Source organism: Streptomyces sp. NPDC001890 (assembly GCF_042891445.1).
GTDB lineage: Bacteria > Actinomycetota > Actinomycetes > Streptomycetales > Streptomycetaceae > Streptomyces.
The window spans coordinates 1,074,443-1,132,113 of the sequence record NZ_JBIATE010000002.1 but is presented as its reverse complement, the minus strand read 5'-3'; the positions used below and the strand labels follow the sequence as shown (position 1 = coordinate 1,132,113).

General features: G+C 69.9%; 46 protein-coding genes, 1 pseudogene and 1 riboswitch (1 of these 48 cut by a window edge). Of the genes and pseudogenes, 19 read left to right on the top strand and 28 right to left on the bottom strand.

Annotated features, from left to right (window positions below; translation table 11 throughout):
• Positions 1–146: 146 nt before the first annotated feature.
• The 4 genes from ligA to ACFYY1_RS11210 are packed head-to-tail and all read right to left on the bottom strand — an operon-like array spanning position 147 to position 4,703.
• Positions 147–2,339: an NAD-dependent DNA ligase LigA gene (gene ligA, locus ACFYY1_RS11225; RefSeq protein WP_388583377.1), complete on the bottom strand. Its 2,193-nt coding sequence runs from the start codon at positions 2,337–2,339 to the stop codon at positions 147–149.
• 30 nt (positions 2,340–2,369) lie between these two features.
• Entirely contained in the window at positions 2,370–3,395 is a 1,026-nt protein-coding gene (locus ACFYY1_RS11220) for a methionine synthase (protein WP_388583376.1), read from the bottom strand.
• A gap of 49 nt (positions 3,396–3,444) precedes the next feature.
• Positions 3,445–4,134, bottom strand: a complete 690-nt coding sequence (locus tag ACFYY1_RS11215) for an SDR family oxidoreductase (protein ID WP_388583374.1) — start codon at positions 4,132–4,134, stop codon at positions 3,445–3,447.
• A gap of 29 nt (positions 4,135–4,163) precedes the next feature.
• Positions 4,164–4,703 (bottom strand): TIGR00730 family Rossman fold protein, encoded by a 540-nt coding sequence (locus ACFYY1_RS11210; RefSeq protein WP_388583373.1) that lies wholly within the window; start codon positions 4,701–4,703, stop codon positions 4,164–4,166.
• Between the two features lie 95 nt (positions 4,704–4,798).
• Between ACFYY1_RS11210 and ACFYY1_RS11205 the strand changes: the two genes are divergently transcribed.
• The 6 genes and pseudogenes from ACFYY1_RS11205 to ACFYY1_RS11180 all read left to right on the top strand — a co-directional run bounded on the left by ACFYY1_RS11205 (position 4,799) and on the right by ACFYY1_RS11180 (position 12,444).
• Positions 4,799–5,152: a DUF427 domain-containing protein gene (locus ACFYY1_RS11205; protein WP_388583371.1), complete on the top strand. Its 354-nt coding sequence runs from the start codon at positions 4,799–4,801 to the stop codon at positions 5,150–5,152.
• 108 nt (positions 5,153–5,260) lie between these two features.
• Complete coding sequence (locus ACFYY1_RS11200; RefSeq protein ID WP_388583369.1) at positions 5,261–6,061, top strand: alpha/beta fold hydrolase; 801 nt, start codon at positions 5,261–5,263, stop codon at positions 6,059–6,061.
• A 131-nt stretch (positions 6,062–6,192) separates the two neighbouring features.
• A pseudogene (locus ACFYY1_RS11195) lies at positions 6,193–6,683 on the top strand (SseB family protein).
• Positions 6,680–7,333: a hypothetical protein gene (locus tag ACFYY1_RS11190; RefSeq protein ID WP_388583367.1), complete on the top strand. Its 654-nt coding sequence runs from the start codon at positions 6,680–6,682 to the stop codon at positions 7,331–7,333. The pseudogene ACFYY1_RS11195 and the gene ACFYY1_RS11190 overlap by 4 nt, the downstream one beginning before the upstream one ends.
• Positions 7,333–12,021 (top strand): putative T7SS-secreted protein, encoded by a 4,689-nt coding sequence (locus ACFYY1_RS11185; protein WP_388583366.1) that lies wholly within the window; start codon positions 7,333–7,335, stop codon positions 12,019–12,021. The genes ACFYY1_RS11190 and ACFYY1_RS11185 overlap by 1 nt, the downstream gene beginning before the upstream one ends.
• A 42-nt stretch (positions 12,022–12,063) precedes the next feature.
• Complete coding sequence (locus tag ACFYY1_RS11180; RefSeq protein WP_388583364.1) at positions 12,064–12,444, top strand: hypothetical protein; 381 nt, start codon at positions 12,064–12,066, stop codon at positions 12,442–12,444.
• Between the two features lie 174 nt (positions 12,445–12,618).
• On the opposite strand, the gene ACFYY1_RS11175 is transcribed toward ACFYY1_RS11180, so the two are convergent.
• From ACFYY1_RS11175 to ACFYY1_RS11165, 3 genes are all read right to left on the bottom strand, one after another.
• Positions 12,619–13,353 (bottom strand): M48 family metallopeptidase, encoded by a 735-nt coding sequence (locus tag ACFYY1_RS11175; protein ID WP_388583363.1) that lies wholly within the window; start codon positions 13,351–13,353, stop codon positions 12,619–12,621.
• A 67-nt stretch (positions 13,354–13,420) separates the two neighbouring features.
• Positions 13,421–16,966 (bottom strand): type I restriction endonuclease subunit R, encoded by a 3,546-nt coding sequence (locus ACFYY1_RS11170; RefSeq protein WP_388583361.1) that lies wholly within the window; start codon positions 16,964–16,966, stop codon positions 13,421–13,423.
• 137 nt (positions 16,967–17,103) lie between these two features.
• Positions 17,104–17,580, bottom strand: coding sequence for an ATP-binding protein (locus tag ACFYY1_RS11165; RefSeq protein WP_388583360.1), 477 nt, complete (start codon positions 17,578–17,580; stop codon positions 17,104–17,106).
• Between the two features lie 287 nt (positions 17,581–17,867).
• On the opposite strand from ACFYY1_RS11165, the gene ACFYY1_RS11160 reads away from it, so the two are divergent.
• A complete protein-coding gene (locus tag ACFYY1_RS11160) occupies positions 17,868–18,722 on the top strand; it encodes a helix-turn-helix transcriptional regulator (RefSeq protein ID WP_388583359.1) in 855 nt (284 codons plus the stop codon).
• A gap of 11 nt (positions 18,723–18,733) precedes the next feature.
• Positions 18,734–18,916, top strand: coding sequence for a DUF397 domain-containing protein (locus ACFYY1_RS11155; RefSeq protein ID WP_388583358.1), 183 nt, complete (start codon positions 18,734–18,736; stop codon positions 18,914–18,916).
• 24 nt (positions 18,917–18,940) lie between these two features.
• On the opposite strand, the gene ACFYY1_RS11150 is transcribed toward ACFYY1_RS11155, so the two are convergent.
• The 5 genes from ACFYY1_RS11150 to mnmA all read right to left on the bottom strand — a co-directional run bounded on the left by ACFYY1_RS11150 (position 18,941) and on the right by mnmA (position 26,220).
• The gene (locus ACFYY1_RS11150; RefSeq protein WP_388583357.1) at positions 18,941–20,158 is read right to left on the bottom strand and encodes a hypothetical protein; all 1,218 of its coding nucleotides are present in this window, start codon (positions 20,156–20,158) and stop codon (positions 18,941–18,943) included.
• The gene (locus ACFYY1_RS11145) at positions 20,148–22,736 is read right to left on the bottom strand and encodes an N-6 DNA methylase (protein ID WP_388583356.1); all 2,589 of its coding nucleotides are present in this window, start codon (positions 22,734–22,736) and stop codon (positions 20,148–20,150) included. Before ACFYY1_RS11145 ends, ACFYY1_RS11150 begins: the two co-directional genes overlap by 11 nt.
• A 51-nt stretch (positions 22,737–22,787) precedes the next feature.
• Entirely contained in the window at positions 22,788–23,672 is an 885-nt protein-coding gene (locus ACFYY1_RS11140) for an RloB family protein (protein ID WP_388583354.1), read from the bottom strand.
• Complete coding sequence (locus tag ACFYY1_RS11135; RefSeq protein ID WP_388583352.1) at positions 23,669–24,937, bottom strand: ATP/GTP-binding protein; 1,269 nt, start codon at positions 24,935–24,937, stop codon at positions 23,669–23,671. The genes ACFYY1_RS11140 and ACFYY1_RS11135 overlap by 4 nt, the downstream gene beginning before the upstream one ends.
• A gap of 152 nt (positions 24,938–25,089) precedes the next feature.
• Entirely contained in the window at positions 25,090–26,220 is a 1,131-nt protein-coding gene (mnmA, locus tag ACFYY1_RS11130; protein ID WP_388583350.1) for a tRNA 2-thiouridine(34) synthase MnmA, read from the bottom strand.
• Positions 26,221–26,281: 61 nt separating this feature from the next.
• Here mnmA and ACFYY1_RS11125 point away from each other — a divergent pair, with 61 nt between their 5' ends.
• Positions 26,282–26,980, top strand: a complete 699-nt coding sequence (locus ACFYY1_RS11125; RefSeq protein ID WP_388583348.1) for an N-acetylmuramoyl-L-alanine amidase — start codon at positions 26,282–26,284, stop codon at positions 26,978–26,980.
• A 48-nt stretch (positions 26,981–27,028) separates the two neighbouring features.
• Here ACFYY1_RS11125 and ACFYY1_RS11120 read toward each other — a convergent pair whose 3' ends face one another.
• Positions 27,029–28,198 carry a cysteine desulfurase family protein gene (locus ACFYY1_RS11120; protein WP_388583347.1) on the bottom strand — a complete coding sequence of 390 codons (1,170 nt, stop codon included), beginning with the start codon at positions 28,196–28,198 and terminating at the stop codon, positions 27,029–27,031.
• A 360-nt stretch (positions 28,199–28,558) separates the two neighbouring features.
• Between ACFYY1_RS11120 and ACFYY1_RS11115 the strand changes: the two genes are divergently transcribed.
• On the top strand, positions 28,559–32,398 hold the full coding sequence (locus tag ACFYY1_RS11115) for a S8 family serine peptidase (RefSeq protein ID WP_388583345.1): 3,840 nt from the start codon (positions 28,559–28,561) through the stop codon (positions 32,396–32,398).
• Positions 32,399–32,449: 51 nt separating this feature from the next.
• Here the strand turns inward: ACFYY1_RS11115 and ACFYY1_RS11110 are convergent, their stop codons facing one another.
• The 3 genes from ACFYY1_RS11110 to ACFYY1_RS11100 form a co-directional block, all read right to left on the bottom strand.
• Positions 32,450–33,460: a helix-turn-helix domain-containing protein gene (locus tag ACFYY1_RS11110; protein WP_388583343.1), complete on the bottom strand. Its 1,011-nt coding sequence runs from the start codon at positions 33,458–33,460 to the stop codon at positions 32,450–32,452.
• Between the two features lie 198 nt (positions 33,461–33,658).
• The gene (locus ACFYY1_RS11105; protein ID WP_388583341.1) at positions 33,659–34,000 is read right to left on the bottom strand and encodes a DUF4190 domain-containing protein; all 342 of its coding nucleotides are present in this window, start codon (positions 33,998–34,000) and stop codon (positions 33,659–33,661) included.
• A gap of 62 nt (positions 34,001–34,062) precedes the next feature.
• A complete protein-coding gene (locus ACFYY1_RS11100; RefSeq protein ID WP_266729559.1) occupies positions 34,063–34,224 on the bottom strand; it encodes a hypothetical protein in 162 nt (53 codons plus the stop codon).
• Between the two features lie 117 nt (positions 34,225–34,341).
• Between ACFYY1_RS11100 and ACFYY1_RS11095 the strand changes: the two genes are divergently transcribed.
• Entirely contained in the window at positions 34,342–34,983 is a 642-nt protein-coding gene (locus ACFYY1_RS11095; protein ID WP_388583339.1) for a TetR family transcriptional regulator, read from the top strand.
• Positions 34,984–34,998: 15 nt separating this feature from the next.
• On the opposite strand, the gene ACFYY1_RS11090 is transcribed toward ACFYY1_RS11095, so the two are convergent.
• The gene (locus ACFYY1_RS11090) at positions 34,999–35,970 is read right to left on the bottom strand and encodes a helix-turn-helix transcriptional regulator (protein ID WP_388583337.1); all 972 of its coding nucleotides are present in this window, start codon (positions 35,968–35,970) and stop codon (positions 34,999–35,001) included.
• A gap of 62 nt (positions 35,971–36,032) precedes the next feature.
• Entirely contained in the window at positions 36,033–36,899 is an 867-nt protein-coding gene (locus ACFYY1_RS11085; protein WP_388583335.1) for a thioesterase family protein, read from the bottom strand.
• A 142-nt stretch (positions 36,900–37,041) separates the two neighbouring features.
• On the opposite strand from ACFYY1_RS11085, the gene ACFYY1_RS11080 reads away from it, so the two are divergent.
• Together ACFYY1_RS11080 and ACFYY1_RS11075 are read left to right on the top strand one after the other, a co-directional pair.
• On the top strand, positions 37,042–37,686 hold the full coding sequence (locus ACFYY1_RS11080) for an ABC transporter ATP-binding protein (protein WP_388583333.1): 645 nt from the start codon (positions 37,042–37,044) through the stop codon (positions 37,684–37,686).
• Positions 37,683–39,443, top strand: a complete 1,761-nt coding sequence (locus ACFYY1_RS11075) for a hypothetical protein (RefSeq protein WP_388583331.1) — start codon at positions 37,683–37,685, stop codon at positions 39,441–39,443. Before ACFYY1_RS11080 ends, ACFYY1_RS11075 begins: the two co-directional genes overlap by 4 nt.
• Positions 39,444–39,591: 148 nt before the next feature.
• Here ACFYY1_RS11075 and ACFYY1_RS11070 read toward each other — a convergent pair whose 3' ends face one another.
• From ACFYY1_RS11070 to ACFYY1_RS11030, 9 genes are all read right to left on the bottom strand, one after another.
• Positions 39,592–40,251: a trimeric intracellular cation channel family protein gene (locus ACFYY1_RS11070; protein WP_388583329.1), complete on the bottom strand. Its 660-nt coding sequence runs from the start codon at positions 40,249–40,251 to the stop codon at positions 39,592–39,594.
• Positions 40,252–40,269: 18 nt separating this feature from the next.
• Positions 40,270–41,454, bottom strand: a complete 1,185-nt coding sequence (locus tag ACFYY1_RS11065; protein ID WP_388583501.1) for an ABC transporter ATP-binding protein — start codon at positions 41,452–41,454, stop codon at positions 40,270–40,272.
• A gap of 35 nt (positions 41,455–41,489) precedes the next feature.
• Positions 41,490–42,590, bottom strand: coding sequence for an ABC transporter ATP-binding protein (locus ACFYY1_RS11060; RefSeq protein ID WP_376623140.1), 1,101 nt, complete (start codon positions 42,588–42,590; stop codon positions 41,490–41,492).
• Positions 42,587–43,588 (bottom strand): ABC transporter permease, encoded by a 1,002-nt coding sequence (locus ACFYY1_RS11055; RefSeq protein WP_266733542.1) that lies wholly within the window; start codon positions 43,586–43,588, stop codon positions 42,587–42,589. Before ACFYY1_RS11055 ends, ACFYY1_RS11060 begins: the two co-directional genes overlap by 4 nt.
• 144 nt (positions 43,589–43,732) lie before the next feature.
• Positions 43,733–45,505: an ABC transporter substrate-binding protein gene (locus ACFYY1_RS11050; RefSeq protein ID WP_388583326.1), complete on the bottom strand. Its 1,773-nt coding sequence runs from the start codon at positions 45,503–45,505 to the stop codon at positions 43,733–43,735.
• A gap of 95 nt (positions 45,506–45,600) precedes the next feature.
• Entirely contained in the window at positions 45,601–46,605 is a 1,005-nt protein-coding gene (locus tag ACFYY1_RS11045; RefSeq protein WP_388583324.1) for an ABC transporter permease, read from the bottom strand.
• A 439-nt stretch (positions 46,606–47,044) separates the two neighbouring features.
• Positions 47,045–47,827, bottom strand: a complete 783-nt coding sequence (locus tag ACFYY1_RS11040; RefSeq protein WP_388583322.1) for an enhanced serine sensitivity protein SseB C-terminal domain-containing protein — start codon at positions 47,825–47,827, stop codon at positions 47,045–47,047.
• A 184-nt stretch (positions 47,828–48,011) separates the two neighbouring features.
• A complete protein-coding gene (locus ACFYY1_RS11035; RefSeq protein ID WP_376623135.1) occupies positions 48,012–48,782 on the bottom strand; it encodes an enhanced serine sensitivity protein SseB in 771 nt (256 codons plus the stop codon).
• Between the two features lie 87 nt (positions 48,783–48,869).
• Positions 48,870–49,562, bottom strand: a complete 693-nt coding sequence (locus ACFYY1_RS11030) for an AAA family ATPase (protein WP_388583320.1) — start codon at positions 49,560–49,562, stop codon at positions 48,870–48,872.
• A 159-nt stretch (positions 49,563–49,721) separates the two neighbouring features.
• Positions 49,722–49,819: riboswitch (glycine riboswitch) on the top strand.
• A gap of 141 nt (positions 49,820–49,960) precedes the next feature.
• Here ACFYY1_RS11030 and gcvT point away from each other — a divergent pair.
• The 6 genes from gcvT (at position 49,961) to ACFYY1_RS11000 (ending at position 57,157) form a co-directional block, all read left to right on the top strand.
• The gene (gcvT, locus tag ACFYY1_RS11025; RefSeq protein WP_388583318.1) at positions 49,961–51,076 is read left to right on the top strand and encodes a glycine cleavage system aminomethyltransferase GcvT; all 1,116 of its coding nucleotides are present in this window, start codon (positions 49,961–49,963) and stop codon (positions 51,074–51,076) included.
• Between the two features lie 92 nt (positions 51,077–51,168).
• Positions 51,169–51,546 carry a glycine cleavage system protein GcvH gene (gene gcvH / locus ACFYY1_RS11020; protein ID WP_376422689.1) on the top strand — a complete coding sequence of 126 codons (378 nt, stop codon included), beginning with the start codon at positions 51,169–51,171 and terminating at the stop codon, positions 51,544–51,546.
• A gap of 20 nt (positions 51,547–51,566) precedes the next feature.
• Positions 51,567–52,826, top strand: coding sequence for a serine hydroxymethyltransferase (gene glyA, locus ACFYY1_RS11015; protein ID WP_093549220.1), 1,260 nt, complete (start codon positions 51,567–51,569; stop codon positions 52,824–52,826).
• Positions 52,827–52,980: 154 nt separating this feature from the next.
• On the top strand, positions 52,981–54,363 hold the full coding sequence (locus ACFYY1_RS11010) for an L-serine ammonia-lyase (RefSeq protein ID WP_388583315.1): 1,383 nt from the start codon (positions 52,981–52,983) through the stop codon (positions 54,361–54,363).
• A 220-nt stretch (positions 54,364–54,583) separates the two neighbouring features.
• Positions 54,584–55,492: an NADP-dependent oxidoreductase gene (locus ACFYY1_RS11005; RefSeq protein WP_388583313.1), complete on the top strand. Its 909-nt coding sequence runs from the start codon at positions 54,584–54,586 to the stop codon at positions 55,490–55,492.
• A gap of 153 nt (positions 55,493–55,645) precedes the next feature.
• Positions 55,646–57,157, top strand: coding sequence for a SulP family inorganic anion transporter (locus ACFYY1_RS11000; protein ID WP_388583311.1), 1,512 nt, complete (start codon positions 55,646–55,648; stop codon positions 57,155–57,157).
• Between the two features lie 53 nt (positions 57,158–57,210).
• Here ACFYY1_RS11000 and ACFYY1_RS10995 read toward each other — a convergent pair whose 3' ends face one another.
• Positions 57,211–57,671: the 3' portion of a cytochrome P450 gene (locus tag ACFYY1_RS10995; RefSeq protein WP_388583309.1), read on the bottom strand. It continues 835 nt past the right edge of the window; the window shows 461 of its 1,296 coding nt (coding positions 836–1,296); its start codon lies off the right edge, out of view — the gene reads right to left on this strand; its stop codon occupies positions 57,211–57,213.

Here is a 57,671-nt window from a genome sequence, read left to right as displayed (position 1 = left end):
ACCGTTCGCCCCGCCTCCTTTTCGTCCGCCCTTCACCCCGCCCCGATGCCCGCCCCGGCCCCCGCACGATCGCTGCCCGGCCACCGTCCGGCCCCCGCACGATGCCCGCCGCCAGGGATCGGGCGGCGATCCGGGCAGGAATCCCCCTACTCCGCCGGTACCTCGGCCGGCACCGCCGCCTCGCGCGCCGCATCCGGACCCTGTTCGAGGAGCACGGCGAAGCCGTCCTCGTCCAGCACCGGCACCTTCAGCTGCATGGCCTTTTCGTACTTCGAACCGGGGTTGTCACCGACGACCACGAAGGAGGTCTTCTTCGAAACGGAACCCGTCACCTTCGCCCCGCGGCTCTGGAGCGCCTCTTTCGCGCCATCCCTGGTGTGCCCGGTCAGTGTGCCGGTGACGACGACGGTGAGCCCGTCGAGCGGGCGCGGCCCCTCCTCCTCCCCCGAACCCTCGTCGGCCATCCGGACCCCGGCCTCCCGCCACTTGCGCAGGATCTCCCGGTGCCAGTCCTCGGCGAACCACTGCTTCACCGACGCGGCGATGACGGGGCCGACCCCGTCGGCGTCGGCCAGCTCCTGCTCGGTCGCCTCGTCGATCCGGTCGATGGAACGGAACTGACGGGCCAGCTCCGCGGCGGCGACCGGGCCCACATGACGGATGGAGAGCCCGGTGAGGATCCGGGCGAGCGGGGCCTCCTTGGCGGCGGCGATGGCGTCGAGCATGGCGAGGGCGTTCTTCTTCGGCTCGCCCTGCTGGTTGGCGAAGACCCAGGCGGTCTTCTCCTCACCGGTCTTCGGATCGCGCTTGGGCAGCCCGCTGTCCTGGTCCCGGACATGGGCCCGGATCGGCAGCAACTGCTCGACGGTCAGCCCGAAGAGATCGCCCTCGTCGCGCAGCGGCGGCTCGGCGGGCTCCAGCGGCTTGGTCAGGGCCGCGGCGGCGACGTAGCCGAAGTGGTCGATGTCGAGGCACTTGCGGCCCGCGAGATAGGCGAGCCGCTCCCGCAACTGGGCGGGGCAGGAGCGCGCGTTGGGACAGCGGACGTCGATGTCGGCCTCCTTCATGGGCCGCAGCTCCGTACCGCACTCCGGGCACTCGGTGGGCATGACGAACGCCCGCTCGGTGCCGTCACGGAGGTCGACGACCGGGCCGAGGATCTCCGGGATCACGTCGCCCGCCTTGCGGAGCACCACCGTGTCCCCGATGAGGACGCCCTTCGCCTTCACCACGTTCTGGTTGTGCAGGGTGGCGAACTCCACCTCGGAACCCGCCACTTCGACCGGCTCGACCTGCGCGTACGGGGTGACCCGGCCGGTCCGGCCGACGCCGACCCGGATGTTGACCAGCTTGGTGTTGACCTCCTCCGGGGCGTACTTCCAGGCGATCGCCCAGCGCGGGGCGCGCGAGGTGGAGCCGAGCCGGCCCTGCAGCGGGATCTCGTCGAGCTTGACGACGACCCCGTCGATCTCGTGCTCCACGGAGTGCCGGTTCTCACCGAAGTACCTGATGAACTCCCGTACCCCGTCGAGGGAATCCACCACCTTGTTGTACTTGGCGGTGGGCAGACCCCACTCGCGCAGCAGTTCGTAGGCGTGCGAGAGGCAGTCGATGTCGAAGCCCTCGCGGGCACCGATGCCGTGCACCACCATGTGCAGCGGACGGGTGGCGGTGACCTTCGGGTCCTTCTGGCGCAGCGAACCCGCCGCCGCGTTGCGCGGGTTGGCGAACGGCTTGTCGTCGGCCTCGACGAGCCGGGCGTTGAGCTCCTCGAAGGCCTCCATCGGGAAGAAGACCTCACCGCGGATCTCGACCAGCGCCGGGATCCGGTCGCCCTTCAGCCGGTGCGGGATCTCGGCGATCGTACGGACGTTGGGGGTGATGTCCTCGCCGGTGCGACCGTCGCCCCGGGTGGCGGCCCGGGTCAGCCGTCCGTGCTCGTAGGTGAGGTTGACCGCCAGGCCGTCGACCTTCGGCTCGCACAGGAAGTGGTGGTCGGTGGTGCCGACCTCCTTGGCGATCCGCTCGCCCCAGGCGGCCAGCTCCAGGTCGTCGAAGGCGTTGTCCAGCGAGAGCATCCGCTCGCGGTGCTCGACGGAGGTGAATTCCGTCCGGTACGGGCCCGCGACCTTCTGCGTCGGCGAATCCGGCGTACGCAGCTGGGGGTACGTCTCCTCCAGCGCCTCCAGCTCGCGCATCAGCCGGTCGAACTCGGCGTCGCTGACGACCGGCTGGTCGTTCACGTAGTACCGGAAGCGGTGCTCCTCGATCTGCTCGGCGAGCAGCATGTGCTGCTCCTGGGCCTGTGCGGGCACCGTCGTCTGCTGTTCGCCGGCCATCGTCTCGTCCTCCCGTTACCCGTTGCCCCGTTACTCAGGGTTGTCTGCGAGCGATCTCGCGGCCCGGACACAGTGGGCGAGCGCGGCGCGCGCGTACGCGGGCGAGGCACCCGCGAGCCCGCACGACGGGGTGACCACCACGGACTCCGCCAGAGTCCCCGGATTCAGCCCCAGCCTGCGCCACAACGTCCTGACACCCATGACGCTACCGCCCGGGTCCGACAATCCGCCCGAGGCCGGGTCGGTGCCCGGCACCACTCCGAGGAAGAGCCGGGTGCCGCCCTCGACGGCTTCCCCGATCGCCTCCTCCTCACGCTCGGTGAGCAGGGAGAAATCGAACGAGATGGCGTCGGCCCCGGCCCGGCGCAGCAGCGCGAACGGCACCTCGGGCGCGCAGGTGTGCACGACCGTCGCCGATTCCCCGGCCGCCGTCAGGACATCGCGCAGGGTGCCCTCGACGACCTGGCGGTCCACGGCCCGGTAGGTGCGGTAGCCGCTGGCCGTCCGGACCCGCCCGCGCAGCACGGCGGTCAGCGACGGCTCGTCGAGCTGGAGGATCACTTCGGCGCCGGGCACCCTGCGCCGCACCTCGGCGAGATGGGCGCGCAGCCCCTCCGCCAGTGAGCCCGCCAGGTCGCGGCAGGCCCCCGGGTCGCCGAGCGCGGCCTCGCCGCCCCGGCGTTCCAGCGCGGCGGCCAGCGTCCAGGGCCCGACGGCCTGGACCTTGAGCGGCCCCTCGTACCCCTGGGTGAACTCCTCCAGCGCGTCCAGGTCCTCACCGAGCCAGGACCTGGCCCGGCGGGTGTCCCGTCCGGGCCGGTCGCTGATCCGCCAGCCGCTGGGCTCGACGTGCCCGTACAGGTCGACGAGCAGACCGATGGTCCGCCCGATCATGTCCGCGCCGGGCCCGCGGGCGGGCAGTTCCGCCAGATACGGCAGGCCCTCACCGCCCGCGAAGGAACCGGTGACGGTCTTCGCCGCCTCCCGCGCGTCTCCCCCGGGCATGGACCCGATCCCGGAGGCCGGGCAACCCCTGAACTCGCTCTTCTCGCTCACACGGGAAGCCTAAGGGCCTCTCGTTCGGACCGTGCCCGGCCCCGCGGGGTCAGCGTCCGGGGCGCACCGTGAGGTCGTTGACCTCGGCGTCGCGCGGCAGGTCGACGGCCATCAGGATCGTGGTGGCCACCGACTCCGGGTCGATCCACCGGGAGGGGGCGTACTCCTTGCCCTCCTGCTGGTGGACCTTGGCCTGCATGGGGCTGGCGGTGCGCCCCGGGTAGACGGAGGTGACCCGGACGCCGTTGGCGTGCTCCTCGTGGCGCAGCGAGTCGGCGAGGGCCTTCAGGCCGTGCTTGCTCGCGGCGTACGCGCTCCACTCGGCGTGCGCGGCGAGGCCGGCGCCCGAGTTCACGAAGAGGACGTGGCCCTGGGCGACGCGCAGCAGCGGCAGGAAGAGCCGGGTCAGCTCGGCGGGCGCGACCAGGTTGGCGTTGAGCTGGAAGTGCCATGCCTTGGGCGTGAGGTCCCCGACGCCGCCGAGCTCGACCACGCCCGCGATGTGCAGCAGTGAGTCGACCTGCTCCGGCATCGACTGCTGGGCGAGCGCCCAGGAGAGCCGGTCCGGATTGGAGAGATCGCCGACGAGCGTACGGGCGCCGGGGTGCATCCCGGCCAGCTCCTTGGCACGGCCGGCGTCGCGGGCCAGCAGCACGGCCTCGTCACCGCGCTCCAGCAGACGGCGGGTGACGGCGGCTCCGATGCCGGAGCCGGCACCGGTGATGACATGAGTGGGCATGCGCCCCATGATCGCACCCCGCCGCCCCGTCACTGCAGGCCGGACCACTCCTCCAGGTAGGCCAGCGCGCCCACGCCGTCCTTGGCGAAGAACACCAGGTCGGCCAGCGGGAGGGGCAGGAAGCCCTCGTCCTCCATGCGCTGGAACTGCTGGCGCAGCCCGTCGTAGAAGCCCGCCGTGTTGAGCAGGACGACCGGCTTGTCGTGCTTGCCGTGCTTCTTCAGCTCCAGGATCTCGGTCGCCTCGTCGAGCGTCCCGGTCCCGCCCACCATGATCACGACCGCGTCGGCCTTCTCCAGGAGCAGCGCCTTGCGCTCGGCGAGATCGCGCGCGATCACCATCTCGTCCGCATTGGCCCGCGCCTTGGCCGCCAGGAAGTCCACCGACACTCCCACCAGCCGCCCGCCCGCCTCCTGGACCCCGTCGGCGACGACCTTCATCAGCCCGCTCTCCGAGCCTCCCCAGACCAGGGTGTGCCCGCCCTTGCCGAGCAGCTCGGCGAATTCGCGGGCGGGCCGGGTGTAGCGCTCGTCGAGGTCGGCGGCGGAGAGAAATACGCAGATGTTCATGGACCAACCGTAAGGGCCACCACCGACACACCCCGGCACCCGGCCGAAAATCCGGCCGGGGGAAGAATCCCGCCCACGAAACAGCTGACCTTTACATGACTACGTCACCAGGACACCGCATCACGGTCGAGCCCGGCACCGAGCACGTACGCGTGGTCCGCGACGGACAGGTCCTCGCCGAGAGCCGCCGCCCGCTCGTGCTGCGCGAGACCGGCTGCCCGGTCCGCTACTACCTTCCGCCCGCGGACGTCCGCACGGACCTCCTGACGGCCTCGGACACCCGAACCCACTGTCCGTTCAAGGGAGATGCCTCCTACTGGTCGCTGCCGGGCGCCGCCGACCTCGTCTGGGCCTACCCGGACCCGAAGCCCGAAGTCGCCGCGATCAAGGACCACTTCTGCTTCTACGAAACCGAGGAAGTCGAGGAAGTCGAGGAAGTCACCGCCTGATCGTTCCGACTGATCGTCAAGAACGCCTCTGACCTGGGAGTTCGGAGAACTTCAAAAAAACTTCGGCCGGAGCGATGAGTTTCCGCGGGCCCGGCGGTCCACCCTCGCATGGACAAGATTCTCTCCCGCGACGGCACCATGATCGCGTACCGGCACCGGGGTGAAGGGCCGCCGGTGATCCTGGTGGGCGGCTCGCTGGGCACGGCGGCGACCGGGGCGCCGCTGGCGCGGCTGCTCGCGCCGCACTTCCATGTGGTCACGTACGACAGGCGCGGCCGCGGCTCCAGCGGCGACAGCGGCCCGTACGCGGTGGAGCGCGAGATCGAGGACCTGGCCGCGCTCGTCACCGCGGTGGGCGGCCGGGCCTCCGTCTTCGGCATGGGCGCCGGCGGGGCCCTGGCCCTGGAGGCACAGGCCGCCGGCCTCCCCGTCGACCTGCTGGCCGTCTACGAACCGCCCTACACGCCGGGCGCCTCGGGCCTCCAGTACAAGGCGTGCTGCACCTCGCGCCTGCACCGGCTGCTGTCCACCGGGGACCGGGCGGGGGCCGTCGAGCTGTTCCTGTCCGTGACGGGCGTGCCGGCCGACATGATCGCCCGCATGCGCCGCGCCCCGCTGTGGAGCGACCTGCTGGCGATGGCCCACACCCTCGCGTACGACGACGCGATCCTCGGCACCGGCGCGATCCCGGCCGCGCGGTTCGCCTCCGTAACGGCCCGCACCCTGGTGATCTGCGGCGGCTCCAGCCCCACCCCCGCCCGCCAGTCCACCCGCACCCTCGCGGACACCCTCCCCCGCGCCCGCCACCGCACCCTGACCGGCCAGACCCGCGACCTGGCCCCGCAGGCGGTGGCCCCGGTACTGACGGAGTTCTTCGCCAGGAACGCCCTCCTGCGCCAGGCGTCCTGAACCCGCGGCGGCGCCCCGCACTGTCACGCCCGCACGGGGGTCGGACGTGAACAGGCGGGGCGCCGTCGCTTTTCAGTCATTGAACAGCAACACATTGCAATCGAAAATGCGAGCATGTGATGCTCTCACGCATGACCACGGGTGGGGACTGGGCATCGAAACAACAACCGCTACGGTTGGCCGACTTGCCCGGCCCGGCGGCACCGCCGATACCTGGGACGTCGGAGGTTTCCGCGTCGAGGCCTGATGCCGCGGACAATCCGCTGCGTGATGCACGCCGGGAGTTCGCGGTGCTGCTGGGCGAGTTCCGTCGTACGGCGGTACTGGTCCCGCTCGACGCGTCGGGGAGTCTTTGGTCGGCGGATCAGAACGGTGTGCGGTGGATCTGTGCGTTCTCGGACGAGGAGGCGCTGACCCGGTTTGCCTACGCACAGGGTGACACCGGCAGGGAGTGGACGTACCGGACGATTCTGGGTGCACGGCTGCTGGATGTGACGGTGCCGATGCTGCCGGGACCCGCGGGGGTCGCACTGGACCCGGGCAGCGAGGGGGGATGTTGTTTCCGCCGGTGGCGGGGGTCGTACCGGAAGCGGTCGCGGTGGATCTCCGGGAGTCGGCGTGAGCGGGGGACAGCAGCCGGATCTGGAGGTTCCGCCGGACGCACTGGCTTTGATCGCTCAGGGGATCGACAAAGCGCACGGTGAGTTGAAGGACCTCGGAATGATCGGCCAGGCGACGACTGGGCGTGGTTTCTCGGATCTGGCGCTGTCGGGGCTGGAGTTGGGGCATGAGGGCCTGGCGGCGGGGTTCGAGGTGTTCTGCGAGCGGTGGGAGTGGGGCGTTCGGGCACTGATGGCTCGGGGAAACGGTTTCGCGGCGGGGGTGGGGCTGTCGGCGGGGGCGTTTCATGAGCACGATCAGTACATCAAGGACACGTTCAAGATCGCGGTGAACGCTGTGAACGGCAATCCGCATCTGAGCGAGGACGAGGTCAAGGAGAAGAGCTGGGAAGAGATCAAATCCCAGTCGCCGTACGACGATGCCGACTGGAGCCGACAGTCGTTCGAACGGGCGCAGGAGGAGATGGGGCAGGCCTGGCAGGACATGGTGGACGAGGACGACGTGCCGGACGCGATGCTCGACTCGATGCGTGATTCCGGGGTGGTCTCGCCCGAGGTACGTGAGGCGGCCGACGAGCAGTCCAACAGGACGTCCGATCCGTCCGACGAGGCCATCAGGCAGGCACAGCAGCCGCATTGGGGGGATCGCTGATGCCGGACTGGGGCGCATGGGCGGAGAAGGGCCTCGGGAAGCTGGAGGACGGCTGGGAGGAGGGGAAGAAGAAGCTCGGCGAGGGCGTCGACTGGGCGACGGACAAGGTCGGCGACGGACTTGAGTACATCGACCAGGACGCGCTGGCGGACGTCGTCGAGGACTGGGGCGACCGTGCGGCTTCCTCTCTGGGCGCGAAGGTCGGCGAGCAGCAGCTCGGACAGAGCGAGCAGGCGAACAAGCTGGTACACGGCAACGTGGCGACGATCAGCGCGAGCGTGCAGAACCTCCGGGACTTCCAGCGTGCGTTCGACTTGGTCGGCCGGGGCATGAAGGGCCTGGACTCCAGCCGGTGGAGGGGCGTGGCGGCGGACGCGTTCCGGGAGAAGTTCGCGACCGTGCCCACTGCCTGGATGTGGGCCTCGGACGCCTTCGACGAGGCGGCCAGGGCTCTGGAGGCGTATGCCACGACCGTGACGTGGGCGCAGGGCAAGGCGCATGAGGCGATCCAGCTCCATCGCGCGGGCCGGCAGGCCTCCCGAGCAGCGGTCACCGCGTACAACAAGGAGGTCGACGCCTACAAGGAGGCGTACGGCAGCAAGGACCCGCTACCCCGGCCGGCTGATTTCGTGGACCCGGGAATTGCCCAGCGGAACCGTGCGCAGGAGATCCTGGCCGATGCCCGCAGTCAACGCGACGAGGCGGCCGTCACGGCGCAGAAGCTGGTCGCGGCGGCGCTGGAGCATGCGCCGCCGATGCCGTCCGCGACGCAACGGGCGAAGTTCACTCTGGCGGATTTCGCGATCGGGCAGGGTGTGGAGGCGACGCACTTCGTCGGCGGGATCGTGAAGGGCACCGTCGGCATCACGAACTTCATCCGCTCGATCGACCCGCACGACCCGTACAACCTCACGCACCCGGCCGAGTACTCCAAGAGCATCAACATGACCCTGGCCGGGCTGGCTTCCACCGCCTCCCACCCCGACCGGGCGCTGAAGGGCGCGTGGGAGTCGGCGAAGGCGGATCCCAGCGAGTTCATCGGCCGACTGGTACCGGAACTCATCGGCACGAAGGGGGCCGGTGGAGGCAAGTCCCTGCTTCGAGTCGGGGTGAAGGACGGTCTCAAGGAGGGCGCCGAGTCCCCCGTTCGCACGGGAGTTCACGACCCGGCGAAGGTGTCGAAGCCCCACGACGGTGCGGAGATGGACCCGACGGACCCGGTCGACCTCGCTACCGGCACGATGTATCTGCCGCAGGCCGACATTGCTCTGCCGGGCGTGCTGCCATTGGTCTTCCGTCGCCGGGTGGCATCGGACTACCGGGCCGGGATCTGGTTCGGCCCGTCCTGGTCGTCCACCGCCGACCAACGTCTGGAGATCGACTCCGAGGGGGTCGTGTTCGTCTGCGAGGACGGCCTGCTGCTGTGCTACCCGGCCCCCGGTGTCCCGGTCGTGCCCAGTCATGGCCCTCGCTGGCCGCTCGACCTGGACATCCACGGCGACTACACGGTCACCGATCCTGAGACCGGCCGAATACGGCACTTCAGCCCGCACAGCGCAGGTGTCGCTCTGCTGACGCAGATCGACGACCGGAACGGCAATTGGATCAGCTTCGGGTACGACGAGTCCGGGGCGCCCATCGAGATCGTCCATTGCGCCGGCTACCACCTGAAGCTCACCACGGCCGAAGGCCGGATCACAGCGCTGCACCTGGCCGGCGCGGGAGCGGATGGAGCCGACCAGGAGATCCTCCGCTACGGCTACACGGCCGGGCACCTCACCGAGGTCGTCAATTCCTCCGGCATCCCGCTTCAGTTCACCTACGACGAGAAGGCCAGGGTCACCTCCTGGACCGACACCAACGGCAGCAGCTACTCGTACGCGTATGACGATCAGGACCGCTGCGTGGCCGAAGGCGGCGCCGCCGGACACATGACCCTCCGTCTCGACTACGACGGCACCGACCCTGAAACCGGTTCGCGCGTCACCACCGCCACCTCTGCCGACGGCGCCGTACACAAGTACGTCATCAACGAATCGCACCAGGTCGTCGCCGAGATCGATCCCCTGGGCGCCGTCACCCGGTTCGAGCGTGACCGCTACAACCGCCTGCTCTCCCGCACCGACCCACTCGGCCGCACCCTTCTGCTGCGCTATGACGACGCGGGCAATCTGACGTCAGTCGTCCGCCCCGACGGGCGCGAATCCACCGCGGAGTACAACGAACTGGGTCTGCCCGTACATGTGACCGCCCCGGACCGGACGTCGGTGGTCCAGGAGTACGACGCCAGGGGCAACCGCGTCGCGATGACCGACCCCTCCGGTGCCACAACCCGCTACGTCTACGACGAGGCGGGTCACCTCACAGCGGTGACCGACGCCTTGAGCCGCACTGCGCGTATCCGCTGCAATGCGGCTGGTCTGCCTGCGGAGGTCACCGACCCGCTGGGGGCCGTGACCCGTTACGAGCGGGACAGTTTCGGCCGCCCGGTCGCCATGACCGACGCCCTCGGGGCAACCACCCGCATGGAGTGGACCCCAGAGGGCAAGATGGCCCGCCGCACCGAAGCGGACGGCACCACACAGTCCTGGGTCCACGACGGCGAAGGCAACTGCGTCACGCACATCGACGCCATGGGGGCCCGGACCCACTTCGAGTACACCCACTTCGACCTCATGTCAGCCCGCACCGGCCCCGACGGCGTGCGCTACGAATTCGAGCACGACACGGAACTACGACTGACCCGGGTACTCAACCCTCAAGGCATGACCTGGAGTTACGAGTACAACAAGGCAGGCCGCCTCGTATCCGAGACCGACTTCGACGGGCGCACGCTCACCTATGATCACGACGCCGCGGGCCGACTCACCGCACGCGCCGACGCACTCGGCCGGACGACTCGTTACGAGCGCGACGAACTCGGCCGCATCACCACCAAGGATGTCAACGGCTCGGTCACCAGGTTCGCGTACAACCTCTCCGACCAACTCGCCGAGGCAGTCGGTCAGGATGCCACGATCACGTATCTGCACGACCGCTTCGGGCGCCTCAAGTCCGAGACCGTGAACGGCCGCGTCCTCGCCTTCGGCCATGACGAACTGGGCCGCCGGATCTCCCGAACCACCCCTACCGGCGCGGCGAGTTCCTGGACCTACGACGAGGCAGGCCGACGCGACACGCTCACCACATCCGGACGGACCCTCACCTTCGAGTACGACGCGACAGGCCAGGAGCTCACCCGCCGCATCGGGCAGACCGTGACGCTCACGTCCCGGTACGACACACAGGGCCGCCTCACCACCCAGCACGCCACCACCGCAGACCGCACCATTCAAAGCCGCGACTACGCCTACCGCGCCGACGGCAACCTCATCGGCATCGACGACCACCTCTCCGGCCCCCGCCGCTTCGACCTGGACACGGCAGGCCGGGTCACGGCAGTACACGCCACCGGCTGGACGGAGCAGTACGCGTACGACGCAGCCGGCAACCAGACAGAGGCCGCCTGGCCCGCCTCCCACCCCGGCCAGGAGGCGACGGGTCCCCGCACCTACGCCGGAACCTCCATCACCCGAGCGGGAAACGTCCGATACGAACACGACTCGCTCGGTCGAATCACCCTCCGCCAGAAGAGCCGTCTCTCCAGGAAGCCGGATACCTGGCGCTACGAATGGGATGCGGAAGACCGGCTGACGGCAGTCACCACTCCCGACGGCACACGCTGGCGCTACGCCTACGACCCACTCGGTCGTCGAATCTCCAAGCAGCGATTGGCTGCCGGCAACAAAACCGTGGTGGAACAGACCGTTTTCGTCTGGGACGGCACAACCCTGTGCGAGCAGACAACCCACTCAACACAACTTCCCAACCCCGTCACCCTGACCTGGGACCACGACGGACTGCGCCCCCTCACCCAGACCGAACGCATCACCCTCGCGGACGCCCCACGGACCGAAATCGACGACCGCTTCTTCAGTATCGTCACCGACCTCATCGGCAGCCCGACCGAACTCGTCGATGAACAAGGAGACATTGCCTGGCGCACGCGTACCACGCTGTGGGGCACCACCGCATGGAATGGGAACGCGACGACGCACACACCACTCCGCTTCCCGGGCCAGTACTTCGATCCCGAAACCGACCTCCACTACAATTTTCACCGGTACTACGACCCGGAAAGCGCACGGTACCTCTCGCAGGACCCCCTGGGTCTCGCTCCAGCTCCCAACCCTGCGTCCTACGTCAGAAATCCGCACACATGGTCCGACTCGCTGGGACTCGCGCCGGGTTGCGAGGACCCCGCGCGCGGACAATTCGAATTCCGAAAGCCAAACCCCAACTTTCCCCCCGATCCACAAGCTGTAGATGCAATGAGATCGGCCCCTGCTGGCGGAAACGTGGACTGCTCAGAGCTTGCGGAGTACATTCTCCAAAGAGCGGACGGAAAAGGAAAGATAATAAACTTCACAGCATATGGCGACCCCGAGATCAGGATCCCGCAGAACGGTGGGCAGATGTCTGCAGACTTCAGATATCATGACGTGTACACAGACGGACGATACGTCTACGACCCAGAGATGGGAGTCGATCCGGTTCCGTACGGCGATTACGAACGCGCGATAAGACTGGAGAACCCAGGGAAAAAGATCGCCGTTTCGAACGGCGGATACTCTGGACCACTGTGGTGAAATTCTGGGGCACATAGAATGAATTCACGAGCAACGCGATGCATGGCCCTTCTGGCAAGATTTGATGAACTGGCCTGGTTTAAACTCATATCAGGGCCAGATCCTCTTCGCGGCTACCAACAAGTCCCCTACCTGGCATGGCGATACACCTCAGCAGGAGCAAGAACCAAAGAAGTCTTCGCGCGCGCAGTAGGCCACGCCCCGATGGGGCTCGAATGGACTTTTGATTCATCCGGAAGGAATTGGTTCATCACCCCCTCCCGCATCGCCCGAGAATTGAAAGAGCGTGGCAATTTTGAATTCCAGAAGATCATGTGCGAAATCAAAGATGGAGACCAAGAGTTTTGTATCGCAGCTCTGCGCGATTTCGATAAAATGATCGACTTCCTGGAGGAAATCCCGTTCCCTGAAAAGGACACGTAGGCGCTACAAACAGTGGCCTTTTGCAGGATTTGGAAGTCATGGGGCTCGATGACCGACTGCTATTCCCGGCACTGACCCGGGTCCAGGTGACAGGCGCCACTCGGGGCGCAATCGTCCGCTGCGACTGTGGACCTTGCACGGAACCCTGTCCGCGCCGCTTTCGCCCGAGGCGTCTCACCGCACAGCCCCACGCCACAGCCCCGGCTCCACCTCGGCGAACCGCTTCTCCCGCGCATCCACGTCGGGCAGGACGAGCCGTACCTCGCGCCGGAACGCCGCGCCGTGGCCGGCCGCGCGCAGGTGGCAGAGTTCGTGGACCAGGACCAGATCCACCAAGGACGGCGGCAACTGCAACACCGCCCAGTGAACCGTGATCGCACCGTCCTGGCGCAGGGCCCCCCACCTCGGGCCGAGATCACATGCCTCGACCTCCGGTGTCGGCAGCCCGACGCGGGACGCGTACGAGGGCAGCCGTCCGGCGAGCCATCTGGTGCCGCACACCTCGTACCACTGGGCGATCCGGCGTGCGCCTTCGTCTGCCGTGTGCGGTCGGGGGATCTCCAGCCATCCCCGGTGCAGCCGGGCCCGGCCCGTTTCCGGCGACGGCAGCAGCTTCAGCCGGTGACGCCGGCCCAGGTAGGCGAAGCCGGTGCCACCGACGAGTTCCTTGACCGGCTCATCCGGACGGGTCCGCCTGCGTCGCACTTCTTGCGCCAGCCGCGGCAGCCGTGTCCGTACAGCTTGGGCGACCGCGGCCGGATCGGCATCCGGCGGCACGGCGAAGAGCACGTCCCCGTCGTCCGCGACCTCGATGCCCAGAGTACGGCGCCGGGGCCGTACGACGACCTGCCACGTCCACTCCCCCGGCACGGGGAGCGCCGCGATCGCCTGGTGGACGGGAGTGCTCATGGGGGCATTCCTACCACCCGGCCGGGTGGTTTCCCTGTGCCGCCCCTACCTGCCGTTCGGCGCTCCTCTACGCGCGGTACCGCAGGAAGTCGTCACGCCGCTCGACCGCCAGCTCCACCAGCAGCCCGGCAAGCGGACCGGTGTCCTCCCAATCCAGGAAAACATGCACCTCCAAGTGGTTGCGCAGCTCCTTGCGGGCCCGGTCCCTGGTGTCCATGAGGTGCACGATGTCCGGGGAACGCACGAGGCCCGCGATCTCCACGGTGAGGGCACGGGCAGCCTCCTCCAGGTCCACACCCACCGGCACGAGCGCGCCCTCGCCCAGCTCCTGCACCAGCAGTCCATGCACCGGTCGCTCGGTCAGCGGGTCGAGACGGCTGCCGGTGGCACCGTCCTCCGCTTCGTCCGTCGTCATGTCACCGATCAGCCGGGCGAGGTCGGCGGCGGCCTGCTCAAAGTCGTCCCGCATCTGCTGCACGATCTCGTCCAGCCGCTGACTGAACCGGGTGTACCGGGCACGGTCGGAACCGATCTCGGCCGTGATGCGCAGTTTGATGGAACCGGTCATGTACGACACCCGGGCGCGCGCGTCGCTGTTGGCGTTGACCCGCTCCATGAAGTCCGCGGCAGTGAGCTCGACGGGCGGGACCCGCTGCTCGATCCCCGACACCCTCAGGTGCCGTGCCATCAGCTGCCGGATCTTGGCTCCGTAGCGGCGCGGACTGAAGTCGTCGCGTCCGTCGAGGTAGCGGCGGCGTGCCAGGTACTGGACCTCACCGAGCAGTCCTGCGAACGCCTCGTACCGCAGCGCCTCGGGGCGCGGCAGCACCGCGTTGAGGGTGGTGAGGAATTCACGTGCCAGTTCATCGAAGTGCCCCCGCAGCAGCGGGTCCTCCAGCGCAGCCAGCAAATTCTCGCGCTGCGCCTCCACTGCCAGGGAGGTGACACCCTGACCGTCCAGGAATTCGTCGATGCGGGTGCGCAGGTCCGCCAGCAGGGCATCGGCCGCCGCGTCGGCCTGGAGGAGCATGCGGTCACGTACGGGCTGCTCACCCTTGAACGTCTTCTTGTCGAGATGGTCGACGGACGGCTCGTAGCCGTACAGCTCACGGAGATGTGCCTGCTCGTACTCCCCGAGCGAGCGGGCGAGCTCCGGCCCGATGCCGACGAAGTCGACCACCTGTCCCCATCGCTTCCCCTGGTACGGGCGGTTGGTGCGGGCGATCGCCTGGAGCAGCCCGGCACCGGACAACGCGCGGTCGAGGTAGAGGACCTGCTCGACGGGGGCGTCGAAACCGGTGAGCAGCATCGACTGCACGACCAGGAAGGCCATGGGCGGCTCGCCCTGCTCTTCCTGCCCGGCGGTCGGAGCGTCCGCCGTCTCGCCGTCCGGGTGCCAGACCTCGCCCATGCCGCCGGGGGTACCCAGTCCGGATGCCGAGGACCCGTGGGTGGCGGCCTGCCACGAGGGGTCGTCGGCGGCAGCGAGCGGGTCGCCGATGCCGTTCTGGAAACGCTTGATGTAATCGTCCTGTCTGGACTTCGAGGTCCAGCACTTCCATTCCTTGGGGTCCTTGCGTCCCGTACCCGGCTGCGCCTCGGAGATCACCACGGCGGCCTCGATGGAGTTCAGCAGGTCCCGGTGGGCGAGCAGATCCAGCAGTTCCCGTTCCTCGCTGTCGGCCTCCACAGCGGCGAACGGATCGTGCACCAGCGCCGGGTCGAGCCCGTCGATCCGCTCCACCAGGCGGTCGCGTGCGCTGAGGAGCGCGTCCCGGTAGCGGACGGCGGCGAGTCGCGACACGGCGGCGAGCTGGGCACCGAAGCGGTCCGGCAGCGCGTACCGCGCCCAGTGCCGCAGCATGTGGTCGGCCTTCGCCTCGATCACCGAGGGCGCTTCGAGGATTTCCTTACGCCGCGCGAACTTCTCCAGGACCCGCGCGCGCTGCTCGGGATCGTCGGGGACCTTTTCGTCGAACTCGGCGTCCAGCGCCGCCTTTTCGATCACTTCCAGCGGAACGCTGTACGCCTCGTACCGCACCGGGACAACGGCCCCGTCCCGTTCGGCGTCGCGCAGGGTGTAGAGGTCGGCGAAGGGTCCGAAGATGTCTTCGGTGGTCTTGCGGAACTTTCCGAGGATCGGAGTTCCGGTGAAGCCGACCACCATCGCGTTCGGCAGCATGGCGCGCAACCGCGCGTGCTGCCACCGGGCCTGTCCCCGGTGCGCCTCGTCGACCAGGACGACGATGTCCGAGCTCGGGTTCTCGACGTGGTTGTACAGATGCGCGTCGTCGCCGGTCTCCTCGGGAAGCTTCTCCTCCCGGCCGTCGTACGCGGTGTCGTCCCTGCGCGCCTTCTGCAGGGTGACGAGGACGAGGTCGGGCACGTCCACCGCGAGGTAGCTGCGCGCCTGCGCCACGCTGGACGCCCGGTGGATCTTCTGGTCGGTCGCGGCCAGGCTTCCCCGGATCTGCTTCTCCAGGTCGAGCCGGTCGGTCACCACGACGACCTTGTGCCCGCTGAGACCGGGTGTGCTGCGGAGATGGCGCACGAGGAACGCCATGGTGAGGCTCTTCCCGGACCCCTGTGTATGCCAGACCACCCCGCCCCGCTGGTCGACCGCCTCGCCCGCCTCGATCTTCCGGCGCCGCGCCAGCAGGCGCTGTGCCAGCTTGTGCACGGCCTTGAACTGCGGATATCGGCCGATGATCTTGACCGTACGGGAACCGCTGCCGGCGTGAGTGGTGAAGTCCCTGACCAAGGACAACAGGTGCGCCGGGCGCAGCACCCCGGCCACCAGGACGTCCTGGTCGCTCAGGGCGGTGTCACCGCTCTTCCCTGTCTCCTCACGCACCTGCTTCTCGGTGGCGGGCAGCGTGGTGCGCCAGGGCGCGAAGCGCAGCGAATCGGCGGTCACGGTGCCGAGCTCGGCGTGGTCACGGTCCGTCCCGATCAGCACCTGGGCGAACCGTACGAACTCCGCGACGGGAGCCGGGGCGTCAACGCCCGCGTAGCCGATGACCTGTTCCACGGCGGCGTCCAGTGCCGCGCGCTGCTCCTGCCTGCCGGAGACCAGGGGTGCCTTGCACTCGATGACAACCCAGGGCAGACCGTTGACGAACAGAACGATGTCCGGGGTGACGGGCTCGGCGTTCCTGCGCTCCACCCGGAACTGCGAGACGGCGAGGAAGTCGTTGCCGTGCTCGAACTCGCCGTCCCAGTCGACGAGCCTGATGTGTTCGGGGTCGCCCTTGGTCCAGCCCGGGACAGTCTGGGAGTTGATGCCCTTGCGCAGGAGTTCGGTCGCGTCCAGATTGCCCGCGACGCCCCGCCCGGGGCCTCCGAAGCCCGGCGCCGTGCCCTGGACCCGGGCGAGAAGGTGATCCAGCTGGGGAGCGGAGAGCCAGGGCTTGCCGTCGGGCCCCGGGTTGATCCGGGCCACGGCGTCCCGGAAGCGCTGCGCGTAGACGACCTGCTCGAAGCCGCGCCGCTCGGACGCGCCCGGGTCGGTGGCCGGCCCGCCTGGCAGGCCGCCCTGGAGGTGCGTCCACCCCATGGCGGCCAACTGCATGGTCAGCGGCTTCTCGGTCTTGTCGTACTCCGGCTGACCCATCCCTGGTCTCCCCGCGCGCCCGTCACCGTACGTCCCACCCACACCCGTATGGGTGTACGCGGAACTCTACCGGTGGGCGCGCGGCCGACCAGGGCGGGAGCGGGCGGGCCCGGTGGCCCGGACGGGATGGGTGGCGGTCAGGTGGCGAGCGCCAGCTCGAACCAGATGGTCTTGCCACCCGTACCCAACTCGCCCTCTCCTATGGCACATCCACCCCAACGGTCGGCGACGAGTTCGAGGATGGCCATCCCCCGCCCGGCCTCGGCGTCCGGCCCGGCGGGCGTTGTGTACGGCTTGGGCAGATCCGGACTGAGATCCCAGACGCTGACACGGAGCACAGGGTGCCGCCACTGGAGTCGCACCCCGGCCGGCCCCTGGGTATGTCGTACGGAATTGGTGGCCAGCTCGGAGGTCAACAGCTCGGCGCGGTAACTGAGTTCGGCCAGTTCGTGCACGCCAAGGATGGCGCGGAGGGTGGTTCGGGCGATGCGGGGGCCGCGCGGGTCGCGGGGGAAGACGAGTTCGTAACTCCACGGGTCAGCGAACGGGATGGGGGCGGGGTGGAGGTCGTGCGAGCTGTCGGGAACGTGCGGGATGGGGTGGTCGGTCCTCACGGGCACCTCCTGGGGTGCGTGGCGAGCGGGCGAAGTGGGCTTGCGCCACGGGGTGGTTGTGGCTGCCGGGCTGTGAGTGACGGTGGCAATGCCGGTCCTGGGCCTGCTTCCCGGGCGGGCAGGGCGGATCGGTGCGCTTCCAAACTCTCCGGCGAGTGACGCAAGTCATAAGCTAGAGCACAAAGACTCACATGTGACTAGAAATTCACGAACGAGTGAGTACTTAGCCTGCGCTGGACCATGGAACGCAAGCCCTGCAAGACTGTGCGGGCTACGAGAGAGGGTCCATGGCATCACGGAGCGCAATCACCAACCGCCAACGCCGCTTGGCCGTCGAAGTCCGCCGCATGCGCGAGCAGGCGGGAATATCGATCCAGGAAGCGGCGGCGCTGCTCGGATCGGACCGCACCATGATTTCCAACATCGAAGCAGCACGCACCGGTCTCAGCGAGGACCGTGTGCGGCAGATCGCCTGCCACTACGGGTGTGCGGACGCCGCGTTGACCGATGCACTCGCAGAGATCGCACGCGGCCGTCGCGCCCGGCACTGGTGGGACGAGTACCGAGGCAAGCTCCCGGACGGACACCTGGACGTCTCCGAGATCGAGCACTTCGCCACCCGCATCCGCACGGCACAGACGGTGCACCTGCCCGGCCTCTTCCAGACGGAGGAGCACGCCCGGGCCATTTTCGAGTTCGCGGTGCCCCGGCTACCAAGGCTGGAGGTCGAGCTGCGGGTAGCCCACCGAATGAGCCGCCAGTCCGTCATCGCCGGCGAGAACCCGACTCCCTACCTCGGCATCATCCACGAGGCGGCGTTGCGGCTTGAGTTCGGAGGCCGCGAGGCGGCTCGCCGGCAGCTCACTCACCTCGTCGAGGCATCCGAACTGGCGCACGTGACCCTGCTGGTCATCCCGTTCCGCTTCGGGGCATTCCACGGCGCCGGACAGTCGATCCTGTACACCGAAGGGCCCGTTGCACAACTCGACACCGTCCAACTGGACACCGCATTCGGCGGCCACTTCATCGATGCTCCAACGCCACTGGGGAACTACCGTTCCCTCCTGGACCTGATGGAAGGATCTGCCCTTACGCCCGATGAGTCCCGTGATCTCATCTGGTCAATCGCCCGCAAACTGTGAAAGGCCACACCATGCCCGAACATGACTGGCAGCGCTCGTCGTTCTGCGGGGGCGGCGGCAACAACTGCGTCGAGGTTGCCGTCCGCGACGGTTGCATTGCGCTACGAGAAAGCGAAAGCCCCAGCGCGGTCGTGATTGCCGACCGACGCACGCTGAGGGCACTGCTGGCCGCTATCAAGGCTGACGGGAAGTAGTCCCTCGCGCCCCTCGGGAGCAGCTCAAGAAACCTGAACGTAGGACTCGCCGCCGAGCAATCCTTCGACTGCCCCTTGCTGCGCCGCACGCAGTTTCGCGACCTGCTCCCTGATTACTCCTGCTCGGCGCTCGAAACCTCTCTGCACCGCGGCAGTCCTGCGCTGTTCGCTGAGTGGTAGGGCGGGGACCATCAACCGTCGAATGTCTACCTTCGAAATCTTGTACTGCCCACTGGTACCCCGCATGACCGAATCGATTTGGTGCCGCATCTCGCCTGACCCCAACGCCAGGCTCAGAAATCTCGAGTCCAGAAGCACGGGATCGGGGGACAGCCGGAATACCAAATCCGGCAGATACAGCCCCGCTCGCACTTCCTCCACGTAGCAGGAAACACCCACCAGAGCCTTGACCCCGTTGGCCCGAGACACGAGCACGTCCCCTGCCACCACTTCGAGGGCGGCGCGGGGGGCCACCCCTCTCGGCAGCTTCTTAGCCTCGTCCGCGACGAAAGTCCCTGATGTGATCGCGCTCAGGCGCAAGACTCCATGCTCGTCAAGTGCTGGCGGAACGCTGTCGCACACCGGACTCCACCCAGACTGGACGCTCCTCAGCAATTGCCCCAACGGCGCAGCGCCGCAGGTCCTGCTGGCGGACAGGTCTCGAGCAAGAGCCGCCCTCGCCACTGCCGCCTGCTTGTCAAGTACCCGCTCCAGCGCGCCAATCCGGCGCTCGAAGGCGGCGTGCAAGGCGACGGCCCGACGCTGCTGCACGAGTGGAACATCAGGGATCTTGAGAGCCTTGACTTCTGTCTGCGGAAGTTGGAACTGCCCACTCGTCCCTCGCATCGCGGCATGAACCTGACGGCGCACACTCTCGGTGCTCAGCATCAGGCCGAGGCACTCCGGGCTTACTTTCCGCTCGTCCGGAACCAGCCTGTACATAAGGTCGGAAAGCACGAGCTGAGGCCGCACCCCCTTGGCCACGCAAGTTGCTCCCACCAACGCGGGGGCACCGTTCACCCTCACCATCAGTACATCGCGTTCGCGAATCTCCAGCTTTTCGTACGCTGGATCCCATGACTGCAGCCGCTTCGCCTGCCCGGAATCAAAAACCTGGGACCGCAAGGCTCCGAGCCGGAGCAGCCCCCACTCTCCATCCGCCGGAGCCTGTGCTTGGGCGCCCTTGGCTACGCCGACTCCGATGTCAACCAGGACATCACCAAGCTCCAGTTCACCGCGCATAGCCCAGCTCCTTCAGCCACGTCCCCAGCTCCCCCTCCGCCGCCCCGCTCTCCGCCTCCAGGTCGGTCAGCGACACCGCGTACTTCTCCGCCCACCCCCGGAACGCCGCCATCAGCCCACGCCGCCGCGCCGCCGTCGCGGAGGCGAGGCGGCCGGACAGGTCGCCGTCCAGCACCTCCAGCACCACCCGCTCCGTGCCGCCCGCCTCCGCGTCCCTCACCACGTCCCACGCGGCACGAAGGTCCCGCAGGAACACCTCGTCCAGGGCTTTCCGCTTCTTCTTGGCTGCCGCCAGTGCCTTCTTGCAGGCCGCGGCGGCACTAGTCAGCACGGCGATCTTCTCCGGCGAAGCCACCGGAGCGTCCTCCTCCGGCTCCGCGCCCACTCCGTCCTCGCCCTCTCCGTCCCCGTCCTCCGGCTCCGGCCCCTTCGCCTCGGCCAGGGCCTCCAGCGCGGCCTTGTACACCGCGTCGGCGTCGCCGACCGCCGCGTCCGCCGTCGCCACCGCGTCCAGGAACTCGGGAATCAGCACGCGTACGACCGGCTGGTCCATGGCACGGCGGCGGTCGTCCGCCGTGACCTTCGCCTTGCGGCCGGTCGTCTCGCCATCGGGGATCACCGGCTCGACGATCGCCTCGACCGAGTCAACCCAGCCGGTCAGTACCCGCTCGAACCCGCCCGCCGCCAGCGCCTTCATGTCGTAGCGATTGGTGGCCCACCAGTCGGCGATGATGCCGGCCGTGGTGAACTCGTCGATGACTCCGACCGTGCCGATGTCCTTCTTGAACGAGTCCAGGAGCCCGCTCCGCAGCTTCATCAGCTCACCGTCGCCCGCCAGCCCGGCGAAGAGCGGTGCGTGCGCCGTCCACCACGTGGCGTACACGTCACGCAGCTCCGACTCCTTGCCCATCGCCAGCAGCGGGATGCGCGCCGCCGTGGCGTCCGGTCCCTCCGGCAGGAAGTCGTAGTAGTCCGGGTTCCCGTCCCGTACAGCGAACAGTTCCGTCGCGTCCACGCCGAACGAGCCGAACAACTCGGCCCGGTCCGCGACCTCGGTCACCGGGACGCCGCCGTACAGGTGCGCCCGTACGTCCTGGGGTTCTGCGGGCGGTGAATTGTCCACCCAGCGGCGGATGTTGAGGTTGGCCTCGGCGGCCAGCAGGTCATCCACCTCGACCTCCCGGGAGTACCGGGGGATCCGGCGCCACTTCTGGTACGTGGTGACGATCTTCTCGACGTGTTCCGGGCTGAGTTCGTTCTGGTTCCGGCCCGTCGTGTAGTCCCGGTCGGCGTTAATGAACAGGACCTTGTTCGTCCGGTCCCTTTCCTTGCGGTGGGGACGGCGGAGCACCAGCACACAGGCCGGGATGCCCGTCCCGTAGAAGAGATTCGGGCCGAGGCCGATGACCGCCTCGATGCAGTCGTCGTTGAGGAGCTGCTCGCGGATGTCGCGCTCCTTGCCGCCCCGGAACAGCACGCCGTGCGGCATGACGATCGCCGCGACGCCCTCCTCCTCCAGCACGGCCACCATGTGCTGGACGAACATGAGGTCGGCCTTCTTACCGCCCTCCGGCGCCCAGTGCTTCATCCGCACACCGTGCGCCTTGTCCGCCTCGGCGACCAGTGCGGCGTCGTAGTTCAGGGAGAACGGCGGGTTGGAGAGGACCTTGGTGAACCGGCGCAGACGTTTGGTGCCGGGCTGGAAGTGCAGCGGCTCGGTGAGAGTGTCGCCGTGCTGGAGGTCGAACTCCCGGATGCCGTGCAGCACCATGTTCATGCTGGCCATGGACCAGGAGGGGCCGTTCTTGTCCTGGCCGTTGACCGAGAGGTGCGTCGGGTCGCCGCCGTGCTCCTCCACGTGTTCGCGGGCCGCGATCAGCATGCCGCCGGAGCCGGCGCAGGGGTCGTAGACCGACTCCTCGGCCTTCGGGTCGACGAGCCGGACCATCATGCGTACGACGGCGCGCGGGGTGTAGAACTCCCCGCCCTTCTGTCCGGCGGAGTCGGCGAACTCCCCCAGCAGGTACTCGTAGGCCGCACCCAGCATGTCGGGGAACTCGAAGTCCTCGTTGCGCAGCCGGTAGAGCGTGAAGTGGCGGATCAGCTGGGCGAGTTCGGCGTCGGTGAAGCGGGGCTTCGTACCGATGACCTCATTGAAGCTGATGTGCGTGGTGACGCCTGCGAGACGGTCGTTGCCTTCGCTGAGCGCCACCATCGCCTGGTCGAGCCGCTCGCCGACCCGGCTGGTGAGGGTCTGGATACCGGGCGCGGGGTGCTCCGGGTCCTCCAGGTCGAGGTGCGGGCCCTTCCACCAGCGGGCCCGGGGCGGTACGTAGAAGACCCGGGTGTACGAGTCCTTGTCGTTGGCCCGCTTCAGGGCCTTGGTCTCGTCCTTCGTACGTTCCAGAGCCTCGCGGTACACCCGGTCATACTCGGGTTGGAACTCGTCCGAGGCCCGCTTCAGGAAAAGCATCCCGAAGATGTAGTCGCGGTACTCGGAGGCGTCCATCCGCCCACGCAGGATGTCGGCGGCCGAATACAGGTGCCGTTCGAGCTCGGGCAGGGTGATTCTGGCCACGCGCCATTCCTTCGTTACGTACGGTGGGGGCATCGGGGATGCCACGAAAGTTTATGCGCCCCAGGAGTTCCAGGAAGCCTGTCGGTAACTCTCGCTCGGATCGTCCACGATGCCGAGGCGGACCAGCAGTCGCCAGACGTCGGTGGAGGGGTCCCGGTCGAGGACCGGGCAGTCGGCGGCGTGGCCCGATCGAGCGGACCAAGCCATGGTGGACTTAGGCGGGTTCCCGCGCTCATAGGGTCGGTACTTCGCCTGATTCGCCTTGCAGGAGCCGTGCTCGCACTGTCCAACGAGGCTTCTGGCTCGCTCGACGGCCTTGGACTCGCGCTTGTCGAGCGCATCGCGCCGGGCGCCCTTGACACTCTTGCCGCCCCGCCCGTCAAAACTCTTGTAGGCCGAATGCGCCTGGCGCAGCTTCTCCATGACGATCTTGTTTCTGCCGCTCTGACTTCCGCTGAATGCCTGGAAGTGGAGGAGCAACCACAGCTCGAAAGAGGGGTGGGAGAAGCAGACCTCGGTAGAGCTCTCCGCAGCTTCCTTCAGCGCCTGCGGAATGTCGTGGTGCTGATCCCGGTCGAACATTGCCCATGCCTCGTACCCGCCGGCCTTCCCACGGACAGCGGCGACTGCCTTGGCCGGTGTCAGACCTTTCACGGCGTCGGTGACCGGCTGGATATGGAACGGCTGATTCTTCCTGAGGCTGCCGTCCCCGAACCGTTTGTTCAGGTATTCGAGATAATCACGCTCTGTGGAATCCCCCTCGCATCCGACGTACAGCACCAGTTGTGCTCGCGTCTCCGCGGGAGGTGGCGGCGCAGGCGCCGCCAAGGGCTTCTCCTCGCCCTTCTGGCTCTTGCGCTTCGGCCGCCGAGGCGGTTCGTCCGCCTGCTGCTGGTCGCCGTACTGTCCTTGCTGCTGCCCACCCCGCGTACTCACGCTGTTGCCTTCTCCTCCTGCCAGGACAGTTCGCGGGCGATCTCTCCCGCGCTGACTCGGGGCACTCCGCCGTAGCGACCGCGCAGGTAGCCGCGCTCCAGGTTTTCGCCGTCCTTCGGATGGGCGGCGGTCACGGGGTAGAGCTCGGTCGCGCCCGACCTGCTCTTGATCGTGATCCATACCTGGTCACGGCCGAGCGGGCGGTCCAGCACCTCGCTGCCCAGCAGGGTCGCGTCGTGCGTCGTGAAGATCAGCTGTGCGTTGCGCGGGTTGGCCTTCGGGTCCTGGAAGATCCGCACGACCTCCGCCGCCAGGGTCGGGTGCAGGCTGGAGTCCAGTTCGTCCACGAGGAGCACGGCGCCCTTGTCGAGCACCGTGAGCATGGGCCCGAGGAAGGCGAACCAGGCGTGCGTGCCGAACGACTCCTCGGTGAGGAAGTCCAGCGGGGTCTCGTCCCCGTCCGCCGTGCGGTGGCGCAGCCTCACCGCCCCGGTTTCCGGGTCGACGTCCATCCCGGTGATGCCGAGGTCGGCTGCGGCCAGCAGGTTCATGACGCGCTCGCGGTAGCCGTCCTTCACGTTCTGCTCGATGAGCTCCTGGGTCCATCTGGTCCGGTGCTCGACGTCCGCGCCGGGCGTCACCAGCCACAGGTTGTCCAGGAACCAACGGTGCAGCGCGGAGAGTTGGGGGTCGTTGAGCGTGGCACCGGTGGACAGGAAAAGGGCGTCGGAGCGGGTGAGCGCCACCAGATCGTCACGGCGGCCCTTGAAGCCGTCGCCCTCGAAGACGAACTCGCCGCCTTCCGCTTCGGGACGCCCGGCCTCCCGGTCGAACCAGATCTCGCGCTTTCCGTTGGGGTAGGCATGCAGCCATTCCGCCTCGACGCGTTCATCCGAAAGCTCGAACCCGTACGTGAACCGGGTCCGGCTGCGGCCGAGAGTGAGGTCCACCTCGTAGAGGCTGGTCTCTTCCGCGGATTCCCGGTCGAGCTTGAAGGGCTTACGGGGCACCCCAGGTGTCTTCGCCCAGTCGGCGAAGGACGTACGCACGGCGGCGCGCATCTCGCGCAGTGCGCTGAGCAGGTTGCTCTTGCCCGCCGCGTTGGCCCCGAAGACTCCCAGCACCGGCAACGCCGACACATCGCGTCCTTCGTGGCTCAGCCCGGTCGCACGCGCGCGGCTCTCCCCGGACTCCGAGCCGATCAACGACAGCTCGCACTCATCACGGATGGAGCGATGGTTGGCCACCCGGAAACGCAGCAGCACCCTCGGCCTCCCGACAGGACGGGGAGGCTGGCCCCGTCGTATGTACACCACCTGCGGACGATCCGCAGGTGCAGCCTATGACGCCGCCCCCTGCCGTGCCAGCCCCGTCCCTCGGCCCGCGACGGCTCCCTGGCTGATCGCGCCTCGGTCCGTCAGCCGGACGTAGCCGCCGCCTCCCGGCGCACCGTCGTGGCGATCGTTGCCGAGCCGACCACGCGGGTGCCGTCGTACAGGACGACCGCCTGGCCGGGGGCAACGCCCCGTACCGGCTCGGTGAAGGTGACGTTCAGGATGCCGTCGACGAGTTCGGCGGTGACCTCGGTCTCGCCGCCGTGGGCGCGGAGCTGGGCGGTGTAGGTGCCGGGGGCGGTCGGGGCGGTGCCGCACCAGCGGGGCTTGATGGCGGTGAGGGCGGTGACGTCGAGGGACTCGGCCGGGCCGACCGTCACCGTGTTGTTCACCGGGGAGATGTCCAGGACGTAGCGCGGCTTGCCGTCGGGGGCGGGGTGGCCGATGCGCAGGCCCTTGCGCTGGCCGATGGTGAAGCCGAAGGCGCCCTCGTGGGTACCGACCTTCGTGCCCGACTCGTCGACGATGTCGCCCTCGGCGGTGCCGAGCCGGCTCGCCAGGAAGCCCTGGGTGTCGCCGTCGGCGATGAAGCAGATGTCGTGGCTGTCGGGCTTCTTGGCGACGGCCAGGCCCCGGCGCTCGGCCTCGGCGCGGATCTCGTCCTTGGTGGTGAGGGTGTCACCGAGCGGGAACATCGCGTGGGCGAGCTGCTTCTCGTCCAGGACGCCGAGGACGTACGACTGGTCCTTGGCCATGTCGGAGGCGCGGTGCAGTTCGCGGCTGCCGTCCTCGTTCAGCACGACGGTGGCGTAGTGGCCGGTGCAGACCGCGTCGAAGCCGAGCGCGAGGGCCTTGTCGAGGAGTGCGGCGAACTTGATCTTCTCGTTGCAGCGCAGGCAGGGGTTGGGCGTGCGCCCCGCCTCGTACTCGGCGATGAAGTCGTCGACGACGTCCTCGCGGAAGCGTTCCGCCAGGTCCCAGACGTAGAACGGGATGCCGATCACGTCCGCCGCCCGGCGGGCGTCGCGGGAGTCCTCGATCGTGCAACAGCCGCGCGCCCCGGTACGGAAGGACTGCGGGTTCGCGGAGAGGGCGAGGTGCACACCGGTCACGTCGTGGCCCGCCTCGGCGGCGCGGGCCGCGGCCACGGCGGAGTCGACACCGCCCGACATGGCGGCGAGGACTCGGAGGGGGCGCTGGGAAGTCTCAGTCATAGCTCCACCAGGGTACGGGGCGCCGGGAACCGAACGCTCGCGGATAAGCGTTGTCGATCACATGGGAACCAGAGGGAGGGCGGGCGCCAAGGGCTCCAAGAGCTCCGAGAGCTCCGGGGGCACGAAGTCCGGGCGCGGCATCAGCCGGCGCGGGCTGCTGATCGGCGCCGCGGTCACGGCCGTGGGCACCGCCGCGCTGGCGCGGGAGCAGCTGCGGCAGGCCTGGTGGCGGCTGCCGGGAGTGGAGAAGCCCCGGAAGCCCGGCGAGGTGGATTTCGCGCGGGCCCAGTGGACAGCGGCCTCCTCGGCGAACTGGCGGCGGGCCGACCGCCCCGACGACTACCCGATCGACCGGGTCGTCATCCATGTCACCCAGGGCAGCTACCGGAGCGCGGTGAAGGTCTTCCAGGACCCGGGGCACGGGGCGGCGGCGCACTACGTGGTGCGCAAGGACGGTCATGTGACGCAGATGATCCGTGAGCTGGATGTGGCGTTCCACGCGGGGAACAGGTCGTACAACGAACGCAGCGTCGGCATAGAGCACGAGGGCTTCGTGGACCGGCCGCAGGACTTCACGGCGGCGATGTACGGGGCCTCGGCGCGGCTCACGGCGGCGATCTGCGGGCGGTACGGGATACCGGTGGACCGGGAGCACATCATCGGGCACGTGGAGGTGCCGGGCACGGACCACACCGATCCGGGCAAGCACTGGGACTGGGACCGGTATCTGAAGCTGGTCCGGGCGGCGGGCAAGAAATGACCGCGGGGCCCGTCCGGGCGGCGCCGGACAGGCCGGGTTCCGCAGGGCTCAGCTGAGTCCCGCGGTGCGCGCCCGCTCCACCGCCGGTCCGATCGCACGGGCCACCTCGTCGATGTCCTGCTTGGTGGACGTGTGGCCGAGCGAGAAGCGCAGGGTGCCGCGGGCCAGGTCCGGATCGGTGCCGGTGGCCAGCAGTACGTGGCTGGGCTGGGCGATCCCGGCGGTGCACGCGGAGCCGGTGGAGCATTCGATGCCCTGGGCGTCCAGCAGCAGGAGCAGGGAGTCGCCCTCGCAGCCGGGGAAGGTGAAGTGGGCGTTGGCGGGGAGCCGGCCACCCGGGGCCGGGTCGCCGCCGAGGACGGCGTCGGGCACGGCCGCCAGCACCGCCGCGGCCAGTTCATCGCGGAGCCCGCCGATCTCGCGGGCGAACTCCTCCCGCCTGTCGGCGGCCAGCCGCCCCGCGAGGGCGAAGGAGGCGATGGCCGGCACATCGAGGGTGCCCGAGCGGACGTGCCGTTCCTGGCCGCCGCCGTGGAGCACGGGTACGGGGGTGTGTTCGCGGCCGAGCAGCAGTGCGCCGATGCCGAACGGGCCGCCGATCTTGTGCCCGCTCACCGTCATCGCTGCCAGCCCGGACCGGGCGAAGTCGACTTCCAGCTGCCCGAACGCCTGTACCGCGTCCGCGTGCATCGGCACGTCGAACTCACTGGCCACGGCGGCCAGTTCGCGTACCGGCATGATGGTGCCGATCTCGTTGTTGGCCCACATCACGGTGACCATCGCGACATCACCGGGGTCGCGGAGGATCGCCTCGCGCAGCGCGTCCGGGTGGACGCGTCCGTGCCGGTCGACGGGGAGGTATTCGACGTTCGCGCCCTCGTGTTCGGCGAGCCAGTCGACGGCGTCCAGCACCGCGTGGTGCTCGACGGGGCTGGCCAGCACCCGGGTGCGGCGGGGGTCGGCGTCGCGGCGGGCCCAGTACAGGCCCTTCACGGCGAGGTTGTCGGCCTCGGTGCCGCCGGAGGTGAAGACCACCTCGCTGGGGCGTGCGCCGAGGGCATCGGCGAGGGTCTCTCTCGACTCCTCGACGGTGCGGCGGGCCCGGCGCCCGGCGGCGTGCAGTGAGGACGCGTTGCCGGTGACGGCGAGCTGGGCGGTCATCGCCTCGATCGCTTCCGGAAGCATCGGCGTGGTCGCGGCGTGGTCGAGGTAAGCCATGGTGGGCTCGATTCTACGAGCCCGGGGCGGGGCGTACGGCGGGCGCATGGTGCCCCGGCACCCGCGCACGGCCGGGTGCGGTCCTCCTCGCCCCGTTCCCGGGCCCGTCCGGGCGGGGAGTACGTCGGGCTCCGCGCCCGGTTCAGCCGGCGAAGTTCCGGGCAACGAGGCCGTTGCCAGTGACGAGGAGGGGGCCGATCGGCCCCGGTGATTCCGCCGGTACGCGCGGTGGAGCACACCGTGTCGTTTTGGCGACATGTCGCAAGCACGGCACCGGAAAGGTCTGGTGCGGCGATCAATGGGGGCCCCAGTCTTGAGCCGCACCGCGTGTCCGTTTCCTTGCCTCCTGGAAAGGTTCCGATGCACATACGGCATCGCTCTGCCGCCGTTCTGGCAGCAGGCGTCCTCATCGCCACCCTGTCTTCCACTTCCTCCGGCGCGAGCGCCGCCCCGGCGCCCGCCTCCGTCGGCGCGAACTCCGCCGGCCGCCCCCAGGTCAGCTCCGTCACGCTCGTGACCGGTGACCGGGTGCGGCTGGAGACCTTCCCCGGCGGCCGGAAGGCCGTCTCCGTCGAGCCGGCCCCGGGCGCTTCGCAGGCCGACTTCAGCCAGCTGGAGATCGACAAGCAGCTGTACGTGCTGCCCCGCGCCGCGCTCCCGTACATCGCCTCCGGCAAACTGGACCGGCAGCTGTTCAACATCACCTCCCTGGTCAAGCAGGGTTACGACGACGCCCACACCTCCGCCATCCCGCTGATCGCCCGCTACACCGGCGGTACGGACCCCACGTCCAAGGGAGCGCCCACCGGTTCGCGCAAGGGCCTGGTCATCAAGAGCCTGCGCGGCTCGGCTCTGAAGGCGGACAAGAAGCAGGCCGGGCGCTTCTGGAAGGCCATCGACGACGACGCGCTCGCCAGGAGCAGCGCCGAGGGCGGCGCGAAGAACACTTCCAAGAACTCTGCTTCCAGGAACTCTGCTTTCAAGAACGCGGCCTTCGAGGGCGGCGTCGAGAAGCTGTGGCTGGACGCGAAGGTCCACGCCTCCCTCGATCGCAGCACCGCGCAGATCGGTGCGCCCGAGGCGTGGAAGGCCGGCTACGACGGAAACGGCGCGACCGTCGCCGTCCTGGACACCGGCGTCGACGCCACCCACCCCGACCTGGCCGGGAAACTCGGCGAAGTACGCAACTTCACCGGCGAGCCCACCGCGAACGACGGCCACGGCCACGGCACGCACGTCGCCTCCACCATCGCCGGCAGCGGCGCCGCCTCGGGCGGCTCGCGCAAGGGCGTGGCACCGGGGGCACGGCTGCTGGTCGGCAAGGTGCTCGACGACAGCGGCTCCGGCTCGTACTCCGCCATCATGGGCGGCATGGACTGGGCCGCCCACTCGGGCGCCGACATCGTCAGCATGAGCCTGGGCGGCCCGGCCACCGACGGCACGGACGTCCTCAGCCTCGTCCTCGACGGCCTCAGCGAGGAGACCGGCACCCTCTTCGTCGTCGCGGCGGGCAACTCGGGCGCCGACTACACAGTGGGTTCCCCGGGCGCCGCGGCAAGCGCACTGACCGTGGGCGCCGTCGACCGCGACGACAAGCTGGCCGCCTTCTCCAGCCGCGGCCCGCGCGTCGGTGACAACGGCGCCAAGCCCGACCTCACCGCTCCCGGCGTCGACATCGTCGCCGCCCGCGCGGCCGGCACGTCCATGGGCCACCCGGTGGACGCGGCCTACACCGCCGCGTCGGGCACGTCCATGGCGACCCCTCACGTGGCGGGCGCGGCGGCGATCCTGGCCGGGCGCCACCCCGACTGGAGCGGCCGGCAGCTCAAGGACGCGTTGATGAGCACGACGCGTACCGCCCCCGACCAGACGGCCTACGAGCAGGGCACCGGCCGGGTGGACGTGGCCCGCTCGGTGCGCCAGCAGGTGCGCGCCACCGGCACCACCACCTTCGGCTCCCTGGCACCGGACACGGGCCCGCGGCAGGTGAGCGTCACCTACACCAACGACGGCGACACGCCCGTAACGCTCACCCTGGACACCACCTTCGACAAGCTCTACGGCTCCCCGGCCCCGGCAGACGCCATAAGCGCCCCCGCGCAGGTCACCGTGGACGCCCACAGCACTGCCGACGTGGCCGTGACCCTCGACACGCCCGCGCTGCCGGAGGGCATCTACGGCGGACGCCTCACCGCGACCTCGGCCGACGGGCAAACCATCACGCACACCGTTCTCTCCGCGACGAAGGACCCGGTCACGCACAAGGTCACCGTGCGCGGCATCGACCGCGCCGGGCAGCCGGCGACCGTCTTCCCACTGATCCTGCTGGGTCCCACGGGCCGCTTCGACGTCGTCCAGGAGGTGCCGGCGGGGCAGAGCCTGACGGTGGACGTGCCCGAGGGCATGTACTACCTGCACGGTGTCATCACGCAGACGACGCAGGACAACGTCACCAACAGCCTGGTGGTCAACCCCCGACTGCGGGTGAGCGGCGCCACGGACCTGGTGCTCGACGCACGCGAGGCGGTCCCCGTGGAGATCCAAACCCCCAAGTCGGCTGAGCAGCGGGGCCCGATGGTCTTCTCCACCCACTGGAAGACCGGCGACCGGGAGTTCGCCAGCTACTTCACCAGCGGACACAGCGGCGGACAGCTCCTCTACGTCACGCCCACCGAGGAGTTCACCGAGGGAACCTTCGAGTTCACCTCCCGCTGGCAGCTGACCGCACCGATGCTCCGCGCGCGCGCAGTCTCCGCCACCGCCGCGGCCGGTGTCCCCGTCCGTCTGCTCCACAACTCCCCCGCTGTGGAAGGCGTGCGGCGCCTTCGGGTGGTGGACGCCGGTCACGGACGCCCCGAGGACTACGCGGCGCTGCGCGCACGGGGCACGGACGTCCGCGGAGCGGCGGTGCTCGTGGAACTGGAGGGGGTGGAGTACGACGAGGCGGTGACCTCGGCCGCCCGAGCCGGAGCCGCGGCCGCCGTCACCACCGCCGGCGGCAACAGGTACGCGGCCGCGACCTGGCAGCCGGTGAGCCAGCGGCTGCCCGCGATCGGGCTGTACGCCTCCCCCGCCACCGCGCAGCGGCTGCGCGCGCAGGGCACCGTGCTGGAGTTGAAGGGGACCCCGGAAAGCCCCTACCTCTACGACGTCGTGCAGGTCGCCCAACAGCGCGTCCCCGAGCACGTGGTCCACAAGGTCGGGCCGAAGAACACGGCCACCGTGGTCTCGCGCTACCCGGACACGGGCGGGGCGCGCTACGTCACGGAGGACCGGCCGTCCTGGCGTCCGTGGGAGGGGGAGGACGTGTACCTCCCCTGGCAATCCCGGTACGTCCGCACCGGGCAGGTGCGGACGGAATACCTGAGCGGTCCCGCCGACACCCGGTGGCTGCACTGGGTCAACCCCCGCAACACCTGGGCGGTCCAGGCAGCGGGGACCGGCATGCTCGGCCCCCTGCGCACCTACCGGCCCGGTGAGCACGTCGCGGAGAGCTGGTACGCCCCCGTGGTGCGCCCGGCGATCCCCCGAGGTGTCGAAGGGCTCGCCCACCGCAAGGGCGACCAGCTGACCATAGGGATCCCCGAGTTCACCGACACCGCCTCCGGCCACTACGGCCACGCCCTGCTCCGCAAGGACGCCGGCACCCCCTACCCCGACGAGACCAGCGCCGTACTGCGTCGCGACGGCGAGATCCTCGCCGAAGGCCCCCGGGCGTGGGGTGTCTTCCCCGCGGGCGGGGACGACGGCCGTTACCGGTTGGACCTGGACGTGAAGCGGACCAGCCCCGAGGGCACCCTCTCGCGGGCCACCAGCACCCGCTGGTCGTTCACGGCCCCTCGCCCGGCCGAGGGCAAGGAGTCCCTGATTCCCCTCCTCCAGCTCGACTACGACGTGGCCACCGACCTCCAGGGCTCCGCTCCTGACTCCGGGTCCTTCGCCTTCGGAGTGAGCGCCCGCCACCAGGACGGTCTGACGGGCCGTTCCGTGAAGGGCATGGAGGTGTCCGTCTCGTACGACGACGGCGGGCACTGGCGGGCGGCGACGACTTCCGCCCGGGGCGACGGCGCCTACCGTGTCCGGGTCACCCACCCCTCGACCGCCCGCACCAGCGGGTACGTCACACTGCGGGTCCGCGCCTGGGACGACGCGGGCAACGAGGTGACGCAGGAGATCGAGCGGGCGTACGCGCTGAGGTAGTACGCGGGATCCGGAAGCCGCGACCGGCCCCGGTCGCGGCTTCCGTGCGTCCTACGACAGCCAGTCGCGCCGCGCCGCCTGCCACACCAGCTGCGTACGCGTCTTCGCGCCCGCCCGCTGCATCAGCGCGGTGATCCGGCGCTGCACCGTGCGGTGGCTGACACGCAGTTGGGTGGCGATCGCCTTGTCCGCCACGCCCGCGACGACCAGGGAGAGCAGGTAGCGCTCGTCGTCGGCGAGACTGCCGCCCGGTCCCATGCCGCCGGCGAAGTCGGCCAGCTCGCCCGCCTCCGTGACGTGCAGCGGGGTCCCCGCAGCCCACTGGATGTCGAACAGGGCGACGAGGGCGTCCAGGAGAGTGCTGCTGCGGATGATCGCGGCGGTCGGCTCGCCGCGGGCGCCGGTCGTGCTGCTCGGCATCAGGGGGCAGACGGCGACAGAGCTGTCGACGATGACCATGCGTACGGGGAGTGTGCTGGTGGCGCGGGCCGTTTCACCGGCGCGGATGCCCTGGGCGACGTTGTCGACCATGCCGGGCTGTTCCAGGCAGGCCCGTTCGTAGATCGCCTCGTAGCGGATGCCCTGGGCGAGCAGTTCGAACTCCTCGTCGTTGTCCTGGGCGCGCAGCGCCACGGGATCGGCCTTGCAGAACCACCGCAGGTCGCTGCGGGCCCCGTAGGCGAGTTGGCGCAGCTGCTGACGGATGGCGCCGGCCCCGGTGATCACCTCGACCAGTTGCCCGGCGTCATGGCGTCGGCCGCCCGCCCGGTACTCCTCGGCCAGCTGTTCCACTCCACGGCGCGCCCATTCCAGCGCTTCTTGGCCACGCGCCAGCAGGGGTTGCAGCGCTACGTCCGGCGGGACGGGTACGTACCGCATGCCGCCGTCGCCCGGCAGCCGCCCGACCAGGCCTTTGTCATGCAGGGAGGACAGAAGCGACGTCGCCTCGTGTTCCCGGATGTGGAGCCGTTGGACGATCTCGTCCGCGCCCGCGCCTCGTACCTCCACCAAGTGGCGGTAAACCCGCTCCTCCGCCGCCTCGATCCCTGCTATCTCCAGCACGCGCCCTCTCCCTCCCCGCAGCCCGCCCCGAACGCACGCCCACTGTGCCATCCATGATCGAAATCGAACAGGATGCGGGCGGCCCTGCCGGGCGATCAGAAGACGGCACGGTTTCCGCGAGCCCGAGGCGGGGCGTACGGCGGGCGCATGGCGTCCCGGGGCCCGCGCACCGCGGCGGCGGGGTCCGCTCCGCCCGGTTCAGCCGCCGAAGTTCCAGGCGACGACGCCGTTTCCGGTGACGAGGAAGGCGAGGACCACGAGGTCGGCGACGCCGAGCGCGAACCCGAGCAGGGCTCGGCCGCGGCGGGCGGTGGAGCGGACGAGGGCGATGACCGCCATGACGATCGCGGCCGGGCCGAGCAGGATGTTCATCACCAGCAGACCGACGAGCCCGAGCACGAATGAGGCGACGGCCAGCCCGTCGGCGTCGCGGGTGGGGCGCCGGGCGGGGGCGGCCGGGCCGGGGGTGCAGGCCGGGTCGCAGGAGGCGAGGGGCCGTGCGGCGGTTTCGGAGCGGCGGGCGATCGTGGTGAGCGTCATGGGGGCGGGCTCCTTCGGGTCGGGGTGCGGTGCGGAGGGCGCCGCGGCGGCGGTGCGGCCGGTCACGAGGAGCGGCGACGCGCGCCCGCCCGCTCGCGTACGGCGAAGACCAGCAGCCAGCAGCCGATCAGTGCACCGAGCACGAGCGAGAGCGCGGGCGGGATCTGTGCCACCGCGCCCAGCACGACCCCGAGCAGGAGCAGGGCGACGACAAGGACGATCATGTTCAGCCTTTCCGCAGGCTCTCCACGAGCATTTGAGAGTACGACTGTTCACTGACTTGTCAGTCTAGACCCGTTCACCGCTTCCCTGCTCCGGAGAACAGTTGTTTACTGAATGGCATGAGTCACACCGTCGGCGTCCGCCAGACCCAGAAGCTGAGAACCCGTCAGGCACTGCTGGATGCCGCACTCGGGCTCCTGGAGCACCAGAGCCTCAGCAGCCTCGGGCTGCGCGAGGTGACCCGGGCCGCGGGCGTCACGCCCACCGCCTTCTACCGGCACTTCGACGACACCGCGGCGCTCGGCGTGGCACTCGTCGAGGAGGCGCTGGGCAGCCTGCACGGGATGATCGGGGCGACGCTCGCCGAGACCGGTGACAGCGAGGAGCGTCTGGACCGCAGCATCGAGCTGATCATGCGTCATGTCGGCGAACAGCCCGCGCACTTCCGGTTCATCGCCCGCGAACAGCACGGCGGCGTCGGCCCGGTCCGCGCGGCCATAGCGGCCCAACTGCGGCGGTTCGCCGAGGAGGTGGCGGCGGCGCTCGCCGAGGAGCCGGAGTCCCGGGGGTGGAGCGAGGAGGACCTGCTGATGCTCGGCGGCCTCTACGTCGACCACATGGTGCTCACCGCGTCGGCGCTGCTGGACGCGGGACCGGACGGCGAGCGGGCGGTGGCCGAAGTGGCCCGCCGCCGGCTGAGACTGGTCACCCTCGGCAGGCTGCACTGGCTGGACGACGCCGGCAGAGCCGACTCCCCTTAGGGCCTCCCGTACGGATCAGGGCGCGCCCGCCTGCCCGTACAGCGCCACGACCGCCGCCGCGTGGCGGGCGAGGACGTCCCGCGCCTCGGGCGGCGAGAGCACTTCCACGTTCGGGCCGAAGGAGAGCAGGGAGCGGGCCCACTCGACCGAGTCGACGGCCAGCTCGGCCCGCAGCCAGTCCTCGTTCTCCTCCGGCCGCGGCTGCGCCGTCAGCGCCCCGGCGTGCAGGCGTACGAAGAGGTCGAGCCGGGAGCGGTGCACGCGCACCCGCAGCCGCACCCGCCCCGGCCGTTCCTCGACCTGCCTGCGCAGCTCGTCCCACAGGTCCGCCAGCTCCACCCCGGGCCGGCGCACGACCGGCTCGTCCGCGAGGCCGGCCCGCCGCACCCGGTCGGCCCGGAAGAGCCGGGGCACCCCGTCCAGGTCCGCCACCAGATACCAGACGCCCGCCTTCACGACGAGGCCGTACGGATCGACGGTGTAGCCGCGCGGGGTGCTCGTACCGCTGTGGCGGTAGTCCAGCCGCAGCCGCCGGTCGGCGAAGACGGCCTCGTGCAGTTCGGCCAGATCGACGGCCGGCCGCGGGCCGCTCATCCAGCGCACCGGGTCGACCAGGATCCGCCTGCTGGTCAGTTCGGCGGCGGGCCGGTGCGGTGCGGGCAGGGCGGCCATCACCTTGCGCAGCGCGGAGCCGAGCGCCTCGTCGAGGCCGAGCGCGGCATGGGCGCCCTCGGCGGCGAGGACGAAGAGGGCGCGCGCCTCGTCGGCGGTGAGCCCGGTGACATCGGTGCGGAACCCGGGCAGCAGCGCGATGCCGCCGTGCCGCCCGCGTTCGGCGTAGACCGGGACGCCGGAGGCGGAGAGCGCCTCGATGTCCCGGTAGATGGTGCGTACGGAGACTTCGAGGCGCTCGGCGAGTTCGGTGGCGGGCACCAGGCCGCGGGTCTGGAGCAGCAGGAGGATCGAGAGCAGCCGGTCGGATTTCACCTCACCAGCTTCTCCCGGCCACTGGCTCCTCCCGGCCGCCGCCCCTTCCCCGTCGCCGGCCGTCAGGCGCGCGGTGCGCGTGCCAGTTGGCGGGACTGGGCCACCAGGCGGTCCGCGCTGTCCCAGACGTCCGCGTCCTCCTCCAGGAAGCCGCCCGCGAGGTTGCGGGTGGTGATGGAGACGCGCAGCGGGCCGGGGGCGGGGCGGCAGCGGATGTGCGTGGTGAGCTCGATGGTCGGCGTCCAGCCCTTGAGGCCCAGCTCGAACGAGGTGGGCGGCAGCGCGTCGACGGTGAGCAGCAGCGAGAGCGGGTCGGCGTCGCGGCCGTCCGCGAGGCCGAACCAGCCGCGCATCTCGCCCTTGCCGGAGGGTGCGCCGATGGCCCAGCCGACCGTCGCCGGGTCGAGCTTGATGTCGAGCCGCTCGGTGATGGCCGAGCTGCCGGGGATCGGGGCCGGGTTGTCGCTCGGGCCGAGGCAGTGCTCCATCGGCGGGATGGCCGGCGGCTTCGCCGAGGTGCGGACCTCGTCGGACAGGCCGTCCAGGTCGCCGTAGGTGGCGATGACCCGGATGCGCTCGACCTCGGTGCCGTCCTCCGCGAACTGGAAGAGGGAGGCCTGGCCGGTGGAGAGGGTGCGGCCGGTGCGGACGGTCTGGGTCCGGATCACCGCCGGGCCGGGCACGGACGCGGTGAGGTAGTGCGCCGAGACGGAGAAGGGGTCCGGGTGCGGCAGGGCCTGGCCGAGCGCGCGGCCCAGCATGGCCAGCAGGTATCCGCCGTTGACGGCATGGATGATCGTCCAGCCGGCGGAGAGTTCGGCGTCGTAGACGCCCTCTTCGCGAAGGGTGACGGCGGTGTCACGGTCGAACTCGCTGTTCCCGATGGTCGCCGGTCCGGTCTGTGCCGACTGCTCTGCTGCCTGTGCCATGCGATGCACCGTACACCGATTGTATTACTGAGCGGTAGCTTTTTGATGTGGCATTGATCCCGTAGATTCAGTTCCCGGCACGGCAGGGATTGTCCGAGAGGGGGCCACGAGGGTGCGAGCAGCCTTGCTGACAGTTACGGATGTGAGCCGCACCTTCGGCGAGCGCGAGGCGCTCAGAACCGTCGGCCTGGAGGTCGCCGCGGGCGAAATCGTGGCCCTGCTCGGCCCGAACGGCTCGGGAAAGTCCACCTTGCTGCGCATCGCCTGCGGGCGCGACCGGCCCACCACCGGCTCTGTCGAGTTCGGCGGGGAGCCGATGAGCGAGGACGACGCACGTGTCCGGGCCCGGGTCGCCGTGGTCGGCGACGCGCTCAGCTGCTACCCGGATTTGACGGTGCGTCAGCATCTTGAACTGGTCGCCGTGGCCCACGGCGTCCCCGGGCGCGAAGTCGACCGGCTTCTGCACGAGCAGCGGCTCACGGACCACGCGGGCTCGCTGCCCGGCGCGCTGTCCTCCGGACAGCTCCAGGCGATGCTCCTCGCGTCGGCGCTGCTGCGTCCCCGCGACCTGTTGGTCCTCGACGAGCCGGAGCAACGCCTCGATCCCCGCGCCCGCGTCCGCCTCGCGGACGTGCTGCGCGCCGAGGGCGACAACGGCACCGCGGTCCTGTTCGCCACCCACCACCGCGAGCTGGCCCGGGTGGCGCATCGCGTCATCCTCCTGGAGGACGGGGCGGTGGTCGCCGACGGCAGCCCGGGCGAGGTGTTCACGGAGGCGGATGCGTGAACACCATGACGTCACGGACGAGCACGACGAACGTACGGCCCGGCGGCGTGGACCGGACCGCCGAGACCCGGGCGTGGCTGCGGGCCCGGCGCGGCGCCGGCCGCGCCCGTCGGTTCGGGTACGTCGCCTACGTCGTCCTGGTCCTGCTCCTCGGCTGGTACGGGCTGTTCGCCATCGGCCTCTTACAGGAACTCGGCCACCGGCGGCCGCTGACGGAGCACGCCGAGGCCATCGCGCGGATGCTGCCCTCCGGCCTGGTCTGCCTGGCCCTGGCGGGACTCCTCGTCACCGTGCGGGACGCCCTGTGGCGAGGTCCGGTGACGCCGCCCCGGCCGGACGTCGACTGGCTGCTCGCGCTGCCGGTCAGGCGCCGCCCGGTGCTGCTGCCCTGGTTCATCCTGTCCGCCGGCGTCTGGACGCTCGCCGCGCTGCTGATCGGCTTCGTCGGCGCCCTGCTCATCGCGTCGGCCGACCTCGGGGACATCGGCGCGCTCACCCTCGCCTGCCTGGGCCCCGCGGCCTGCCTGGCCCTGCTGGCCGTGGCCGCCGCGGCCGTGGTCGAACGGTCCCGCCGAGCAGCCGACCGCCTCCACCGAGCCACCCCGATACTGCTGCTCGTCGGGCTGCTGAGCGCCGTACAGGCCGGCCTCGCGGCGCAGGGGCACCGGGCGAGGATGCTGGAGGCGGTGGAGCTCTGGTCCGGCCCCTGGGGCTGGGCGGCACAGCCCGTGCTGGCCGCCGCCGGACAGGACGTCCCCCTGTGGCCGGCGGCACTCGTGCTGCTGCTGGCAGCCACTGCTGCCGCCCTCGCCCACGCGGGGAAAGCGGTCGCGGAACTGCCCACCACCGTGCTGCGGTCACGGGCCCGCGCCTCGGGCGGCGTTCTGGCCGGCATCCTGGCCGGCGACCTGCGCTCGGTCCGGCTCGCCATGACCGGCGGCCTGGAGGCCCGCGGCCGCGGGCGCGTCGAACGGTGGGTCGCGCGGCTCGCCCCGCCGCGCTCTCCTCGCCTTCTCGTTGCCTGGCGGGACACGGTGGCCCTCCTCATGGCCCCCCGAAGGGCCGGCCTCATGCTCCTGCTGCTCGCCCTCGCCGGGGCAGCCGCCTCCGCCTCCGCCGGCATTCGGGGCGGCATGGCCCACCTCGCGGCCGCGGCCGCCGCCCTGCTCGGCTACTTCGCCGCCTCCGCCCTGCTGGAGCCGGCCAGGCTGGACGCCGACGACACACGACGCACGGCCTGGTCACCACGCCCCTACGAACGCATCGCGCTCGCCCACGCGCTCGTACCGACCCTCGCGCTCGTCGCCACCGGGGGCCTCCTCGCGGTGCCCCTCGCCCTGGCCGGCCTTCCCTCGGCCCCCCTCGTCGTCCTCGCCGCCGCCCCCGTCCTCGTCGCCGCCGGCCTGCTGAGCGCCTACCGCTCACCCGTGCCCGCCTGGGTCCTCTACAGCGGCCCGCTCCTCGCCGACACCGGCCCCATCATCTCGATGCTGTGGTACGCCGTCGGCCCCCTGACCGGCGTCACCGCCCTGACCCTGCTCCTGTCCGGCCCCCTCCCGACGGAACTCCCCCCGGCGGCAGCCCCCTGGGCCCGCCTGGCCATCTGCTGGCTCCTGGCAGCCCTGATGCTCCGCTGGACGGTGGGACGGGCACGGAAGCTGGTGCGCGACGAATGCCGCAGTACCTTCCCGAAGTACACGTCCGCGTCGGCGGGCTCCACGTCCCGCAGCGGCCGGACGAACCAGGACCTGATCTGATCCGAGCCAGGTGAAGAACCTCCCGGCCACGGGCCCAGCGACTCAGCGGGGCTCGGGGGAACTCACGGGGTGTCGCACATCACAGCACCGGATCGCCGCGGCCGCGGCTTCCGCCTCATGAAGCCGCGGTCCCGGCTCAGGTGATCACTCAGCTCTCCTCGGCCGTCGCGGACTTCCGGTTGTAGGCGCGCGGGGCCCGCCAGTGGTAGCGCATCGACAGCAGCCGCAGCACGAAGGCGACGATCACGGCGGCGCCGCTGGTGAACGCGTCGAGCACCCCGAAGCGGATGCACAGGACGGTCGTCGCGGCGCCGACGATGGCGGGCACCGCGTACAGGTCGCGGTCCCACCGCAGCAGCGAGGGCACCTCGTTGGCCAGTACGTCACGCAGCACACCGCCGCCGACCGCGGTGGCCAGCCCCAGGGCCGCCGACGCGGTGAGGCCGAGGCCGTAGTCGTACGCCTTGACCGTGCCCGTGACGCAGAACAGCCCGAGCCCCGCCGCGTCGAAGACATTGACGCCCACCTGGATCCGCTCGACGTGCGGGTGCAGGAAGAACACCAGGACGGCGGCGAGGAGCGGGGTGGTGAAGTAGCCGAGATCCGTGAACGCCGCGGGCGGGACCGCCCCGATGACGATGTCACGGAACAGCCCTCCGCCCAGCGCGGTCACCTCGGCGAGCACCGCGATGCCGAAGACATCGAAGTTCTTGCGTACGGCGAGCAGAGCGCCGGAGATCGCGAAGACGAAGATTCCGACGATGTCGAGCGCATGCTGGACGGAGGGTGTGAACAGTTCGTTGAGCACCGGGCAATTGTGCCGGTACTACTCCTTCGTGCTGTCCTCCGGCGTATCGGGCGAGGCACCGCCACCGTCCGCCGCCGGCTCGTCCGCCGCCGGCTTGCTCACGTCGACGATCTCGATCGCTTCGCGCGCCGCCGCCGTCACCGTCTCACCGGGCACCTGGTCGGGCGCGTTCTCCGGGTGGTGGCAGGCCACCTGGTGCCCGGTCTTCAGCGCGGCCAGCGGCGGTTCCTGCGTCTTGCAGACCTCCGTCGCCTTCCAGCACCGGGTGTGGAAGCGGCATCCGCTGGGCGGCGAGATCGGCGAGGGCACGTCGCCCTTGAGCAGGATCCGCTCGCTCTTGGCCGAACGGCGCTTCGGGTCCGGGATCGGGACCGCCGAGAGCAGCGCCTTGGTGTACGGGTGCATCGGCGCCTTGTAGAGCGACTCGCGGTCGGCCAGCTCCACGATCTTACCGAGGTACATCACCGCGATCCGGTCCGAGACGTGCCGGACCACCGAGAGGTCATGGGCGATGATCACGTACGTGAGGCCCAGCTCGCTCTGGAGGTCGTCGAGCAGGTTCACCACCTGCGCCTGGATCGACACGTCCAGCGCCGACACCGGCTCGTCCGCCACGACCAGCTTGGGGTTGAGCGCCAGGGCGCGGGCGATCCCGATGCGCTGGCGCTGGCCGCCGGAGAACTCGTGCGGGTAGCGGTTGTAGTGCTCGGGGTTCAGGCCCACGACCTCCAGCAGCCGCTGCACCTCCTTCTTGACGCCGCCGTCGGGCGTGACGCCCTGCAGCTTGAAGGGGGCGCCCACGATCGTGCCGATCGTGTGCCGCGGGTTCAGCGAGGAGTACGGGTCCTGGAAGATCATCTGCATGTCCCGGCGCATCGGGCGCATGCCGCCCACACCGAGGTGCGTGATGTCCCTCCCCTCGAACTCGATCTTCCCCGCGGTGGGTTCGAGCAGCCGGGTGATCAGCCGGCCCATCGTCGACTTGCCGCAGCCGGACTCCCCGACGACGCCCAGGGTCTCGCCCGAGCGCACCTCGAAGTCGATCCCGTCGACGGCCTTCACGGCTCCGGCGTTGCGCTGCAGCATCCCCTTCTTGATGGGGAAGTGCTTCTGCAGCCCGGTCACCTTGAGCAGCACCTCGCGGGCGGCCGTGTCACCGGCCGCCGCGCCGCTCCCGGCCGACCTCTGCGCCGGAACGTCCACGCCCTTGTCCTCGCTCGTCACGGCCTTGTCCTCGCTCACAGCTTGGGCGCAATCTCTTCGGTCCAGATACGCTCCCGCTGCTCCGGCGACATGTGGCAGGCCGCCCAGTGCCGGCTGCCGACCTCCTGGAGCTCGGGCCGTACGGTGCGGGTGACGTCGTCCTTGGGCACGTCCGCGTACGGGCAGCGCGGGTTGAAGGCACAGCCCGACGGGATGTTGATGAGCGAGGGCGGGGAGCCCTTGACCGGGATGAGCCGGTCGGTCTGGTCGCGGTCGAGGCGCGGCATCGAACCCAGCAGGCCCCAGGTGTAGGGGTGCCGGGGCTCGTAGAACACCTTCTCGGCCGGTCCGCGCTCCACGCAGCGCCCGCCGTACATCACGAGGATGTCGTCGGCGAGCTCGGCCACCACGCCCAGGTCGTGGGTGATGATGATGACCGCGGAGCCGAACTCCTTCTGCAGGTCCCGGATCAGGTCGAGGATCTGCGCCTGGACGGTGACGTCCAGCGCGGTCGTCGGCTCGTCGGCGATCAGCAGCTCGGGGTTGTTGACCAGCGACATGGCGATCATCGCGCGCTGGCGCATGCCGCCGGAGAACTCGTGCGGGTAGCTGTCGACGCGCTTGTCGGGCTGCGGGATGCCGACCCGGTCGAGCATCTCGACGGCCCGCTTGCGCGCGGTCTTCTTGTCGACGCTGTGGTGGACCCGGTAGGCCTCCACGATCTGCTTGCCGATCGTGTAGTACGGGTGCAGCGCGGACAGCGGGTCCTGGAAGATCATGGCCATGTCGCGGCCGCGCAGCTTGCGGACCTCGTCGGGGTCGGCGGACAGCAGTTCCTTGCCGTCCAGCCAGATCTCGCCGGAGACCTGGGCCTTGCGCTTGCCGTACTGGCCGGCGGTGTGCAGGCCCATGATGCCGAGCGAGGTGACCGACTTGCCGGAGCCGGACTCGCCGACGATGCCGAGGGTCTTGCCCTTCTCCAGCTGGAAGTTGAGCCCGTCGACGGACTTGACCAGGCCGTCGTCGGTCGGGAAGTGCACCTTGAGGTCGCGCACTTCGAGGAAGGCGGTCGGAGCGGGCGAGCCGGCCGGGGAGGGTTCGCCCAGCGCGGCACCGCTCTTGTGCAGTTCGGTCATCCCAGCCTCACTCGCGGGTCGATGACGGCGTACATGATGTCGACGACGAGGTTGGCGACGGCGATCGCGAGAGCCGCGAACAGGGTGACGCCGAGAATCACCGGCAGGTCCTTGTTGCTGATCGCCTGGACCGCGGCGAGCCCGAGACCGGGCAGGTTGAACGTGGACTCGGTGAGGACCGCGCCACCGAGGAGCACGCCGATGTCGAGGCCGAAGACGGTGAGGATCGGCGTCATCGCGGACCGCAGGGCGTGCCGGGTGATGACGGTGCCCTCGCCCAGGCCCTTGGCACGGGCGGTGCGGATGTAGTCCTCGCCGAGCACTTCGAGCATGGTGGCTCTGGTGAGGCGGGCGTACATCGCGGCGTTCAGGAAGGCGAGCACGATCCACGGCAGGATCAGCGTCTGGAACCAGGTGCCGATGCCGTCGTCCGTGGAGAGGTTGTCGGCGATCTTCACCCAGCCGAAGTTGTGCACGAACAGGCCCATGGCGACCATGCCGGTGAAGAAGATCGGCAGCGAGACACCGGCGAGCGCGGTGGTCATCGCGGCGCGGTCCCAGATGCTGCCGCGCCGGAGCGCGGACACCACACCGGTGGCGACGCCGCCGAGGAGCCACAGCACGCAGGCACCGGCGGCGAGCGCGCCGGTCACGGGCAGCGCGTCCTTGAGGGTGGTCCAGACGGGGACCTCCGTGCGGAAGGAGTAGCCGAAGCAGGGCGCCGCGCAGTGGGTGACATCGGCACCGTTCGCGTAGTCGCGCCCCATCGGGATGCCCTTGACGAAGTCCCAGAACTGGACGAGGAGGGGGTCGTCGAGACCCAGTTTGATCCGGATGCCCTGGAGCTGCTCGACACCCGTGGCCTTGCCGGCGAAGAGGACTGCGACGTCCTGACCCGCCCACTTGGGCAGCATGAAGAAGATGGTGAACGTCGCGAGCAGTACGACGAGCACCATGATGACTACGGCGAACAGGCGCCGGATGAGATAAGCAAGCACTGTGTGCGGCCCGGCGGTGGCCGGGAACCCCTTGTGGGGGCTCCCGGCCACCGCCCCGGCCCTCACCTGCCCTTCGGACTGGCGGGTTTCGGCGGCGGTGGAACAGTCAACAGGGTTGACTGCGAATGCTGTTGACTACAGCGACTACTTGACGACGCCGAGCGAGACGTAGTCGTAACGGCCGTTGTAGGCGTCGGACATGTAGGCGTTCGTCAGACGATTGCCGCGCCAGGTGATGTTCTTCTCGTAGATGAAGGGCATCCAGTCGGCCTGGTCGAGGATCCGCTTGTCGAGCTCCTTGTAGATCTCGCCGGCCTTGACCGGGTCGGTCTCCGCGATCGCCCGGTCGAAGATCTTGTCGATCGCCGGGTCGTTGATCTGCGACTCGTTGTAGTTACCGGTGTCCGCGAGGAACCGGCTGTCCCACAGCGGCTGACCGAAGCCCTGGCCGGACGGGAAGTCCGGGCCCCAGCCGCTCATCGTCATGCCGTAGCCGCGCTTCTTCACGACGGACGGCGAGCCGGTGATGCTGGACGCCTCGGCGCCGTCGAGCGGGTCGACCTCGATCTTGATGCCGACCTTGCCGAGCTGCTCCTGGAGCGCCTCGGCGGCGTCGACCTCGCCCGGGTTGTTGTTGCGGGCGGTGAGCTTGGTGGAGAAGCCGGTCGGGTGACCGCACTGCTTCAGCTCGTCCTTGGCCTTGGCGAGGTCCGGCTTGCCCTTGCGGGCGAGGACGCCGTACGGGTCGTAGTCGCTGTGGCCCTTGATGGAGACCGGCAGGGTGCTGTTGGCGATCGCACCACCGGCGATCTCGCCACCGCGGGTCTGCTGGAGACCGGCGAAGTCGGTGGCGTAGAAGACGGCCTTGCGGCAGTGGACGTCGTCCAGCGGCTTCGCGGTGTGGACGAGCGCGACGTAGCGGACGAAGGACGTCTGCATGTTGTCGACGCTGTCCTTGTACTTCTGGACGGCGGTGACGCGGCCGGACTGGGTCATGCCGGTGCCGTTGAGGTCGACGTCGTAGTCGCCCTCCATCAGCTTCTTGTCGTTCTCCTCCAGGTTGGCGGAGATCGTCACGGTGACCTTGTCCGGGAGCGCGGCGCGCAGCGGGTCGGACGCCTTCTGCCACTTGTCGTTGCGGACGAGCACGATGCTCTTGCCCGGCTTGTACTCCTCGAACTTGTACGGGCCGGAGGAGAACGGGCGCTGGGTGTACTTCGCGCCGGTGTCCTTGTCCGCCTTCACGGGCGAGCCGGACGGCATGGCGAGGAACTGCTCGAAGTCACCGTTGGGCTTGGGCAGCTTGAAGACGATGGTGTTGTCGTCGGGCGTCTCGATCGCCTTGAGGCCGAGCTTGTCCGCGGACTTGTCCTTGTAGGGGCCCTTGTACTCGCCCTTGGGGTCCAGCGTCTGCATCAGGTACTGCGGGCCACCGGTGATGGTGTCCGTCGCCCAGATGCGCTCGATGCCGTACTTGACGTCCTTGGAGGTCAGCTTGGAGCCGTCCTCCCAGGTCAGGCCGTCACGCAGCTTGTACGTGTAGGTCTTGCCGCCGTCGGTGATCTCACCGGGGCCGGTGGCCAGGTCGCCGACCAGCTTGGTGGAGGCCGCACCCGGCTTGGTGTCGTACGAGACCAGCTGGCGGGTGTAGAAGCGCATGAAGTCCCAGGCCATGCCGTAGTAGGCACGCTGGGGGTCGGCGGAGTCCAGGTCCTGCTTGCCGACCATCTTCAGCGTTCCACCCTTTTTGGTGGACGGGTTGGCGACCTTGTTGAACGCCGCGTTGAAGCCGGCGCCCTTCGAGCTGCCGCCGCCTTCGTTCTCGCTGTCGCCGCCGCACGCCGTGGTGGTCATCAGCGCCGCGACCACGAGGGCCGCACCTGCGGTGAGCCGTCGTTTCGAGGTGACTGTGGACATTTTCTCGTAACCTCCGAGATCGCGGTCCCAGGCCGTTGCTTGCCGGAGAACCATGGGAAGAGCCACCTGACGATGCGGCAGGGGCAAGTCGTGGGCTATCGGGTCCCCTTGGGGTCCAGGGCGTCGCGCAGCCCGTCCCCGAAGAGGTTGAAGGCCAGCACGGTGATGAAGATCGTCACGCCGGGGAAGACCATGAACATCGGGTCGTGCTCGTACGTCTCCAGGGCGTCCCGCAGCATTCCGCCCCAGGAGGCCGTCGGCGGCCGGACACCGGCGCCGAGGAAGCTGAGGGCCGCCTCGGTGAGGATGTTGGTGGGGATCATCAGCGTCGCGTAGACGGTGATCGGCGCCACCAGGTTGGGCAGCAGCTCACGGAAGAGGATGTGCGTCCGCCCGCCGCCCAGGCTGCGTGCCGCCTCCACGTACTCGCGCTCGCGCAGCGAGAGGGTCTGCCCGCGGACGATGCGTCCGACGTACGGCCAGCCGAAGAAGCCGATGACGGCGACCAGTACGGCGATGCGGACGCCGCTGCCGGTGAGGCCGAGCAGATCGTCGGGGAGGACCGAGACCAGGGAGATGATGAAGAGGAGCTGCGGGAAGGAGAGCAGCACGTCCATGACGCGGCTGATCAGCGCGTCCACCCAGCCGCCGAAGTATCCGGCGATGATCCCGAAGAGGGTGCCCAGGGCGACGGCGACCAGGGCCGCCAGGAAGGCCACGAGCAGCGAGATCCGGGCGCCGTAGACGATCCGGCTGAAGACGTCGCGCCCCTTGTTCGGCTCGACGCCGAAGAGGAAGTCGCCGCTCACGCCGCCGAGGCTGCCCGTGGGGAGATTGGTCAGCGGGTCGAGCTTGTCCTGGTGGAACTCGTTCGGCGGGTGCCCGAGCAGGCTCACGATCAGCGGCGCGAAGACCGCCACCACGACCAGGACGAGGACAACGATGCCACCCGTCAGAGCGACCTTGTCCTGCTTCAGGCGGTTCCAGGCGATCTGCTTGAGAGACCGTCCCTCGACCTTCTTCACTCCGGAGTCGACTGCGGGACCGTCGGCCGCGACAGGATCCGCTTCCTTGGTCGGCTCGTGCAGTGGTGCCGTCATCGTGGCAAGGACCCCTCTCAACCGGCGGTGGCCGGGCCGAACTGGCCGCTGTGGCGGCGCGATCAGTCAGTCGTACGCAGAGGCGGCAAGACGCCCTTGCTGCGGGAGTCTTCATTGCTGTTACGACTGGTAGCCATACCGACAGACGAATGGATGCCTAACCGTGATGCGCTCTGGGGTGTTCCGTTATCCGGACGGATGTGAACGCCCGCCGAACACAGGTCAGTTGATGCGGAAGGGGGGCATGCGAGCGGATTCGGGTCGCATTCACCACCAGACATGCCGAGCACGGAAATCTCGGACATGGGCGGCCGGATGAGGCAGCGGGCGGGTGAACACACGTGCACATTCGGGGAGTTGGTGTCTTACGGTCGCGTTACGGAAATCCTGACCGTACGCGGGCAATCCGGACGGTGGGGACGGAGCGGCCCCGGACGAGTCAGTACGCGCCCTGCGGCGGGTAGCCGTAGCCCGGGACGGGGGCCGCCGCCGGGGCGTGCGCCTCGCGGTCGTAGAACGGGCGGGCGTTGGCGCGCAGCCACATCGCCACCGGGTCGTACTCGTCGGACATCGCGACGGTGGAGACGGGCAGCCCCTCCGGGACGGCGGAGACCGACTGCTGCATCATCGCGCGCGCCGCGTCCACCGAGGGCGGGCTCGTGTCGTAGAGATCGAGGCCGATGGTGAGGTACGGGACGCCGAGCGCGGGCTGCACCCAGGCGCGGCGCAGCGAGCGGATCGCCGGGGTGTGGTGGGCGTTCTGCGTGAGCAGGGCGTAGAACTGCGGGATCTCGATGGCCGGCTCGGTGAGCCGGAGCGGGCCCGCGGGCATCCGGTCGAGGCCGGTGGCGATCCGGCGCAGGTCCAGCCAGGGGATGCCCACGCCGCCGCCCGGGGCATGCGGATTGAGCCAGATGCCCCAGCGGTCGGGGAAGAGCGCGCGGGCGATGTCCCGGCCGCCGACCAGCTCGTGGGCGCGGTTCCAGCCGCTGACCGAGAGCTCCTGGGCGGAGGTCACGCAGGGGGCGTAGCCGAGGCCGTCGACCTCCATGTTTCCGTACTGGGCGTCGGGCGAGCCCGCCTGGCCCTGCCAGAGGAGCATCCAGATCCGGCCGTTCGCGAGGGCCTGCAGCAGCGCCTCGTACGCGTCGTAGCGCCCGGGCGTCACTTGGCGCAGCATGTGCTCGACCTGCCCGGCCGCCGCGGTGCCTGACGCACTCACCTGGTCCCGCCCCTCTTCGATCCACTGTGTCGGCCCGCCGCCCCGGGCACACGGGTGCGGCATGATGCCGAGGCACCAGCCATGAAACCAGCTTATGCGCCGGTCCTGACACCGACTTGACGCCATGGGTCGAAACGCTGTTCCACGGACCGGCCCCCGGGCGTCCGGCAGTGGCCGGACGTTCTTACACGGCCGCTCGCTGATAGAAGGGGCGGATCCGCTCCCGCATCCAGTCGCCGACCGGGTCCTGTGCCACGTCGAGCAGGACGAGATTGACCGGCCAGGGAACCTCGACCCGGCCCAGAGCGCGGCCGAGGGCGTCCATCGGGGCGTTGCGCCCGGCGCCCTCCCAGGTGGAGAACTCGACGCCGATGAAGAGGACCGGGTCGCCGCCCTCGATGCTGGCGAGCGTCCGGCGGGCGGTGAGCACGACGCCGCTCTCCTCGAACTCACCGGCCGCCGCGGCGAGGAAGTCGACCGGCTCCTCCTTCCAGTCCGGCTCGTACAGCCGGACCCTGCCGCCGCTGGCCGGACCGTCCAGCGGGGTGCGCCCGGCCCGGCAGAGTTCGGCCACGGCGGGCGGCGGCAGCGGCATCCCGACCGCGCCGCCCGGGTTCACGGCGATGCCGAGCTGCGGGGGCAGTCCGCGGGCGAAGTCGCGGGCGGGCGCGACGGTGAAGGACATATGGGTGCCGACACAGGCGAGGAACTGCTGCTCGGAGCTGAAGACGGGGACGTACGCGGCGCCCTCGATCTCCACCGTCGGCAGGTCCAGGGCCGCCGAGTCGGGTCCCCCGCCGTTGGGCAGCGGCACCCAGACCTGGCTGCGGCCGAGCACCTCGACGAGCCGCCCGCCCGCCTCCGGGCTGCCCACCGAGGCCATCAGCACTTCTTCGAGCTCATTGGCCGGCCATCCGCCCTGCGGATGGGACTGGACCTGTGCCGGAACGTCCACTGCTTCCCCTTCTCGCCCACGCCTTCCGGCAGAAGGTTAACGCCCGGCCCCGCCACCGCTCCGGCCCCGAGGCCCCGGCCACCGGCCTCAGGGGCTGTCGGGCCGTCCGTCCGCGAACGCGATCCGGTCGAGCCTTCCCGCCGCCTCCCGGTCCAGCAGCACCGCCGAGGCGCACCCGGGCGGCAGCAGGCCCGTCTCGGTCGCCCGCAGCAGCCTGCCCACCGCCCTGCGGTGCCGGGCGAAGGCATACCCGGACACACCGCGTCCGCGCTCGCGCTGGCCTTCCCTGGCGGTCTGCGGCGTCACGTCGAGCAGGACGAGATGCAGGTCCCGGCCCCGGCGCCGGGCGTCACGGGCCAGCCAGCCGCGCACCCACGACTGGGTCCCGCAGTCATGGACGACGGCGGACTCCCCGGAACGCAGCACCCGCCACAGCCCCCAGTAGTGGGCGACGCGGACGAGCGGGCGGTAGAGCGCGTACGGGAGTAAACGGGGCATGGTGCGGGCCCAGCGGTCACGGGTGTCCTGGGAGTCGATGGCGTGCGCCGTCGTCACCGCCCGCCGGATGAGCGTCGACTTGCCGCTGCCGGGCAGCCCGGAGACCACCACCACGTCCCCCGCCGCGAAACGCAGGCCGCGCGGACTGCGCCCGGACCGCTCCCGCAGATCCCGCACCACGGGCGCGTGCGTGCCCGCGGCGGCCCTCGCCTGGGCCCCCGCCTGTGCGGGCATCGCGCCGTGCGCGACCCCCGCGGTCGTCGCGTACCGCTGCAACGTCATCGCCCTCCCCCTGTCGGCTCACCCCACGTATGCCCATGGAGTGTAAAGAAAAGGTAATGCGGCACAACCGCCCACGCCGCTGATTTCCCACAGGGGACCGGGGCCCCACTCCGGCCCGATGCGTGCGATGATGACCCGGCCAACTGCATAAAGGCCGCTTGAATCCGCGCGGGAGAGTTCCGGTCACTTCCCGTGCCGGGCGCCGAAGGAGCAAGTTCCTCCCTTGAATCTCTCAGGCCCCGTACCGCGTGGATGAGGCAGATCTGAAAAGCGGGCCGCTTCGCGGCTCCACCCAAGGTGCAAGCCGAACCCCTCCAGGGGCTCTCGGCGAACCTCTCAGGTTCCGATGACAGATGGGGAGGGATCGTCCTCGTCGTCATGCCCCGGGAGTCATATCCATGAGCACCGCCCCCCGCCTCACCGCCCTCGATGCCCTGCACCGTTCGCTGGGCGCGACCATGACCGACTTCGCGGGCTGGGACATGCCGCTGCGGTACGCCAGCGAGCGCGACGAGCACAACGCGGTGCGCACGAAGGCCGGACTCTTCGACCTGTCGCACATGGGTGAGATCACCGTCACCGGCCCCGCGGCGGCCGTCTTCCTGAACTTCGCGCTGGTCGGCAACATCGGCACCGTCGCCGTGGGCCGGGCCCGCTACACGATGATCTGCGCCGAGGACGGCGGCATCCTGGACGACCTGATCGTCTACCGGCTCGGCGAGACCGAGTACATGGTGGTCGCCAACGCGGGCAACGCCCAGATCGTGCTGGACGCGCTGACGGCGCGCGCCGAGGGCTTCGACGCCGAGGTGCGCGACGACCGCGACGCGTACGCGCTGCTCGCCGTCCAGGGCCCGGAGTCCCCCGCCATCCTGGCCTCCGTCACCGACGCCGACCTGGACGGTCTGAAGTACTACGCCGGTCTGCCCGGCACGGTCGCCGGTGTCCCCGCGCTGATCGCCCGCACCGGCTACACCGGCGAGGACGGCTTCGAGCTGTTCGTCGCCCCCGCCCACGCCGAGCAGCTGTGGAAGGCGCTGACCGAGGCGGGCGCATCGCGCGGCCTGATCCCGTGCGGGCTCTCCTGCCGCGACACGCTGCGCCTGGAGGCGGGCATGCCGCTGTACGGGCACGAGCTGACCACGGAGCTCACCCCGTTCGACGCCGGTCTCGGCCGGGTCGTGAAGTTCGAGAAGGAGGGCGACTTCGTCGGCCGCAAGGCCCTCGAAGCCGCCGCCGAGCGCGCCGAGACCGCCCCGCCGCGCAAGCTGGTCGGCCTGGTCGCCGAGGGCCGCCGGGTGCCGCGCGCCGGTTTTTCCGTGGTCGCCGCCGGCCAGGTCGTCGGCGAGGTCACCTCGGGCGCCCCCTCGCCCACCCTGGGCAAGCCGATCGCCATGGCGTACGTCGACGCCGCGCACGCCACGCCCGGCGCCGAGGGTGTCGCCGTGGACATCCGGGGCAGCCACGAGCCGTACGAGGTCGTGGCGCTGCCGTTCTACAAGCGCCAGAAGTGACGTCGGCGCTCCCGCAGAAGTGACGCAGTCGCGTCTCACACCGTAAGACCACCGTTCATCAGCACTCCCCCGCGTACAGGAGAATTCAGGTCATGAGCAACCCCCAGCAGCTGCGTTACAGCAAGGAGCACGAGTGGCTGTCGGCCGTCGAGGACGGTGTGGCCACGATCGGTATCACCGAGTACGCGGCCAACGCGCTCGGCGACGTCGTCTACGCCCAGCTCCCCGCGGTCGGTGACACGGTGACCGCGGGCGAGACCTGCGGTGAGCTGGAGTCGACCAAGTCGGTCAGCGACCTGTACTCCCCGGTGACCGGCGAGGTCACCGCGGCGAACCAGGACGTCGTGGACGATCCGTCGCTGGTGAATTCCGCTCCCTTCGAAGGCGGCTGGCTGTTCAAGGTGCGCGTCACGGAGGAGCCGGAGGACCTGCTCTCCGCCGACGAGTACACCAAGTTCTCCGGCAACTAAAGACCCCAAGGGACCACCTGATGTCGCTTCTCAACTCCTCCCTCCACGAGCTGGACCCGGACGTCGCCGCCGCTGTCGACGCCGAGCTCCACCGTCAGCAGTCCACCCTCGAAATGATCGCCTCGGAGAACTTCGCTCCGGTCGCGGTCATGGAGGCCCAGGGCTCCGTCCTCACCAACAAGTACGCCGAGGGCTACCCCGGCCGCCGCTACTACGGCGGCTGCGAGCACGTCGACGTCGTCGAGCAGATCGCCATCGACCGCATCAAGGCGCTGTTCGGCGCCGAGGCCGCGAACGTCCAGCCGCACTCCGGTGCGCAGGCCAACGCCGCCGCGATGTTCGCGCTGCTCAAGCCGGGCGACACGATCATGGGCCTGAACCTGGCCCACGGCGGTCACCTGACCCACGGCATGAAGATCAACTTCTCCGGCAAGCTCTACAACGTGGTCCCGTACCACGTCGACGAGACCGGCGTCGTGGACATGGCCGAGGTCGAGCGCCTGGCCAAGGAGTCCAAGCCGAAGCTGATCGTCGCCGGCTGGTCCGCGTACCCGCGCCAGCTGGACTTCGCCGCCTTCCGCCGCATCGCGGACGAGGTCGGCGCGTACCTGATGGTCGACATGGCGCACTTCGCCGGCCTGGTGGCCGCGGGGCTGCACCCCAACCCGGTGCCGCACGCCCACGTCGTCACGACCACCACGCACAAGACCCTCGGCGGTCCGCGCGGTGGCGTCATCCTGTCGACGCAGGAGCTCGCCAAGAAGATCAACTCCGCGGTCTTCCCCGGCCAGCAGGGCGGCCCGCTGGAGCACGTGATCGCGGCCAAGGCGGTCTCGTTCAAGGTCGCGGCGACCGAGGAGTTCAAGGAGCGCCAGCAGCGCACCCTGGACGGCGCCCGCATCCTCGCCGAGCGCCTGGTCCAGCCGGACGTCACCGAGGTCGGTGTCTCCGTGCTGTCCGGCGGTACGGACGTCCACCTGGTCCTCGTCGACCTGCGCAACTCCGAGCTGGACGGCCAGCAGGCCGAGGACCGGCTCCACGAGCTGGGCATCACGGTCAACCGGAACGCCATCCCGAACGACCCGCGGCCGCCGATGGTCACCTCGGGTCTGCGGATCGGTACGCCGGCCCTGGCGACCCGCGGTTTCCAGACCGAGGACTTCACCGAGGTCGCGGAGATCATCGCCGCCGCCCTCAAGCCGTCCTACGACGCGGACGCCCTGAAGGCCCGCGTCGTCGCGCTGGCCGAGAAGTTCCCGCTGTACCCCGGCCTGAAGTAGTCCGGACAAGTTCTCGTAACACATTGGGGCGGGGCACCGCGCACACTGAACGGTGGGCGCGGTGCCCCGTCCCATGCCCCGCCCTCCGGGCCGCCCGGCCCGCACCCGCACCACCCGGCAGACGACGATGTCTACCAACCCCTGAGGAGTCACCGTGGCCATCTCGGTCTTCGACCTGTTCTCGATCGGCATCGGCCCGTCCAGCTCCCATACGGTCGGCCCGATGCGCGCCGCCCGCATGTTCGCGCGCCGGCTGAAGAACGAGGGCCTGATCGCCCACACCGCCTCGATACGCGCCGAGCTGTACGGCTCGCTCGGCGCGACCGGTCACGGCCACGGCACCCCCAAGGCCGTCCTGCTCGGCCTGGAGGGCGAGTCGCCGCGCACCGTCGACGTGGAGTCCGCCGACGACCGGGTCGAGCGGATCCGTACCACCGGCCGGATCAACCTCCTCGGCATGCACGAGATCGACTTCGACGCCGACGAGCAGCTGATCCTGCACCGCCGCAAGGCCCTCCCGTACCACGCGAACGGCATGACGATCTTCGCCTTCGACCGCGAGGGCGAGCCGCTCCTGGAGAAGACCTACTACTCGGTCGGCGGCGGCTTCGTCGTCGACGAGGACGCGGTGGGCGAGGACCGGATCGTGCTCGACGACACCGTCCTCAAGCACCCCTTCCGCACCGGCGACGAGCTGCTGCGCCTGGCCCACGACACCGGTCTTTCCATCTCCTCGCTGATGCTGGAGAACGAGCGGGCCTGGCGCACCGAGGACGAGATCCGCTCGGGCCTGCTGGACATCTGGCGCGTCATGCAGGCCTGTGTCTCGCGCGGCATGTCCCGCGAGGGCATCCTGCCCGGCGGCCTCAAGGTCCGCCGCCGCGCCGCGAACACCGCCCGCCAGCTGCGGGCCGAGGGCGACCCGCAGGCCCACGCGATGGAGTGGATCACCCTCTACGCGATGGCGGTCAACGAGGAGAACGCGGCGGGCGGCCGGGTCGTCACCGCCCCCACCAACGGCGCCGCGGGCATCATCCCGGCCGTCCTGCACTACTACATGAACTTCGCGGCCGGCGGCGCCACCGAGGCCGAGAAGGAGGACGGCGTCGTCCGTTTCCTCCTCGCGGCCGGGGCCATCGGCATGCTCTTCAAGGAGAACGCCTCCATCTCCGGCGCCGAGGTCGGCTGCCAGGGCGAGGTCGGCTCCGCCTGCTCCATGGCCGCGGGCGCCCTCGCCGAGGTCCTGGGCGGCACCCCCGAGCAGGTCGAGAACGCCGCCGAGATCGGCATGGAACACAACCTGGGCCTGACCTGCGACCCGGTCGGCGGCCTCGTCCAGATCCCGTGCATCGAACGCAACGGCATGGCGGCGGTCAAGGCCGTCACGGCGGCGAAGATGGCGCTGCGCGGCGACGGCAGCCACAAGGTCTCCCTCGACAAGGTCATCAAGACCATGAAGGAGACGGGCGCGGACATGAGCGTGAAGTACAAGGAGACGGCGCGCGGCGGGCTCGCGGTGAACATCATCGAGTGCTGAGGTCGTAGGCCCTGACCAGTGCGTTTGCATCTTTCCGCGCGGTCAGGGCCTTCCCTGGCCCGCAGGCCGGAGACGCCGTTGCCGGACCTTCCCGGAACCGCGGTCCTACGGCAGCGGCTGCGCCCAGGATCTCGGCGAGCTGTTCCGTGGCGACGGGAATCCCTGGATCGACAGCGGTGTTGGGCCCTGCTGTCCGTATCCGCAGTGTGAAGGGCTTCGCATGCGCGCCGTACAGATCGATCGCTTCGGCACCCCTGATGTCCTCGGCATCGTCGAGGCTCCCGAACCTGAACCGGGGCCCGGCGAGGTCCTGGTCCGGACGGTGGCGACCAGCATCAACCCCGTGGACGACAAGACGCGGGAAGGGGCCATCGGCGAAGGCACGCCACCGCTGCCTCTGACGTTGGGCTGGGACCTGGCCGGGATCGTGGTCGACGGCGGTGACAGCGGGCTGCGTGCCGGTGAGAGCGTGATCGCCATGTCGCATCAACTCGGCTCCGGTCGGGGGACCTGGGCCGACCTGGTCGTGCTGCCCGCCCACGCGGTGGCCACGGCGCCGCGTTCGATCAGCCTGGTGGAGGCGGCCGCTCTGCCGCTTCCGGGGTTGACGGCCTTGCAGACGCTGAACTGGCTGAACGTGAGGGCCGGCGAGCGCCTGCTCATCACCGGTGCCGCCGGGGCCGTGGGCGGACTGGCATTGCAGATCGCGCACGCCCGTGGAGCGAAGGTCGATGCGCTCGTCTCCCGCGACCCTCACCTCACCTTCGCTCGCGACCACGGCGCCGGGCTCGTCACCACCGATCCGCGTGCTCTCGCAGATCGTGCCTACGACGCCGTCTTCGACACCTTCGGGGCGTTCGTCACGGACGCCGTGGCCGACGGTGGCCGGTATGCGTCGATCGCCACCCAGGCAGGACCGGTACCCGACCTGTCGTCCCGTGGTGTGCGCACCACGGTCAACCAGGTGCGCGAGGACGGCGAAGGACTGAGCGAGCTGGCCGAGCTCGTCGACAGCGGATCGTTGCGTGTGCGTGTGCACTCCTCCCTCTTCGGGCTCCAGGAAATCCGGGCAGCCCATGAGCGGTTCCTCCGGGGCGGCCTGGAAGGCAAGGTCACCGTGGCCTTCTGATACGGCCCGGACGGCACCGGTGCCGTGCTTGAGCGGAGCCGGGCGGCTTCCGGCGTACGGGTAGAGTTGCCCGCTGCTCTCTCGCGGGCGTCGCAGGTGACGCCCCGGCCTTCTGTGCCTCGCCGCACGCCCCGCACGACAGGTTTCCCGCTCTTGTCCTCCTCCGTACCGTCCCCGGTCGCGCGGCTGCGCGGCCTCCGCCCGTCCTGGCCGTCCTGGCCGTCCCCGAAGGTGCTGCGCACCGAGCTGCTGGCCGGCCTCGTGGTCGGGCTGGCGCTGATTCCCGAAGCGATCTCCTTCTCGGTGATCGTCGGGGTGGATCCGGCGATCGGGCTGTTCACCTCGTTCACCATGGCGGTGGTCATCTCCGTCGTCGGCGGACGCCCCGCGATGATCTCCGCCGCCACCGGCGCGGTCGCTCTGGTGCTGGCACCCCTCAACCGTCAGCACGGGTTCGGCTACCTGGTCGCCGCGGTCATCCTGGGGGGCGTCTTCCAGATGGCCCTGGGCGCGCTGGGCGTCGCGAAGCTGTTGCGGTTCGTGCCGCGCAGTGTGATGGTCGGCTTCGTCAACTCCCTCGCCGTCCTGGTCTTCATGGCCCAGATCCCCGAGCTGCACGACGTCCCCTGGGCGGTCTACCCGCTGATCGCCGGCGGCCTCCTGCTGCTGGTGTTCTTCCCCAGGGTGACCAGGGCGGTCCCGGCGCCGCTGGTCACCGTCGTCGTCCTCACCGTGATCACGGTCGCGGCCGGGATCGCGGTGCCGACCGTGGGCGACCGGGGGGAGCTGCCCTCCGCGCTGCCGGTGCCCGGCCTGCCCGATGTGCCGTTCACGCTGGACACCCTGACGACCGTGGCGCCCTACGCGCTCGCCATGGCGCTGGTGGGGCTGATGGAGTCCCTGATGACCGCCAAGCTGGTCGACGACATCACCGACACCCGCTCCGGCAAGGCCCGCGAGTCCATCGGCCAGGGCATCGCCAACATCGTCACCGGCTTCTTCGGCGGCATGGGTGGTTGCGCCGTGATCGGCCAGACGATGATCAACGTGAAGGTGTCCGGCGCCCGTACCCGGCTGTCGACCTTCTTCGCGGGCACCTTCCTGATGGTCCTGTGCATCGCCCTCGGACCCGTTGTCTCCCGCATTCCCATGGCCGCGCTCGTCGCCGTCATGGTGATGGTGTCCGTCGCGGCCTTCGACTGGCACTCCGTCGCGCCGAGGACCCTGAGGCGGATGCCTGCCGGGGAGACCCTCGTGATGGTCGTGACCGTGACCTGCGTGGTCGTCACCCACAACCTGGCCGTCGGCGTCGTGGCCGGCACGGTCGTCGCCATGGTCGTCTTCGCCAGGCGGGTCGCCCGCCTGGCCGACGTCACGACGGCCGTCGACCCCGGGGGCGACCGGATCGTCTACTCCGTGACCGGCGAACTCTTCTTCGCCTCGGCCAACGACCTGGTCACCCGGTTCGATTACGTCACCGACCCCGGCCGGGTCGTCATCGACCTGTCCGCCGCCCACATCTGGGACGCCTCCTCGGTCGCCGCGCTGGACGCCATCACCGCCAAGTACGAACAGCGCGGCAAGACCGTCGAGATCATCGGCCTGAACGAGCCGAGTGCCGAGATGCACAGGGCCCTCAGCGGCGAACTCACCGGCAGCCACTGACCCCGGGTGCCACGGCGCCGGCCGGCCCCGCGGCACACCCCGGTACGGGCGCCTCAGCGCAGGTGCACCGGCAGCGATTCGATGCCGTACACGATGGACAGCTTGCGGAAGGCCAGGTCCTGGGGCGGGACGGCGAGCCGCATCCGGGGGAACCGCCGGGCCAGGGCCGGGTAGGCCGTGCGCAGTTCCATGCGGGCCAGTTCGGCGCCGATGCAGCGGTGGATGCCGTGGCCGAAGGCGAGGTGGCCGCCGCCCGCGGGGGTACGGTGCGGGTCGAAGCGCCCGTCGTCGTCGACGTACCCGGCATCGCGGTTGGCGGCGCTGAGCGAGCAGAGGACCATGTCGCCCTGCGGAATGACCACCCCGCCTATCTCTATGTCCCGGCGGGCGAACCGGGGAAAGGCGATCTGCACCGCCGAGAGATAACGCAGCACCTCTTCGACGAAGGGGGCGGTCATGGCGTCGTCATGACGTATTCGTTCCAGGACGTCCGGGTTCTGCAGCAGCACCAGGG

Coding starts and splice junctions, on each gene's coding strand:
- ligA (WP_388583377.1), bottom strand. CDS start 2,339: ATGGCCGGCGAACAGCAGACGACGGTGCCCGCACAGGCCCAGGAGCAG.
- ACFYY1_RS11215 (WP_388583374.1), bottom strand. CDS start 4,134: ATGCCCACTCATGTCATCACCGGTGCCGGCTCCGGCATCGGAGCCGCC.
- ACFYY1_RS11210 (WP_388583373.1), bottom strand. CDS start 4,703: ATGAACATCTGCGTATTTCTCTCCGCCGCCGACCTCGACGAGCGCTAC.
- ACFYY1_RS11205 (WP_388583371.1), top strand. CDS start 4,799: ATGACTACGTCACCAGGACACCGCATCACGGTCGAGCCCGGCACCGAG.
- ACFYY1_RS11200 (WP_388583369.1), top strand. CDS start 5,261: ATGGACAAGATTCTCTCCCGCGACGGCACCATGATCGCGTACCGGCAC.
- ACFYY1_RS11185 (WP_388583366.1), top strand. CDS start 7,333: ATGCCGGACTGGGGCGCATGGGCGGAGAAGGGCCTCGGGAAGCTGGAG.
- ACFYY1_RS11180 (WP_388583364.1), top strand. CDS start 12,064: ATGGCCCTTCTGGCAAGATTTGATGAACTGGCCTGGTTTAAACTCATA.
- ACFYY1_RS11175 (WP_388583363.1), bottom strand. CDS start 13,353: ATGAGCACTCCCGTCCACCAGGCGATCGCGGCGCTCCCCGTGCCGGGG.
- ACFYY1_RS11170 (WP_388583361.1), bottom strand. CDS start 16,966: ATGGGTCAGCCGGAGTACGACAAGACCGAGAAGCCGCTGACCATGCAG.
- ACFYY1_RS11160 (WP_388583359.1), top strand. CDS start 17,868: ATGGCATCACGGAGCGCAATCACCAACCGCCAACGCCGCTTGGCCGTC.
- ACFYY1_RS11155 (WP_388583358.1), top strand. CDS start 18,734: ATGCCCGAACATGACTGGCAGCGCTCGTCGTTCTGCGGGGGCGGCGGC.
- ACFYY1_RS11150 (WP_388583357.1), bottom strand. CDS start 20,158: ATGCGCGGTGAACTGGAGCTTGGTGATGTCCTGGTTGACATCGGAGTC.
- mnmA (WP_388583350.1), bottom strand. CDS start 26,220: ATGACTGAGACTTCCCAGCGCCCCCTCCGAGTCCTCGCCGCCATGTCG.
- ACFYY1_RS11125 (WP_388583348.1), top strand. CDS start 26,282: ATGGGAACCAGAGGGAGGGCGGGCGCCAAGGGCTCCAAGAGCTCCGAG.
- ACFYY1_RS11120 (WP_388583347.1), bottom strand. CDS start 28,198: ATGGCTTACCTCGACCACGCCGCGACCACGCCGATGCTTCCGGAAGCG.
- ACFYY1_RS11115 (WP_388583345.1), top strand. CDS start 28,559: ATGCACATACGGCATCGCTCTGCCGCCGTTCTGGCAGCAGGCGTCCTC.
- ACFYY1_RS11105 (WP_388583341.1), bottom strand. CDS start 34,000: ATGACGCTCACCACGATCGCCCGCCGCTCCGAAACCGCCGCACGGCCC.
- ACFYY1_RS11100 (WP_266729559.1), bottom strand. CDS start 34,224: ATGATCGTCCTTGTCGTCGCCCTGCTCCTGCTCGGGGTCGTGCTGGGC.
- ACFYY1_RS11095 (WP_388583339.1), top strand. CDS start 34,342: ATGAGTCACACCGTCGGCGTCCGCCAGACCCAGAAGCTGAGAACCCGT.
- ACFYY1_RS11085 (WP_388583335.1), bottom strand. CDS start 36,899: ATGGCACAGGCAGCAGAGCAGTCGGCACAGACCGGACCGGCGACCATC.
- ACFYY1_RS11060 (WP_376623140.1), bottom strand. CDS start 42,590: ATGACCGAACTGCACAAGAGCGGTGCCGCGCTGGGCGAACCCTCCCCG.
- ACFYY1_RS11050 (WP_388583326.1), bottom strand. CDS start 45,505: ATGTCCACAGTCACCTCGAAACGACGGCTCACCGCAGGTGCGGCCCTC.
- ACFYY1_RS11045 (WP_388583324.1), bottom strand. CDS start 46,605: ATGACGGCACCACTGCACGAGCCGACCAAGGAAGCGGATCCTGTCGCG.
- ACFYY1_RS11030 (WP_388583320.1), bottom strand. CDS start 49,562: ATGACGTTGCAGCGGTACGCGACGACCGCGGGGGTCGCGCACGGCGCG.
- gcvT (WP_388583318.1), top strand. CDS start 49,961: ATGAGCACCGCCCCCCGCCTCACCGCCCTCGATGCCCTGCACCGTTCG.
- gcvH (WP_376422689.1), top strand. CDS start 51,169: ATGAGCAACCCCCAGCAGCTGCGTTACAGCAAGGAGCACGAGTGGCTG.
- glyA (WP_093549220.1), top strand. CDS start 51,567: ATGTCGCTTCTCAACTCCTCCCTCCACGAGCTGGACCCGGACGTCGCC.
- ACFYY1_RS11005 (WP_388583313.1), top strand. CDS start 54,584: ATGCGCGCCGTACAGATCGATCGCTTCGGCACCCCTGATGTCCTCGGC.